This is a genomic window from Streptacidiphilus monticola (genome assembly GCF_042658505.1).
Taxonomy (GTDB): domain Bacteria; phylum Actinomycetota; class Actinomycetes; order Streptomycetales; family Streptomycetaceae; genus Streptacidiphilus; species Streptacidiphilus monticola.
Genome location: NZ_JBHSQJ010000141.1, coordinates 1 through 57,545 on the forward strand (window position 1 = coordinate 1; position 57,545 = coordinate 57,545).

Consider the following 57,545-nt stretch of genomic DNA (forward strand, 5'->3'; position numbering starts at 1 on the left):
GCCCCCACGCCGCGTTGTCGGGCGCGCCCAAGTACATCCGGTACGAGGGCGACCCTCCGTCTTGCGATCTTCCCCCAGCCTTCGGCCGGGGGTGCCCCCACGCCGCGTTGTCGGGCGCGCCCAAGTACATCCGGTACGAGGGCGACCCTCCGTCTTGCGATCTTCCCCCAGCCTTCGGCCGGGGGTGCCCCCACCACCGGACACCGCAACCCGGTGAACCTGTCCGGACACGGCACTAGGGCCTGTGCTGCCTGGGTCGCGTGGCCGCCCACTCGCGTCCGAAGGCAGCCGCACCACCAACGGAACCGCAGAAGGGACCCACGCGTGGAGGAATTCAAGGTCGTGACCGCCGACGGGCGTTCGCTCTCCGCGGCCGCCTGGGGGGACCGGCACGGGGCGCCGGTCTTCCTGATCCATGGCACCCCCGGCAGCCGTCTCGGCCAACTGCCCGAGGAGCGGCGGCTCTACCGGCTGAACCTGCGGGTGATCACCTACGACCGGCCGGGCTACGGCCGTTCGGACCGCCACTCCGGACGACGGGTGAGCGACGCGGCCGAGGACGTCCGGGCCATCGCCGACCACATCGGCCTGGACCGCTTCGGCGTGGTCGGCCGCTCCGGCGGCGGGCCGCACGCCCTCGCCTGCGCCGCGCTGCTGCCGACGCGAGTGGCCCGGGCCGCCGCGCTGGTCAGCCTCGCGCCGCGGGACGCGGACGGCCTCTCCTGGTACCAGGGGATGACCGAGTCCAACATCAGCGCCTACAGCGCCGGGGAGCAGAGCCTCGACCTGCTGGTGCCCCTGCTGATGGCGCGGGTGCACGACATCCGGACGGACCCGCGCAAGCTGATCGCGGCCCTGCGCCACGAGCTGACGGCGGCGGATCTCAGCGTGATCGCGGACCCCGGGGTGCGGTCCAGCCTGACCCGCAACTACGCCGAGGCGCTGCGCTCCGGCGGCGAGGGCTGGATCGACGACCTGGTCGCCTTCTTGCAGCCCTGGGGCTTCGACCTGTCGGCGATCAGCTGCCCGGTGGAGCTGTGGCACGGCGAGGACGACGTGTTCTCACCGGTGGAGCACACCGTCTGGCTCGCCTCGCGGATCCCGACCTCACGGCTGCGGATCCAGTCCAAGGCGGCCCACTTCCACGCCTGGCGGGAGCTGCTGGACATCCTGTGCCGGGTCGCGCTCGACCCGGCACAGGAGACGGCGGGTTGACGTACCGTCAGGCCGGCACCAGTTCCAGGTCCCGGCCCATCCGGCGCCAGGCCCGGGCGTTGGTCACGGTGGGGTGGTCCTCCCCCAGCAGCCGGGTCAGCTGCTCGATCGCACGGGCCCGGAGCTCCTGCGCCTCGGCCCGCTGACCGCGGTCCCGCAGGGTGATGGCCAGGTTGACCATGCAGACCACGGCGTCGGGATGCTCGGCGCCGTAGCGGCGGGACAGGCCGGCGAGCACGTCCCGGCCCAGCTCCTCGGCGCGAGCCAGGTCACCGCCCTCGCCATAGGAGTTGGCGAGGTTGAGCGCAGCGCAGAGCGTGTAGGGATGGTCCTGGCCCAGCGTCCGGGACAGGGCCGAGGCGATGCGCTCACCGAGCACGACGGCCTCGGCGACCTGCCCGGTGTCCCGGAGGTAGATGCTCACGTTGTTGGCGCAGATCAGCGTGAACGGATGGTCCTCGCCCAGGTTCCGCAGGTAGGTCTGGTAGATCTCCTGGGCCGTGTCCCGGGCCGCCTCCTTGTCGCCTGCTGCCGAATAGTCGGCCGCCAGGTTCAGCGCACATGAGAGGGCGTCCGGCACCAGGGCGTTGTAGCGCTCGAGGTAGCGGTTGTATGTCTCCGTGGTCAGCCGCCTGGCCTCGCTCTGCTGGCCGGCCTTGCGCAGGGCCACGGCGAGGCTCTTGGTGTACCGCAGCGAGGGCAGGTCGGGTACCGGGATCGCGGTGTACTCCTCCCGGAACTCGTTGAGCAGGTTGACGGAGCCCCGGTAGTCACCGAGCGCGCGCAGGTCCTCGGCGAGGTTGGCCTTCGACGTCAGCGTGTAGGGGTGCAGCGGCCCGAGGACGTCGCTGCGCTTGTTGTAGACCTCCTCGTCGAGCAGCCGGGCCTCTTCGTAGTCGCCGTTGAAGCGCAGGTCGATGGCCAGGTTGTTGGCGAGGTTGAGGGCGCGAGGGTCGTCGTCGCCCAGTTCGTCGCGGAGCTTGCTGTAGGTGTCCCGGTCCAGGTCCAGAGCCTCCCGGAACCGGCCGAGGACTCGCAGGTCGGCACCGAGGTTGCCTGCGGTCTGCAGGGTCTGCGGGTGGTTCTCCCGCAGCGCCCGGCGCTGGCGTTCCAGCGTGTCCTCGTCGATGGCCAGGGACTCGTTGAACCGCCCCTGGCTGCGCAGCACGCTGCCGAGCTGGAAGCGGAGCTGCAGCGTCTGCCGGTCGTCCTCACCGAGCTTGGCGGTCCATGCGCTGTCCAGGCGGCGGCCCAGCTCCTCGGCGCGGTCCAGCTCGCCGCGTTTCCACAGGTAGCGCACGCGGTCGATGAGCAGCTGCCGGGTGTCCGGCTCGTCGCAGTTCTCGGCCTCGGAGGGCCCCAGGTGGGGCCAGATCAGTTCGAACTGCGGCCAGTTGGTGGGGTCGTCCGTGTCGCCGACGTCGGGGCGGGCGCCCACCAGGATGCGGTGCACCTCGTGGATGTTGCGCTGGTACTCCTCGTCCGTCATCTCGGCGCGGATGACCGCCTGGACCATGCGGTGCACTTGGAAGGTGCTGCTGCTGTTGTCCACCCGGGCCAGGCCGTAACGACCGATCGCCCGCAGCAGCTTGCCCATCATGTACTTGTCGCGCAGGTCGTCGTCGTAGGGGACGAGCGACTCGATCATCTGGTCGGTGTAGACCAGGCTGCGGGAGATCGAGTCGGGCGCGAAGAAGGCCCACAGTTCGAGCAGCCGGGCCGCAGCCGGGGACTGTTGCCGCAGCCGCGAGATGGAGACCCGCCAGGTGGCGCTGAAGTTGGAGGGGTAGTCGGTCGGTTCGGCGGCCGAGAGCACGCCCACGGCCTCCTGCTGGAGCTGCTCCACGTAGGTGTCCACCGGGATGCCTGTGGTCTCCAGCCAGGCGGTGGCGATCTCGACCGCCAGGGGCAGGTCCCCGACGGCCTCGGCCACCCGGTTGGCGTCGCCGCGGCTCAGCCCCGGTACGCGGCGGCAGAGATGGTCGATGCTCTCCTCACGCCGGAAGATGTCGACCTCGAGCGCCTCGGCGTGCCCCGACCACGCCTGGTTGCGCGAGGTCACCAGGACGTCGCCCGGGCCCCCGGGGAAGTAGCGCACCACCGAGGACGGGTCGTCGGCGTTGTCGAAGATCAGCAGCCAGCGCCGGGCCTTGGGGTGCGTGCCCAGCCGCAGCGTCTCCTTCACCAACTCGGCGTTCTCCGCCGCGTTCTCACCGACCCTCAGTCCGAGCCGGGTGCCCAGCTCGGTGAGCGAGACCGCGACCTGCTCGGGCTGCTCGGCGTCGATCCACCAGACCGCGTCGTAGTCGGCCATGAAACGGTAGGCGTACTCCAGCGCGACCTGGGTCTTGCCGACGCCGCCGAGGCCGTAGAGGGTCTGCGGCGTGGGCAGCACCACCGTGGAGCGGCGATCCCGCTGCTGGTCCCGGAGTTGGTCACGGAGCCGGTCCAGCACACCGGCTCGGCCGGTGAAGGACGGGTTGCGGACCCGCAGGTTCCAGATGCTCGGGCGGAGCCCCGGGAAGCGCGGGCCCTCGCCGGGAACCGGCTCGGGACCCGAATCGAGGCGGTTGACGGCGCGCAGCAGAGCCAGCCGCGCCTCCGCCTCCTCCAGGCGGGCCAGGTCGACAAGGTTGCTGTTGGCGTACTGCCCGGTGGGCCGGGCGTCGCCGACGCGCACCGGTATCAGCTCCGCCTGCGGCTCGGGCCGGTCGCCGCCGAGGATGTCCCGGGCCATCCGGGCCTGGGTGGCCCGGGCGTAGGAGGCGGACCAGACCGCGACGGTACGGGTGACGGCCTCGCGCACGCGCTCCGAGTCGATCCGCGGTGCCGTGCCCAACTCCCTTGGGATGACCCGAAGTCCGGACCGGGTGAGGTTCCACTCGATCCACTCCGCCCACATCCGGTCCTCCGAGGCGTAGGAGAGGATCACGTCCTCGCGGGCAGCGGGCCGCGGGCGGGTGAACAGGTCGCTGTACTGGAGGCGGATGTCCTCGTCCATCGGCGGGAGGCCGAGCACCCGGTCCTGGGTGAGGGCGCCGACCAGCCGCTCGACCGCGGAGAGCATGGAGGTGGGCGAACCCGGCTTGTCCCCGAACGGGGCGAGGATCTCCTCGTAGGCGTAGAAGGGCTGGTAGGGGATCTCCACGGAGTCCCAGTAATGGTCCCGGGCCGCGTCGGTGAGGCCCTGCGGCAGACCGCCGAAGCGCTTGCGGGCGAGTGCGCGGCCGGCGTCGGCCTTGACCTTCTCGCCGTCGTCGATGCGCATGGCCACGGGCAACACCCGGATGCCGCGGTTGTAGTGGCGTTCGACGATCTTCCGGGCGATCTCCGCGGCGCCCTCGATGCTCTGGTTGCTCAGCGTGAAGCAGACCACGAGGTCATGGGGCATCTCGACGGTGCAGATCTCCTGGATGTCGGAGAGGCCGGTACGGCTGTCGATCAACACGTAGTCGTAGTGCCGCTGCATGTCCTGCCGCAGCGCCCGGAAGAACTCGCCGCCCTTCAGGCGGCTGTAGAAGTCCTCCCAGTTGATGTTGGCGACGGTGGCCGCGTAGTCGCTGTGCGCCTGGCCGGCGGGCAGGAAGTCCAGGCATCCGCCGCCCGGGAAGCCGCCCCAGTTGAGGGACAGCACGTGCGGACGGACCCGCGCCGCGTCGGCGATCCACGAGGGGCTCAACTCCTCGCGTTCCAGCGCCTCTTCGCGGTAGTCGTGGATCAGGTCGATGACGCCGGTCGAAGCGTCCAGGGCGGTCTGGTCCAGGAAGGGATGGAAGAACCGGGAGAGTCCCGGCGCCTCCAGGTCCCAGTCCACCGCCAGGACCCGGTAGCCGTTCGCCGCCAGGATCCAGGCGCTGTTGGCAAGGGACATGGTGCGGCCGGTGCCGCCCTTGTAGGAGTAGAAGGTGATGATCCGGCCGTCCCGGGGGGCGTCTCCTCCCCCGGCCTCCGGACCGTCCCCTCCGGACGGCGCTCCCGACAACAGGTCGCTCATTGGGTCCCTCCCCCAGGGCCAGTGGGTGTCGATCCGGCGCTCGCAGGTGGATCGGCCGGTTCGTGCAACTGCAGTGGAACGACAGGAGCGCGGCCCGTCGGCGGCGACTCCGTGGAGTCCGGCGGCCGCGACCGTTCCGCCTGGAGGGCTCCGCGTTCAGTGGCGTCCCGGAGCGTCGGCTTCGCCCGGGCCTGCGGATCGGGCTGCTGCTGCGGCGCGGGCGGCAGGTGCAGGTCCTCGAAGGCATGCATGGCCTGCAGCGCGGCCCGCGGCAGCGCGTTCTCGAACTCTTCGAGGGAGGCCAGGGTGTCCGTGCCCGGAATCCTCCTACGGTCCCCGCGCAGGTGGTACAGGACGTCATCGGCCATCCGCCGGAGCCGGACCCCGTTGGCGGCACACTCGGGGTCGCCCGGGTTCCACGGCTCCATCAGCCCGACCCACGAGGGGTTGCTTTCGTCGAACCGCTCGAGCAGCGCCCGGCGTTCGTCGTTGAGCAGCGCCCAGCGGTCCAGCAGCAGCAGACCCGGCGCCTCCGGCGGCTCGCCGTCGAGCGCCCTGGCCGCCTCGGCCTCGAAGTCGTGGACGGTCGCGTGGAACTCCCACTGGCGGGCGATCGCGGCGGCCCTCTTTGCCAGGCTGCTGTCGGCGTTGTCGCCGTAGGGCTGCCAGTCGACCTGATTGACGCCGTAGCTGTCCGGCGAGCGTCCCTCCGGGAGGTTCTTGCGGTCGCAGGCGAGCACGGATATCCGCAGCTGCCGGCGGCGGGTGGGCGGGTCGAAGGCACTGGGCAGGTCCTGGAAGTCCCTCCGGCCGCCCAGCTTGATCATGGTGTCCTCGGCCACCTGGACGATGCGCTGCGCCAGCCGGTGCACCGCCAGCTCGTACTGGACCCGGAAGTAACGCACCTTCAGCAGCGTCTGCAGCCCCTCGGTCAGGTACTCCTCGCCGAAATCGCGGTGGTCGAACTGGAGGGCGCGGGCGACGCCGGGCAGCGAGTCCTGGTGCACCACCACCCACTGCACCGGCACCACGCCGGTGATGTGACCGCTGCTGCGGTTCTTCGGCAGCACCTCGCGGGAGGCGAAGGCGGCCCACTCCTGGCCGCAGGCCTGGCTGCGGAAGTAGCGGGGCGAGTAGAGCGGCACGAAGACGCGGCAGTGGGCCAGCGCCTCGGTGATCCGTCCCGACCAGCCCTCACCGAGGTTGAGGCCACGGTCCATGAACCCGGGCGGCTCCCCCTCCTCCAGGCCGGCGAGCTCGGTCACGGCCTCGCACAGGTCCCGGAAGAGCTGGTCCTCCCAGTGGCTGGCCGCCGTGTTGGGGCGGCCGGCGCCTCGGGGCGAGTGTGCGTAGCTGAGAAAGAAGAACGGCCGGGGGATGTCCTCGTCCCAACTCCCCTGGTCACTCACCCGTACCCCCGCCCGGTAGCGCAACGCCTGTAGAAGAGATGGAACCTTCCCCGGCAGTTCGCGTCAACACCCGCTCAGGACGGGACTCCTGACGCCCAGTCGGATTTCCAGCGCGGCGTCCACCGCTTCACGCAGCGGCACCACCATCGACGGCGCGGCGCCGACCTTCCCCTCGACCACCTCCACCCGCTCCCGCACCTGCTCCCCGAGGGCCGCGAAGTGGCCGTCCCGCAGGTCCAGGTCGCGGAAGCGCACCCAGCGGCTTCGGCCGCGACGCCCGCGCACCTTGCAGGAGTAGGAGCGCGCCGGCAGCTCCGGCCGGACGTAGTCGGCGAGATGGAACGGCGTGTAGCGGTCGAAGCCGACGCCGATCAGCAGACTGCGTGCGCCGAGTTCGTAGAGGCGTCCGAGCGGCGAGTCCGGACCGAGGTGCTGCTCGATCGGATGGTTCCGGGTGATCTGCTCGGCCAGCGGCCCGAGGGCGGCGAAGGAGGTCTGCGGGTGGCTGCTGCGCAACGCCCCCGGGTGGGAGCGCACCGCCTCGGAGAGCCGCCCCAGGGAGGGGGAGACGGGCGTCAGCCGCCGGTCGAAGGCCGGCATGGACCGTCGGTATCGCTCCCGCTGCGCGAGGCCCAGACCCTCGGTCGCCCGCCGGTATGCGGGGGAACTGATCGAGTTCTCCGGGGTCGCCGCGTACGCGACGAGGGTCCCGGTCGGGCCAAGCACCCGGAGCAGGGCCGCCAGCAGCGCGTCGGCGCCGCCGTCGATCCAGCCGACCGAGGAGAGCGAGGCGTGCACCATCAGCAGCTCACCGGGGCACACCCCCAGGAACAGCAAGTCCTCGACCAGGCTCTCCTCGTGAACCACCGTCAGCCCCCGGATCTCCGCGCCACGGCGTCCGCCGCCGAGCGCGACCCCGCCTCGCGCACCCAGGGCTCCACGGTAGCGCGCATCGCGGCGACGAACCGCTCACCCGACGGAGTCAGGGTGCCCGATCCGGCCATGACGAGGATCGCCTCGTGCGTGTGCCCGAGCCAGGTGGTGAACTGCTCCCAGGCGTGCTCCGCCTGCTCCGTCCGCCCCTCGTCGCTCAGCGAGCGATGCCGGGCGCGCCAGAACTCGACGACCGCGATGTGCGCGTACGCGCCCTGGAACAGCCCCTCGAAGGGCCGCAGGTCGGGCCGCCAGGGGGCCCGGTAGCGGCGCGGGTCTTGCCGGTCGAAGAGGTCGTGGAGGTCGAACACCGCGCCCAGCTTGACGTGCTGGAACTCGTGCACCAGGAGCAGGGCCAGCTGTTCCGGGGCCGGTGGCAGAGCGGCGCCGACGACGCCGAAGGCGTCCCGGGCGGCTGCGCTGACCGCGCGCCCGTCAGGGCTCGGACGCAGCGGGGTCACCGCAGTCAGGCCCTGGCGCAGGCCCTCGGCATAGCCGGGGAGTTCACGGCAGACCAGCTCCCAGGCGGCCTGCAACGCCTCGCCCCAGCCGGCAGTGTCCCGTGCGTCGCCGGGCTCGGCCGCCTGCCAGCAGTCCAGGGCCCGTTCCGGGTCCCGGTCCTCCAGCGCGACGGTCCACGGGAGCGCGTCGCCGGAGGCGGCGAGGGTCCACTGCGGGCGCGGCTCCCAGCGCCCTTCGGCATCCGTCGGCGCGGGACCCGGCGCCGGCCGCTCGACCCGGTGCCAGACCGGCCCGGACTCGACGGTGAAACCCTGCTTGTCGACCGTGACCGTGGCGGTCGGCGCGGCCTCGCCGCCCAGCCGCAGCAGGCCCAGCCCCGGCAGCCGGAGCACCCCGTGGTCCCGCAGCGGCACCTCCAGCGTGGCGTCGATCCCCGCCGACACCGCTGCCCCGGCGGCCAGTTCGGCCACGCCGGCCAGGGCGTCGGACGCCGCCTCGTCCGTCCGACCGCCCTCGGCCGCCCGGAGCACCCGCACCGCCCACGGGCGGAGGTAGGGGTGGAGCAGGGCCTGGTCCAACGCGCCCGGAGCCTCCCGGTCCAGACGGGTCGTCAACTGCCAGGCGTCGCTGACGTCGAGCTCCGGGACACGGTCCACCAGCCGGTCGAGCAGCTGGCGGTTGACCTCCAGTTGGGCGTCCCGCAGGGCGGTGACGGCGGCGGCGCCGCCGTGGCCGGTGGCGAGTTCGTCCAGCAGGGCCTCGGGCAGCAGCGGCCCGTCCGCGTCGGCGCCGTTCATACCGATGCCTTCCTTGATGCGATGGATCACGCTGAACAGGTCCTGGCAGTAGACGCTCGGATGGTCGAATCCGGCCGTGCCGTCGGCCTCGGTGCGGTACCGGTGGGCGTACAGGCCTCCGCCGCAGGAGCGCACCACCGGGCAGGCCCGGCACTCCCGGGCCAGTCCGGCAAGTCCGAGTTGACGGCTGATCAGCCCGGGATGCTCCGCGGCCTCGTCCAGGCTGTGCCGGAAGACGTCGTAACCGGTGGCGGGGGCGCCGTCGTAGGCGGTCTTCAGCGAGTCGGCCTGCTCCAGCGTGCCGTCGGTCTCGACGACGAGGAGGTCCGCGGGCGCCAGCCCCAGGGACTCGGTGAGACTGCCGCCTCCGGCCAGGGTGCTGTGCACGGAGTCGAAGAAGCGGACCGGGAAGGGGCGGCCTTCGCCGTCCCAACGGGAGTGGACCCGCATCAGCCAGTCGGCGTAGGGGGTCTCCGAGCCCTCGGGTCGCAACGGTGGCTCTTCCCACGTCGCGTGGGGCAGCAGGAAGTCGACCCGCGGCGGATGCAGCGCGGCCAGTGCGTCGTAGACGGCTGCCGGATCGTTGCGGACGTCGATGGTGCAGAGGAGGCCGGCGAAGAGGCGACGGTGACGGGGCTGGTTCAGCAGCTCGACCGCGCGGATCACGCGCGCGTAGCTGCTGCGCCCGTCGGCGTAGCGCCGATGCAGGTCGTTGGCGGTTTTGTCGCCGTCAAGTGAGATGCCGACGTGGATGTCGAACTGGTGGAAGAGGTCGAGCAGGCTCTCGTTGAGGGTGACCCCGTTGGTGTGGATCCGCAGGTCGAGAGCGCAGACGCCGTCGAGTGCGCGGTTCAGCGCCACCGCCGCCGCGCGCAGCCGGGTACGCCCGGCCAGCAGTGGCTCCCCTCCGTGGAGGACCACATGGACGGTCTCGAGTCCGTGCGCCCGGGCATGCTCGGCGATGCGGTCCGCGGTGCGTTCCAGCACGTCTTCGGAGACGACCATGGGTCGGCGCTGCCAACTGGTGTCGGCGTGCTCGTAGACGTAGCAGTGATCGCAGGCGAGGTCGCACCTGCTGTGCATCTTCAGCACGAACTGCCGGAAGGCGACCGGGGCGGTCTCGATGTCCATGTCGATTCTGGGGGTGTCTGTGCCGTAGAACCGAGGAGGAGAAGCCCTGCCGCGTGTCAGATGGACGAGGTGAAGGCGGCGACGTCCAGTTTGGCGATGCCTGAGTCCGGAAGCACCCGGCTCAGCACGCGGTCGGCCGCGTCACCGCTGCGACGGGACAGCCGGGGCGCCGGGGCACCGGGCTGGGCATTCGGAGACGGCTGCTCCGCGGGCTTCTGGACGTGCTGCGTGTTCACGGTACCCCTCGTGGGCGTGAGTGCGGATGTGGGGCGATCACGGGGTTTCGGTTGACGAGCAATCGGCCTGGCCGTCGAAGAAGTAACCCCTGGAGTCGTCCGGAAAACGCCCTCAAACCTCTGCCCGATGGTGCAAGCAGCAAAGTATCAGCAGGTGTTCCCGTCTGCCCGTCAGCAGACATCCGGCGCGCCAGGCGGAGACTGGTCCCACGTGCCAGTGACCAGCGCCAATTCCACACCGGAAGCGAAGGGTCGTCTTCTTCTTTGCGAAGTTTTTTCCTTCCAATGGATTAGTCGCGTCCACGGGCGGGCTCACCAGGGCTGGAGCTCCAACGCCCGGTGCACACAAGCGCCCTGACGGACCGCCAGCACCTCCGGATGCTTCGCGCCCAGCAGCCGTTCCAGGCGCGGCAGGATCCGCCCCCGCAGCGCAGCCGCTTCGAGGCGGTGCCCGGTCCGTTCCAGCAGGGCCGACTGGTTCGCAGCGGCCAGCAGCCCATCCGGGTGATCCGGGCCGAGTCGGTCGGCCAGAGCCTCGGCGCAGGCCGCGAGCCGGTCCAGGGCCGGGGCGGGCTCCCCGGCGCCGGCGCGCAGCAGGGCGTGGTTCGACCAGGCCAGCGCGGTGCGGGGATTGGCCCATCCGAGCCGCCGCTCCAGCTGCTCCGCGTTTCGGCCGCTCCCGTCGCGCGCCCGTGCCAGGTCGCCCGGCCGTCCGCGGGCGCCGAGGAAGACGAAGAGGCCGTCCCGGGCGAGGAGCACGTCGGGGTGGTCCGCGCCCAGTTGCTCCGTCAGGGCGTCGACGGCGCCTTCGGCCGCCTCCAGCGCCCCGGTGGCGTCTCCGACCGACCAGCGGCAGGCCGCGACGGCCAGGGCCAGCCGGCAGTCCGCACTGTCCGTGGGGGGACGGCCGCCCACGGCCGTTCGCAGACTTCGCTGTGCCAGGGCCAGTCCCTGCCCCGGCTCGCCGCAGGCGCGCAGCGACTGGGCCAACTCGCAGGCCGCCCACAGCGACAGGCGGTGCTCAGGACCGTAGGCGGCGACCAGCGAGTCATGCACCGCCACCAGCCGGGATCGTGCCTCGTGCGGCCGCCCGAGGTCGCGCACCGCTCGGGCGAGACTGCCCAGGGACTGCAGACGCAGGGCGTGCCCGGTAGGCAGGTTGACGGACCGCCAGTCCAGCACCTCCTGGAACAGCCGGTGGGCCTGCGCGAACTCGCCGAGCAGGGAGTGGTCCACGGCCAGGTTGTTGAGCATCCGCATGGTCTGCTCATGGCCCCGGCCCACCTGCCGGACCAGTGCCTCCAGGGACGCCTGGTCCCGCTCGAGCGCCTCCGGGTAGCGCCCGGTGGCGCGCAGGCCCGCGGCGAGGCCCCCGGCCGTCAGCAGCGTGTGCACATGGTCCGGGCCGAAGCGACGCGACTGCTCCGCCAGGGTGGCGGCATCGATGGCGAGCGACTCGGCGTACCGGCCCTGGGCCCGTACCGCGTTCCCGAGTTCGGTGCGCAGCCGCAGCGTCCGCCAGTCCTCGTCCAGCGGCCTGGCGGCCCAGCGGCGGAGCAGCAGACGCGCCAACTCCTCGGCGGCGCCTGGCTCGCCGCGCCGCCACAGGTAGCGCACCCGGTCCACCAGCAGACTTCGCACGCCGGGGTCGTCGCAGCGGTCCGCCCCGGAAGGGAGCAGATGCGACCAGAGCCGGTCGAGGAACCTCCAGGAACCGTCGCTGTCCATGTCCGCGTCCAGCCGCCGGTAGTGCGCGGTGAGCAGCCGGTGCACCCGGTGGCGGCACTCCTGCAGCTCGGCCTGCTCCGTCCGGGCGAGCACGGCCGCGCCCACCGCGGCGTCGCAGCAGAGCAGCGCCTCGCCCTCCTCCCAGCGGACGAGGCCCAGGTCGTCCAGGATCCGGCACAGCGTGGGGAAGCTGCTCCAGCCCATCGTGTCCGGCTGCAACTCCTCCAGTTCCTGCATGAGTTCGTCATCCCGCAGCAGATCCTCGGGCAGCGGGGCGCCGCCCGCCGCCGCGCACAGCCGCAGCACCCGCAGCGCGGCGGGGGACCGGCGGGCCAGCTCGGCGAGCGCCAGACCGACGACTGCGGTGAGCTGTGCCGCCCGTCCGGCGCCGCGCAGTTCCGCGAGCAACCGGGCCGCGTCGAGCGCGGTGGCGGCCAGCAGCCGCCCGCACAGGTCCGTGCACCTGGCGTCCCCGGCCAGCAGGTGCACCAGCTCCCGGGCGTCGTCATCGACTGTCGGCAGCAGCGCGAGAGCGTCCTCGGCGGGGAGGGGGCCGAGCGTCAGCAGCGGAACATCCGCCGGCAGCCGGGCCAGGGCCTCCCACCGGCCGGTCAGCACCAGTCGTGCGCCGACAGCGGAGACCGCCGCCAGCACCTGGTCCGGCCGGACGACTCCGTCCACTATCAGGAGGACCTCGGTCGCCGCGCCCGCGGTGTGCAACTGCGGGACCCTGCGCCGCAGTTCCGCCAGCGCACCGCGCAGGGCCCCGTCCTCGGCGGCGGAGGCCCACCAGACGATCCGGGGGCCGGGCCGGTGGCGGTGCACGAACTCGCGGACGAGTTCCGTCGCTCCCGCCCCGGGCGCTCCGGTGACCGCGACCACCTGGTGTTCCGTCAGCAGTCGTGCGAGTTCCGTCAGTTCGCTGTCCCTTCCCCGGAACCGGGGGTTGCGGGAGGGAACCTGCCGGACCTCGGTTCCGGTGCCGGGGAAGGGGGCGGAGACCGGGGGCACGGACTCGTCCCCACGCTCCGGCAGCAGCGCCTGCAGCAGTTGCCGGGTCGCCGGAGCCTCCTCCAGGTGCACCAGGTCGACCACATCCTCCGGCGCGCCCTCCGGCGCGACGGCCCCGATCCGCACGCACACCGCCCCGGGCAGCCCGACCGGCTTCTGTCCTGCGACGGAGCGCAGCAGCGCCTCCGACAGCAGGACGACCGGTCGGCCTTGCAGCACAGCCTCCGCCTCGGCGTCCGGCCCGCAGACCTCGACCTGGGCGCCACCGGCGAGCAGCACCGCCTCGACCCATCGGGCCCAGGCCAGGTCGGCCGGCGCCGCGACGATCGTCAGCCTGGCGCCGGAGCCGGCGCGGCGGAGAGCGGACTGCAGGTAGCGACGACGCTCCGGCTCGGCCACGTGCGGCAAGCGGTGCACCGCTCCCGAGGTCAGCACCGCGGTGAGCCGCTCGCAGGCCGCCAGCAGCGCCTGCGGATCCCCCGGCTGGTCGCCGAAGACCGCCAGGATCTCCTCGAAGGCGTAGAAGGGCCGGTAGGGGAATTGGATCCGGGCCCAGTACTCGTCCCGGCTGCGGGCGTCCATTCCTTCGGGAAGCCCGGCGAAGCGGGACCTGGCCAGTGCGTGCCCGAGTCGATGCCGTTCGTGCTCGCTGCCGTCGATGCGCATGGGGACTGGGAGCACCCGCAGCGGTCGTCCGCCCGCACGCCGGGCCGCGAGCACCGCTCGGGCCACCGAGGCAGCCCCTTCGATGCCCTGGTCGCTGAGGGTGAAGCAGACCACGAGCGAGTCCGGGAGTTCGATGGTCCCGATCCCCGCGCTGTCCCCCAGCCCGGTGCGGCTGTCGACCAGCACGTGGTCATAGCCGCGGCGCAGGGCGCGTCCCAGCGCGGAGACGAAGGCCGGCCCGTGGCCGTCCGCATAGAAGGCGTTCCAGTCGAGGGAGTTGAGCATCTCGGTGTACTGGGCCTCGTCCGCCCGGCCGGCGCAGAGCAGGTCGAGCGTGCCCCTCCCCGGGAAGTGCGGCCAGTCGATCCGGAGGGCCCGGCTGCCGATGTCCGCGTGGTGCTCCGCGAGTTCCTCGACATCCCGGCGGGTCCAGGCGTGCTCGGCGACCACTCGGCGGAAGTCGGTGAGCGCGTCCAGCACCCCGGTGCGGTGGGCGAGTCGGTCCTCGTCGAGGAAGGGCCGGAAGAAGCGGTGCAGCCCGGGGGCTTCCAGGTCCCAGTCGACCGCCAGCACCCGCCGCCCGTTGGCGGCGAGCAGCCAGGCGATGTTGGCGAGCGCCAGCGACCGGCCGACGCCGCCCTTGTAGGAGTAGAACGTCCAGACCTCCCCCACCGCTCCCTCCGTTCTACGAGACCGAGTTGCCAGGCGGGACGGCGTGGAAGCGCGGCGGTCGGATCCGCTCCTCGGGGGCGAAGGCGCTTCGGACCTGGCCGAGCGGGACCGCCTCACCCTCGTGGATCACGGTGCCGAGGGCCACCTGCTTGATCCGCTCGGCGAGCAGGAAGACCGACTCGCGGCAGTCCCGTTTCATCGCCGGCCGCGCCATCAGTGCATACAGCCCCTGGGACCGGTAGCTGGCCGGGAAGTCCCCGTGGTCGTACTGGAGCCGGCGGGCCTGGACGGGCGTCTGCTCCAGCGGCGTGGGCACCCAGCGGACCGGAACGACGGCCCCGCCGGGAGACCGGTCGGCCCCGCCCCGGGGCTCGACGGTGCGGGCGCCGAAGACGGCCCACTCCCGGCCGCACATGTCGCTGGCGAAGTACCCGGGCGAGAGCAGTGCGACGAAGACCCGGCACTGGGCGAGCTGGCGGGAGAGCCAGGCCTCCCAGTCCTCGCCGAGCGCGATCCGACCGTCCATCATCCCGATCGGCACCGTGCCGATCGGCGGGCACAACTCGCCGAGATGGTCGCAGAGTTCGTCGAACAGGCGGCGCACCAGGCGAGTCGGGCGGCTGGTGCGCCGGTCCTCGTTCCGCAGCGCCGGTGCGTGCGCGTGGCTGAGGAAGAAGTACGGCCAGACGCGGTTCTCGCTGGTGGCGGCAGGCAGCATCGGTCCCCCGGCGTCGAACTGGGCGCGGTTCCCTCCCAGGAGGGTACCCGGACCGAAACCGCGTCACCCGCAAGGCAGTTCGTCAGGGGAACAGGCGCTCGACCCGCCATCCCTCCGGTGTCCGCACGAAGCGCAGCCGGTCGTGCAGCCGGTTCTGCCGGCCCTGCCAGAACTCCACCGCGTCCGGGACGACCCGGAAGCCGCCCCAGAACGGGGGCACCGGGACGCCCTCGCCCTCGGGATAGCGGGCCGCCAACTCCGCGTAGCGGGCCTCCAGTTCGGCCCGCGACGCGACCGGCGCGGACTGGTCGCTGGCCCAGGCGCCGAGGCGGGAGCCGTGCGGTCGGCTGCGGAAGTACGCCGCCGTCTCGTCCCGGCCGGTGCGCTCGGCCCGGCCGGAGACGATGACCTGACGGGCGATCGGGTGCCACGGGAAGAGCAGCGAGACGTAGGGGTTGGCCTCCAGCTCCCGGGCCTTGCGCGATCCGTAGTTGGTGTAGAAGACGAAGCCCCGCTCGTCGAACGCCTTGAGCAGCACCGTCCGCGAGCTCGGCCGGCCCTCGGCGTCGGCGGTGGAGACCACCATGGCGTTGGGCTCGTCGATGCCGGAGCGCTCCGCGTCGGTGAACCAGCGGGCGAACTGGTGCAGCGGGTCGGCGGCGAGGTCCTGCTCGAGCAGGCCGTCGGCGCGGTACTGGCGGCGCATGGCGCCGGGGTCCGGGACGGCGGGCAGGGCGTGGCGGTCGTCAGCGCGTTCGCCGGTGAGCTCCTCGGCGCGTTCGCCGCTGCGGTCGTCGGTGCGAGCGTCCGCGCGGACGTCGATGCGGTCATCTGTCTCGGGCACGTGCTCATCATCCCAGCCGTCACCAGCGCGAAGCTGGGAGTTTCCTAGCTCGACATGGAGATTCTCGACATCGAGAGAGTAGGGTCACCAGGTGATTCGCCCGGGCGTGCGGGGCATCACCGTCGTGGGCTCTGGCGCAATGCACCCAGTGCCTGCCAATCTGTCACCGCGTGCCACGCACACGCACCACAACCGCAGCACCACCCGCCGCGCAGACCGCGCGGCGGCCGAAGAGACTTAGAGCCGACTGGCCACTAGCCCTGTCGACGTCGATCAGAGGAGCCGCCTCATGTCCGACTTCGTGCCCGGACTCGAAGGAGTCGTAGCGTTCGAGACGGAGATCGCCGAACCCGACAAGGAGGGCGGCTCGCTCCGTTACCGCGGCGTGGACATCGAGGAACTCGTCGGCCACGTCTCCTTCGGCAACACCTGGGGCCTGCTGGTCGACGGCAAGTTCAACCCCGGCCTGCCGCCGGCCGAGCCCTTCCCGATCCCGGTCCACTCCGGCGACATCCGGGTGGACGTCCAGTCCGCGCTCGCGATGCTCGCACCGGTCTGGGGCCTCAAGCCGCTGCTGGACATCAGCGCCGAGCAGGCCCGCGACGACCTGGCCCGGGCGGCCGTGATGGCGCTGTCCTACGTCGCCCAGTCCGCGCGCGGCCAGGGCCTGCCGATGGTCCCGCAGAGCGAGATCGACAAGGCCGAGACCATCGTCGAGCGCTTCATGATCCGCTGGCGCGGCGAGCCGGACCCCAAGCACGTCAAGGCGGTTGACGCCTACTGGACCTCCGCGGCCGAGCACGGCATGAACGCCTCGACGTTCACCGCCCGCGTGATCGCCTCCACGGGTGCGGACGTCGCCGCGGCGCTGTCCGGCGCCGTGGGCGCGATGTCCGGCCCGCTGCACGGCGGTGCGCCGTCCCGGGTGCTGGGCATGATCGAGGAGATCGAGCGCAGCGGCGACGCCGTCGCCTACGTGAAGAAGGCGCTGGACAAGGGTGAGCGCCTGATGGGCTTCGGCCACCGCGTCTACCGCGCCGAGGACCCCCGCGCCCGGGTGCTGCGCCGGACGGCGCAGGAGCTCGACGCCCCGCGCTTCGAGGTGGCGGCGGCCCTGGAGAAGGCCGCGCTGGAGGAGCTGCACGCCCGCCGCCCCGACCGCGTGCTGGCCACGAACGTCGAGTTCTGGGCCGCCATCGTGCTGGACTTCGCCGAGGTCCCGGCGCACATGTTCACCTCGATGTTCACCTGTGCCCGTACCGCGGGCTGGTCGGCGCACATCCTGGAGCAGAAGCGCACGGGCCGCCTGGTCCGCCCCTCCGCCCGCTACATCGGCCCGGGCGCGCGGAGCGTCAGCGAGATCGAGGGCTACGAGTCCATCGCCAAGTAAGGGCACGGCCTCGATGCGGGGGCTGTGGACAGCCGCGGTCCGGCCGCGTGTCCACAGCCCCCGCACCCGTGAAGAGGCTCGCTCGATCGTGTCTCATTGGCCGGACTGGGTAACTGCGGCGAAACACCGGGGGCTACGCTGCCTCCGTGGCTGAGATCCAGATCCCCGCTGACATCAGGCCCGCAGACGGCCGTTTCGGCGCAGGTCCGTCCAAGGTGCGTCCGGAGGCGCTGAGCGCCCTCGCCGCCACCGGTAGCTCCCTGCTGGGCACCTCCCACCGCCAGGCCCCGGTGAAGAACCTGGTCCGGCGGGTCCGCGAGGGTGTCAGCAGCCTCTTCTCCCTGCCCGAGGGCTACGAGGTGGTCCTCGGCAACGGCGGCTCCACCGCCTTCTGGGACATCGCCGCGTTCGGGCTGGTGCGGGAGAAGTCCCAGCACCTGTCCTTCGGTGAGTTCTCCTCGAAGTTCGCCTCCTCGGTCAAGGCCGCCCCGTGGCTCTCCGAGCCGACGGTCATCAAGGCCGACCCGGGCACCCACCCGCTCGCCCAGGCCGAGGCCGGGGTGGACGTCTACGCCCTCACCCACAACGAGACCTCCACCGGCGTCGCGATGCCGATCACGCGCCCGGCGGGCGCGGACGCGGGCTCGCTGGTCCTGGTCGACGCCACCTCCGGCGCGGGCGGCCTGCCGGTCGACATCGCCGAGACCGACGTCTACTACTTCGCCCCGCAGAAGTCCTTCGCCTCCGAGGGCGGTCTGTGGATCGCGGTCTTCTCCCCCGCCGCGCTGGAGCGCGCCGCGGAGATCGCCGGCAGCGGGCGGTACATCCCGCCGTTCTTCGACCTGCCGACGGCGATCGACAACTCGTCCAAGGACCAGACATACAACACGCCGTCGATCTCGACGCTGTTCCTGCTGGCCGAGCAGCTGGACTGGCTCAACGGCCAGGGCGGCCTGAAGTGGTCGGTGGCCCGGACCGCGGACTCCTCCTCCCGCCTGTACGGCTGGGCGGAGAAGGCGTCGTACGCGACGCCGTTCGTGGCCAAGCCCGAGCAGCGCTCGCAGGTCATCGGCACGATCGACTTCGACGACTCGATCGACGCCGCCCAGGTGGCGAAGGTGCTGCGGGCCAACGGCATCGTGGACACGGAGCCGTACCGCAAGCTCGGTCGCAACCAGCTGCGCATCGCGATGTTCCCGGCCGTCGACCCGGCGGACGTCGAGGCGCTGACCCAGGCCATCGACTACGTCATCGAGCGCCTGTAAGCGCAGCCCGGCCAGCCCCCCGCAGGGGCGCGAGGATTGCGCGAGCAACCCCCCACCTCACGGAGGGCCGACCCGCACACGGGGTCGGCCCTCCCAGGGTGGTGGGCCGGTCGCGCGTTCCTCGCGCCCCTGCGGGCTGCATGGTTGTATGCTCGCGCCCGCGCGGCGGAGCCGTCAGCGCACCAGGGACCCGATGACGACGGCGACGAGAAGGAGCACGAGCGCTCCGGTGACGATGCGGGTACGGGTCTTCGGGTCCACGGGACAAGGCTAACCAACGCGCCTGGTGCTGCTGCGCTCGACCAGGGTGGTGGGCAGCGGGCCGGGCGCGGGGGCGTCCGGATCCAGCAGGAGCGCGACGCCCTCCGCCCCCAGCCGCTCGCCCGGCAGGTCCACCGTGGTGAGCGCGGGGGCGAACAGCGCCGCCGCGACGATGTTGTCGATGCCGACGACCGACAGGTCGTCAGGAATGCTCAGCCCCAGCTCCGCTGCCGCGTGGTAGACCCCCGCGGCCACGATGTCGTCGTCGCAGACCACGGCCGTGGGGCGGCGGTCCGACGAGAGCAGGTCCCGGGCCGCCGCCCGGGCCGCGGGCAGGCCGCGGTTGATGGAGACGCCCAGCTCACGCACGTCCGCCCAGCCCTCCGCCGCCGCGACGAAGCCGCGCTGCCGGGCCCGGAAGGTGTACGCGTTCTCCGTGGAGCGCAGTCGGCCGAGTTGACGGTGTCCCAGATCCCGCAGGTGCCGCACCGCCGCGGCCATGCCGCCGGCGACGTCCAGCTCCAGTCCGCGGCCCAGCGCCGGGTCCGCGTCCAGGAACACCACGGGCACGTCACCGGGGAGCGCCGCGCCCAACTGGGCGTCGTCAGGGGAGCAGACCAGCAGCCCGTCGTACTGGCGGCTGCGCGCCGCCGCGGCCACCGTCTCGCGGTCCCAGCCGCTGGAGACGACCACCGACAGGCCCCGTTCCGCCGCCGCGGCCTGTGCGCCCGCCAGCACCCGGGCGAAGAAGGGGCCGAGGATGTTCGGCACCGTCAGCAGCAGCAACCCGGTACGCCCGAGCCGGAGTTGACGCGCCGCCGCCTGCGGCTGGTAGCCCAGCTCACGGGCGGCTGCGAGCACCCGGTCCCGGGTCGCGTCGGAGACGCGGCCGTGCGGGCCGCCGGGTGAGAAGACCAGGGAGACGGTCGCCTGCGAGACGCCCGCGAGGCGGGCGACGTCCCGCCCCGTCGGACGGGTGGCGCTCAGCTCAGGACGCCTTCGGGGCCGCCGCCTGATCGGCGCGGACCGCCTCGTCCACCGCGTCCTCGGCGGCGTTCTGCGCGGCGATCCGGTTGGCCAGCGAGGGCTTGCCCTTGCGCTTCTCCAGCCCCTCGGTGATCTGCTCCGACATGGCGTCGCGCTGCTTGCTCAGCACCACGTAGCTGATCGGTGCGGAGACCACGCCTGCGATGATCATGAGCAGGAAGACGCCGGACGGCCCCGCGGTCACCGGCAGCACGCCCACCTTGGCCAGGACCAGGGCGACGACGAAGCAGGAGACGAAGATGCTCGCGCGCAGTGCGGAGTAGCGGAGGGTGGCGTGCGACTTAGTGCTCACGACGCGGCTTCCTTCCCAGGACTGGACAACCCCTCCAGTGAAGCACGCCGCTACCGCAGATCTTCACGCAGGTCGAGCCAGAAGAAGATGCTGTCGCGGTCGTCACCCGGCGCGACCCGGATCGCGGCGGGGACCCGGCCCACCTCCTTGTAGCCGGCCCGCGTGTAGAAGGACTCCAGGCCCAGCCCGCCGCGGGCGCTGAGCTGCAGCGCCTCCAGGCCCATGGTCCTGGCGACGCGCTCCGCCTCGCGCAGCAGGTCCAGGCCGTACCCGCGGCCCTGCAGCCGGGGGTGGACCATCACCCGCTTGAGCATCCGCCAGTGGTCGAACAGGTTGAACCGCTGGTCCTCGATGAAGAGGATCGCGGCCAGCGAGCCGTCCTCCGTGTCGCGGGCGGCCAGGAAGCGGTCCCGGCCCTCGCGCACCCCGGCGAAGGCCTTCTCGGCCACCGGGCGCACCCGCTCGGGCGTCACCGGGGCGACGAAGCCGACCGCTCCGCCGGCGTTGGTGACGTCGGTCCACAGGGCGACGACCTCGTCCAGCAGACGGGGCGTCAGTTCCGGGTCCAGGGCGAACTGCAGGGCCATCGTGCCGTCAGAACCTCATGGCCTGCGGGGTCTCGCGGCGCTCGGCGTCCGGGCCCGGGTACTCGCGGATGATCTCGTAGCGGGTGTTGCGCTCGACCGGGCGGAAGCCGGCGTCGCGGATCAGCTCCAGCAAGTCCTCGCGGCTGAGCTTGTTCGGGGTGCCGAAGCCGTCGGCGTCGTGGGTGATCTTGTACTCGACCACCGAGCCGTCCATGTCGTCCGCGCCGTGGTTGAGCATCAGCTGGGCGCCGGCCAGGCCGTGCATCACCCAGAACACCTTGACGTGCGGGACGTTGTCGAAGAGCAGCCGGGAGACCGCGAAGGTGCGGATCATGTCCGCGCCGGTGGCCATGGTGGTCCGCGCCTGCAGCGTGTTGCGGATCTTGCCGTCCCGCGAGTCGTGGAAGTCGTGCTGGTAGCGCAGCGGGATGAAGACCTGGAAGCCGCCCGTCTCGTCCTGCAGTTCCCGCAGCCGCAGCACGTGGTCCACGCGGTGGCGCGGCTCCTCGATGTGGCCGTAGAGCATGGTGGCCGGGGTCTTCAGCCCCTTGGAGTGCGCCAGGCGGTGGATCCGCGACCAGTCCTCCCAGTGGGTGGCGTGGTCGACGATGTGCTGCCGCACCTCCCAGTCGAAGATCTCCGCGCCGCCGCCGGTGAGCGACTCCAGACCGGCGTCGATCAGCTCGTCGAGGATCTCGTCGGCGGGCAGGCCGGAGATCTTCTCGAAGTGGTGGATCTCGGTGGCGGTGAAGGCCTTCAGCGCGACGTTCGGCAGCGCCTCCTTGAGCGCGCGCAGCGAACGGGGGTAGTACCGCCAGGGCAGCGTCGGGTGCAGGCCGTTGACGATGTGCAGCTCGGTGAGCTGGTCGTTCTCCATCGCCTTGGCCAGCTTCACGGCCTCCTCGATGCGCATCGTGTACGCGTCCTTCTCGCCCGGCTTGCGCTGGAACGAGCAGTAGGCGCACGAAGCCGTGCACACGTTGGTCATGTTGAGGTGGCGGTTGACGTTGAAGTGGACGACGTCGCCGTTCTTGCGGGTGCGCACGTGGTGCGCCAGGCCGCCGAGCCAGGCCAGGTCGTCGGTCTCGTAGAGGGCGACGCCGTCCTCACGGGTCAGCCGCTCGCCGGCGTAGACCTTCGCCTCCAGCTCGCGCTTGAGCCCTGCGTCCATCCGCCTCAGCCTCTCCCAACTCGGCACGTCACGAACGTCAAGAGCCTACGCCCTCAGGCCGACAGGATTTCGGCCAGGAGGGCCGGGTCGATGTTGCCGCCGCTGACGACGGCGGCGAAGCGGCTGCCGGTCAGCTCGGCGCCGCGGAACAGGTAGGCCGCCGTGGTCACCGCGCCCGAGGGCTCCGCCACCAGCCGGCCGCGCCGGGCCAGCACGGCCACGGCGGCGCGGATCTCGTCCTCACTGACCGTCAGGATGTCGTCCACGTACGCCTGGACGTGCTCCCAGGGCAGCATGCCGAGGGAGTTGGTCCGCAGGCCGTCGGCGATGGTGCGGTGGGTGTCCGCGAAGGGCCAGACCCTGCGCTCGCCCGCGCGGAAGGACTCCGCGGCGTCCGCCGCCAGCTCCGGCTCCACGCCCACGACGCGGACCCCCGGCATGGTCAGCTTGAGCGCCGCGGCCACGCCGCTGATCAGACCGCCACCGGAGACCGGCACCAGCACCGTCTGCAGGTCCAGGTCGAGCGCGGTGGCGTCGTCGGCGATCTCCAGCCCCAGGGTGCCCTGGCCGGCGATGATGTACGGGTCGTCGTAGGGCGGCACCCACACGTAGCCGTGCCGCTCGACCAGGTCGGCCGGGGTGGTGTCCCGCTCGTGCATCGGCACCAGGATCACCTCGGCGCCGAAGCCCCTGGTGTTCTCCACCTTCACCGCGGGCGAGGTGTCGGGCATCACGATGACCGCCTTGATGCCCAACTGCCGTGCCGCGTACGCCACCGCCTGCGCGTGGTTGCCGCTGGACTGGGCGACGACGCCGCGCGCCCGCTCCTCGTCCGTCAGCGCGGCCAGCCGGTTGTAGGCACCCCGGATCTTGAAAGCGCCGGTCGGCTGGAGGCTCTCCGGCTTCAGCCAGAGCGAGCGCCCCGACTCCTCGTCGGCCCAGGGGCAGCGCATCAGCGGGGTGCGCGTGGCCACCCCCGCGATCCGCCGCCGGGCCTCGTGCAGCTCGTCCAGCGTCACCAGTGCCAAGATGCCTGCGCCTCCTACGCCTTGCGGTCGGTGAACTCGGTGTCGGGGAGCTCCACGGCGCGGTTCTCCCACTTGGTGCTGAGCACGACGGTGGTACGGGTGCGGGCGACGCCCTTGGTGCCGGACAGCCGCTTGACGATCGACTCCAGCCCGTCCACGTCCGGGACCCGGACCTTGAGCATGTAGGAGTCGTCGCCCGCGATGAACCAGCAGTCCTCGACGTCCGCGAGGTCGCGCAGCCGCAGCGCCACGTCCTCGTGGTCGGCGGCGTCGGTGAGCTGGAGGCCGATCAGGGCGGTGACGCCCAGCCCGAGCGAGGCCGGGTTGACCGTGGCCCGGTAGCCGGTGATCACACCGGCCTGCTCCAGGCGGTTGATCCGGTCGGTGACGCTGGGGCCCGACAGCCCGACAAGCCGGCCCAGCTCGGCGTACGAGGCGCGGCCGTTCTCCCGCAGCGCCTGAATGAGCTGCCTGTCCACGGCGTCCATGCTGCTAACCCTGGCCTTCCAATCGATGGGCAACCTGCCGACAGTATCCGGATTCGGAAAGCCCGCACCGAATCCGGGCCTGGCAATCCCAAAGACGATACCCCGCCGTGGTGACGCCCCTCACACGTCCGACTTCCACCGGCGGTAGAGCCCGTGCGGCACCCCCGCGGCGTCGAGCACCCGTCCGGCGACGAAGTCGACCAGCTGCTGGGCGCTGCCCGCCCCCGCGTAGAACCCCGGAGAGGCGGGCAGCACCACGGCCCCCGCCTCGTCCAGCGCCACGAGCTGACGCAACGTCACACCCGACAGCGGCGTCTCCCGGACGCAGACCACGAGCGGCCGGCGCTCCTTGAGGGTGACGCTCGCGGCGCGCTGCAGCAGGTCCTTCGACAGCCCGAGCGCGATCCCGGCCACGGCCGCGGTGCTGGCCGGGACGACGAGCATGCCCTTGGCCGGGTACGACCCGCTGGACGGCCCGGCGGCGAAGTCGCCGGCCGGCCAGTAGCGCACGCGGTCGAGCGCGACGGCCTCCGGCTTGCCGGCGTCCAGCGGCTGCTCCAGCCAGGTGCGCAGGTCCTCCTGCCAGTGCCCGTCCCGGAAGGGGATCCCGGTCTCGTCCAGGACCGTCAGCCGCGCGGACCGGCTGACCACCAGGTCCACGGCCTCGCCCGCCCCGAGCAGCCCTCGCAGCACCGCAGCGGCGTACGGCGTCCCCGACGCCCCGGACACTCCGACCACCCACGGCCTGCGCTTCTCTGGCTGCTCCACAGGTGCAGCCTAGGCGTTCAGCCGTTCGTGACGATGCGGAGGCTGACGCTGCGGCCGCGCGTCGAGAAGGCCGGGAAGAGCAGTGCGATCGCCGCGTCCACCTGGTCCTGCGCGTCCGCGCCGAGGTAGTACGCCCGCAGGCCGGGCACGGACTCGATGAGCGCCGCCACCGTCTCCCGGTCCTCGGCGGCGGAGCTGAATGGGAGGTCCGAGGGGCCGCCGTCGGCCGGCGGGGTGGCGAAGGTCTCCCACGCCTGGCTGCTGAACGCCCGCGCGTAGCGCGCCCCGGGCGCGTGCGCCGCGAACAGCGCGGCGGCGTTGAGCACCGGCCCGGGGAAGCTGTTGGTGGCGTCGACCACGACCTTGCCGTCGAGGGCGGCCCCGTGCTCGAGCAGGAAGCCCTCCACCTCGGTCCCCGGGAGGGCGAGCACCACGACCTCCCCCGCCGCGACGGCCTCCACGACCGTGCCCACCTTCGCGCCGGTGTCCCCGGCCGCCGCGGAACCCTCCGGGCTCCGCGACCCGAACACCACCTGGTACCCGCCCCGCGCGAACGCCCGCCCGAGCGTCCCGCCGATGTTCCCCGTGCCGATCACGCCTACCGTGCTCATCGCCATACCCCCTGTGCGGTGGACTTCTGACGCCCCGTCACAGCAGCGGCAGGGCGCGGACCTATTCCCGCGGGTCAGAGCCCCAGGCCCCGCAGCACCAGGTCCAGCAGGGCGAAGGCGAAGAGGGAGATCCCGACGAAGCCGTTGACCTGGAAGAATGCCTTGTTGAGCTTGCTCAGGTCGCTCGGCTTGACCAACGAGTGCTCGTAGACGAAGGCGCAGGCCACGACCGCGAGGCCGATCCAGAAGGCCCAGCCCGCGTCCGTCAGCACCGCGTACCAGCCGAACAGCACCATGGTGACCACATGGGACGCCCGCGACCCGTACAGGGCCGCGGCGACGCCGAAGCGCGCGGGGACCGAGCGGACACCGTCGGCGCGGTCCGCGGCCACGTCCTGGCAGGCGAAGATGAGGTCGAAGCCGCCGATCCAGATGCCCACCGCGAGGCCCAGCACCACCGCGTCCCAGCTCCACCTCCCGGTCACCGCGAGCCAGGCGCCGATCGGACCCATGGCCTGGGCCAGCCCCAGGATCGCGTGCGGGAAGTCGGTGAACCGCTTGCCGTAGGGATAGACGACCATCGGCACCACGGCCACCGGGGCCAGCGCCAGGCACAGCGGGTTGAGCAGCGCGGCCGCCGCGAGGAAGACGACCAGGGCGAGCGCGGAACCCGTGTACGCCGTCCGCACGGAGACCGCGCCGGTCACCAACTCCCGCCCGGCGGTACGGGGGTTGCGCGCGTCGATCTCGCGGTCGATGATCCGGTTGGCCGCCATCGCGAAGGTCCGCAGCGCGACCATCGCGACCGTCACCAGGAACAGCTGCCACCAGTGCACGTGCCCGTTGTCCAGGAACATGGCCGTCAGCGCGGCGATGTACGCGAAGGGCAGCGCGAAGACCGAGTGCTCGATCATCACCAACCGCAGGAACGCCTTCGTCTTGCCGACCTCGGGGGCGGCGGCAACGGCGCTGCTCACAGGCCGTACTCCTTCCAACGTCGGCTCACCGTCTCGGCGGTGGCCGGATCGCTCGTGATCATTTCGGGCCAGCCGCCGTTGCGGGTGTAGCCCTCCTCGGGCAGCTTCCGGGTGGCGTCGATGCCCGCCTTGCCGCCCCAGAACTGCTGGTAGGAGGCGTGGTCCAGGTGGTCCACCGGGCCCTCGACCACCGACAGGTCCCGGCTGTAGTCCACGTTGCCCAGGGCCCGCCAGGCGACCTCCTGGTAGTCGTGCACGTCGCAGTCGGCGTCCACCACGATGATCAGCTTGGTCAGCGACATCATGTGCGCGCCCCAGATCGCGTGCATGACCTTCTGGGCGTGCTTCGGGTACTTCTTGTCGATCGAGACGATCACGCAGTTGTGGAAGCCGCCCGCCTCGGGCAGGTCGTAGTCGACGATGTCCGGGACGATGATCTTCAGCAGCGGCAGGAAGAACCGCTCGGTGAACTTGCCGAGCGGGCCGTCCTCGGTCGGCGGGCGGCCGACCACGATGGACTGCAGGATCGGCCGCCGACGCATCGTCACGCAGTCGATGGTGAGCGCCGGGAACGGCTCCTGCGGCGTGTAGAAGCCGGTGTGGTCGCCGAACGGGCCCTCGGGCCGCTCGACCCCCGGCTCCAGCCAACCCTCCAGCACGACCTCCGCGTCCGCCGGCACCTGCAGCGGCACGGTCCGGCAGTCGACCATCCGGATCCGCTCGCCGCCGACGAAGCCCGCGAACAGGTACTCGTCGATGTCCCCGGGCAGCGGGGCCGTCGCCGCGTAGGTGACCGCCGGCGGGCAGCCGAAGGCGATGGCCACCGGCAGCCGCTCGCCCCGCCTCGCGGCGACGGCGGCGTGGTTGCGGGAGTCCTTGTGGATCTGCCAGTGCATGCCGATGGTGCGCTTGTCGTGGCGCTGCAGCCGGTAGAGGCCGAGGTTGCGGATGCCGGTGTCCGGGTCCTTGGTGTGGGTCAGGCCCAGGTTGAAGAAGGAGCCGCCGTCGCCGGGCCAGGTGAACAGCGCGGGCAGCGCCTCCAGGTCCACCTGATCCCCCGTCAGCACGACCTCCTGGACCCGGGCGTCCTCCTGCTTCACCTTCTTCGGCGGCACGTGCGCCATCCCGGCCAGCTTGCCGAAGGCCTCGCGCACGCCCGTGAAGCCGTGCGGGAGTTCGGGCCGGAGCAGGCCGGCGATCTTCTCGGAGATGTCGTCCGCGGACTTCAGCCCGAGGGCCTTGGCCAGGCGCTTCTCGGTGCCGTAGACGTTCATGGCCAGCGGCATGGAACTGCCCTTGACGTTCTCGAACAGCAGCGCCGGACCCTTGGCCTTCTGCACCCGGTCGACGATCTCCCCGACCTCCAGGTAGGGGTCCACCTGTGCGGTGATCCGCTTGAGCTCGCCGTCGCGCTCCAGCGCGCGGAGGAAGGACCGGAGGTCGTCGTATGCCATGGCAGTCAGTATCCGCCACGGGACGAACCGGCCCGGAACGACCCTCCCCCGAACCGGCGCGGTTAATTCGCTGTTTCAACCATTTACACAGGTGAACGCGGGCAGAACACTGCCGGGCATGACCACCACCGATGCCGCGGGCAGAGCCCCGGACGCCGCCATCGCCGACTACGGCGACCACGTACTCGCCGTCGAACCGACGGGCGCCGAACCCGTCCCGTCGGAGGCTCGCCACGGCAAGCCGCTCGGGCTGCTGTGGACCTGGGTCTCGCCCAACATGGAGTTCGCCACCGTCTTCCTCGGCGTGCTGGCGGTGGGCGTCTTCGGCCTCGGCTTCTGGCCGACGGTGCTGGCGATCCTGCTCGGCACCGGCCTCGGCGCGGTGGCCCACGCCTTCCTCGGGCTGGCCGGGCCGCGCTTCGGCGTCCCGCAGATGGTGGCCGGCCGCTCGGCCTTCGGCTTCCTCGGCAACGCCCTCCCGGCCGGCCTCAACTCCGTTGTGGCGGGCGTGGGCTGGTTCGCCGTCAACAGCGTGAGCGCGGCCTACGCGCTCAACTCGCTGCTGGACTGGCCGGTCCTGCTCTGCCTGTTCGTGGTCGCGGTGCTCCAGGTGGCGATCGCCTTCCTGGGCCACAACCTGATCCACACGGCGGAGAAGTACACCTTCCCGGTGCTGACCGCCGTCTTCGTGGTGGCCTCGGCGGTCATCCTCAGCAAGGCCGACATCGGCGCGGCGGACGGCTCACACGCCTTCAAGGGCGCGTTCCTGCTGACGGTCGGGGCCACGTTCGGCTACGCGGCGGGCTGGACGCCCTACGGCTCGGACTACACGCGCTACCTCCCCGCGGACACCCCGAAGTGGAAGGTCGCGCTCTGGCCGGGCCTCGGCGTCTTCCTCTCCTGCACCTTCCTGGAGATCGTCGGCGCGGCGTCGGCGACCCTCGTCGCCCCCAAGGGCGCGACCCTGACGGGCGCCTTCATCCACCCGCTGCCGGACTGGCTGGGCAAGCTGACCCTGCTGGCCATCGCGATCGGCGGCATCGCGGCCAACGCGCTGAACGTCTACTCGGGGACGCTGTCCTTCGTCGCGCTGGGCATCAAGCTCCCGGCGGCGGCGCGGCGGGCCACCGTGGCCCTGGTCTTCGGCGTGGTCGGGACGGCGTTCGCGTGGAGCGGGCTGAGCGACTCGGGCGAGAAGTACGAGAACTTCCTGCTGGTCATCAGCTACTGGATCGGCCCCTGGCTGGCCGTGGTCTTCCTGGACCGGTGGTTCCGGCGCGGCGAGTCCACGGAGTCGGTGGCCGCCCTGCTGACGGACCGTCGCTTCTCCTACTGGGCGGGCCCGATCGCGATGGCGGTGGGGACGGGCCTGGGCGTCTGGCTCTTCTCCAACCAGACCGACTACACCGGCGTCGTGCCGAAGCACGTTCCGGCACTGGGCGACATCGCGTTCTTCGCGGGCGCGGTCATCGCAGGCGTGCTGTACCTGGCCCTCCGTCAGATCCCGGCGCTGAGCGCCCGGAAGACCGACTGACGCGCCCCCAGGGGCGCGAGGAACCGCGCGAGCAACCCACCACTCGCGGAGGTTCGACCCCTATGTGCCGGCCGAACCTCCCAGAGTGGTGCGTTGCTCGCGCTGGGGGCACCTCCCGCCGTGGGGGCACCCCCGGCGGAAGGCTGGGGGAGGGGGGATTCCTCGCGCCCCCGCGGTGGTGCATGGTGCTGACATGACTCTCGACTACTCGTCACTGCTCCAGGTCGCCCTCGAAGAGGCCAGGCTCGGGCTCGCCGAGGGCGGCATCCCCATCGGCGCGGCGCTCGTCGGCCCCGACGGGCAGATCCTCGGGCGCGGGCACAACCGCCGCGTCCAGGACGGCGACCCCTCCGTCCACGGCGAGACCGACGCCTTCCGCAAGGCCGGGCGGATCCGGGGCTACCGGGACACCACGATGGTGACCACCCTCTCCCCCTGCTGGTACTGCTCGGGCCTGATCCGGCAGTTCGGCATCGGACGGGTCGTCATCGGCGAGGCGACCACCTTCCACGGCGGGCACGACTGGCTCGCCGAGCACGGCGTGGAGGTGGTCCTGCTGGACGACCCCGAATGCACCGCGCTGATGACCGAGTTCATCAAGGAGCGCCCCGAGCTCTGGTTCGAGGACATCGGCGAGTAACCCACCCCGACCGGAAGGAACGGCACGTGTCCTCTCGTATCCCCGTCATCGACCTCGGCCCCTGGCTCTCCGGCGACTCCGCCGCCCGCGCGGCGGTCGCGGCGGCCGTCGACGCCGCGCTGAGCCAGGCGGGCTTCCTGCTGATCACCGGACACGGCGTCGGCCGCGAGGTGCGCGAGGGCGTCCGCGCCGCCGCAAGGGAGTTCTTCGCGCTGCCGGTGGAGACCAAGGAGCGGTACTCCGTCAGCGTCGGCGGCCGCGGCTGGCTGGCCAAGGGCGCGGAGGCCAACGGCTACAGCGAGGGGACGGAGACGCCGCCCGACCTCAAGGAGTCCTGGACGGTCGGCGCGGACGACCCGATCGGGGACGAGGAGATCGACTCCTTCTGGTTCCAGCCCAACCGCTGGCCCACGGCCGAGTCCCCGGCGCTGCAGCCGGTGGTGGAGGACTACATGGCCCGGATGCGGACCGTCGCCGACGAGGTGCTGCGGCTGCTGGGCGCGGCGCTGGGGCAGGAGCCCACGTTCTTCACCGACCACACCAAGCACCCGACCTACACGCTGAACATCAACTGGTACCCGGGCACGGGCGTCGTCGGCGAGCCCCAGCCCGGGCAGTTCCGGATCGGCCCGCACACGGACTTCGGCACGGTGACCCTGCTGGACCGCCAGCAGGGCCGCGGCGGGCTCCAGGTGTACATCGCCCCGGAGGACGGCGGCGAGGGCTGGGAGGACGCGCCCTACGACCCGGACGCGCTGACGGTCAACATCGGCGATCTGATGGCCCGTTGGACCGGCGACCGGTGGAAGTCCGGCCGCCACCGGGTGCTCCCGCCGTCACCGGAGGCCCCGGAGGAGGACCTGATGTCGCTGGTCTACTTCTACGAGTGCGATCCGCACACGACGGTCGCCCCTGTGGCCGGCCCGGTCGCGTACGAGCCGGTGGACTCCTCGGCGTACCTCAAGGCCAAGCTCGACGCAATCACCGTGACCCCCTGAGGGGCGCGAGGACGCTGCGCGACCAGCCCACCACTCGGGGGTCCGGCCTGCACTCAGGGTCGGACCTCCGTGGGGGGTGGGCTGCTCGCGGTGGGGGCACCTCCCGCCGTGGGGGCACCCCCGGCCGAAGGCTGGGGGAGGGTGGGGGATCCTCGCGCCCCTACGGGTGCGACTAACTGTGTCCGAGTTCCTCGTCCGGGGCGGTGGTCTCCACGGACCCCTCGGGCTTGAGGCGGACGGCTTCGAGCTGCAGCTCGTCCAGCACCGGAGGCGCGGGCCGCACCGGGGCGGGCATGACCGCGGCCTCGCTGTGGCCGCCGCAGCCGTAGTCCAGTGCCACCACATGACCGTCACCGGGGCTGAACTCGTTGGCGCAGACGCCGAACGCCTGGCCCAGCTTGCCGCCGATCGGCACCAGGAAGCCGCAGCTCTCGCAGGAAGCGGGGGCCGCCTGGGCCATCGGCGTGTGGGCGCCGTAGTCCTTCTCCCAGCGGTCCGCCGCCAGCTCCAGGCCCAGGCGGGACAGCACGCGGGCCCGGCCGAAGCCCAACTCCCGTGCCACCGAGGCGATCTGGGCCCGCTCGTGGGGAGCGGCCGGCTCGATCGCGACGTCCTCGCCGCCCGCCAGGTCGGAGGCCTGGTCCTCTTCGGCCTCCAACTCGGCCGTGGCCGGGGTGGTGTCGTCGGAGCCGGACCAGCCTGGCTCCAGGCGCGGGTCGTCCTCGGGCGTCGGCAGCAGGTCGCCGGGACCGAGATCGCCGGGGCGCAGCCGCTCGCTCCAGGGCACCCACTGCGGAGCGACCAGGGCCTCCGGCCCCGGCAGCAGCACCGTTTCGTCCAGCGTCACGACCTTGCTGCGGGCGGCCCGGGTGACCGTGACGGCCCAGCGCCAGCCGCGGTAGGCGGTGTCGAGGGTGGCGAAGTAGTGCGTGACGACGCGGTCGCCGTCCACGTCGAGGCCGAGGTGCTCGCCGACCGCCGACACGCCGGCCAGCTCCACCGCGGCGCGTCGGGCGAACTCGACGGCCTCGGCGCACTGCCGGTCTGGGGTACGGCTTCGCGTCGTCGCAGCACTCATCACGGACTGATTCTCTCCCAACCGTGCGGACGGTTTCACCACCGCCTCGACGGATTCCAGTGGATCACCCTCTATTCTGCGCGACGCGTGATCCCCACCGCGCCGGATTGGCCGTGGATCACCACCGATTCGTCCGACCCTGGGGCACCATGGACACGTGGCCGAGCAGAGTCAGGGCGGAGCGGACGGCGGGCGCATCGACGCGCTGCGCCGGGCGGGAGCCTCGGCGCACCGCACAGTTTCGGCCACCGCCGAGCGCACCGGCAAGATGGTGCACGCCACCGGACGGCGGATCAGGAAGGCCACCTCCGCCGAGGGCGCGGGCGAGACCGGGCTGGCGAAACTGATCGAGCTGCAGGCGGTCAGCTCCGCCGGGGACATGATGATCACGGTGGCGCTGGCCTCCACCATCTTCTTCTCGGTGCCCACCGACCAGGCCCGCGGCCGGGTCGCCCTCTACCTGCTGATCACCATGGCGCCCTTCGTGCTGCTGGCGCCACTGATCGGCCCGATGCTGGACCGGATCCCCAGCGGCCGCCGGGCCGCGATGGCGGGGACGATGCTGGTGCGCGCCGCGCTCGCCTGGATGATGGCGGGCTCGATCTCCGGCGGCGGGCTGTCGATCTATCCCGAGGCCCTGGGCGTCCTGGTGGCGTCGAAGGCGAACGGGGTGGTCCGCAGCGTCGTCGTGCCCCGGCTGCTGCCGCCCCAACTCCCCAACGTGAAGGCCAACTCGCGGGTGACCCTGGCCGGGCTGATCGCCACCGGCCTGGCCGGAGGCGTGGGCGGGCTGCTCCATCTGATCGGTCCCGCCTGGCCGTTGCGCGGCGCCTTCCTGCTGTTCGTGATCGCGACGGGGCTGGCCCTCGCGCTGCCGCACCAGGTGGACTCCGCCAAGGGCGAGCAGCGGGCCGTGCTGCACGAGGACCGGCCCAAGGCCAACTTCCGCTCGGTGGGTCCAGCGGTGGTGATGGCGCTGCGGGCGGAGGGGACACTGCGCGGGCTGTTCGGCTTCCTCACCTTCTTCCTCGCTTTCCTGGTCCGGGCGCACCCGATGAGCGGCCTCGCGGCCGGGCTCGAACTGGCCGTGATGGCCGGGGCGCTCGGCGTCGGCAACACCCTGGGCACGGTGCTCGGCTCCTGGCTGCGCAGCCGCCGCCCCGAAGTGATCGTCACCGCCATGCTGGTGCTGGCCACCGCCGCCGCCGTGGTCGCCACGGTGTTCTACGGCCTGCTGACGGTGACGCTGCTCGCGGGCGTCGCCGGGCTGGCCCAGTCGCTGGGCAAGGTGGCGCTGGACGCCCTGATCCAGCGGGACGTGCCCGAGGTCGTCCGCACCTCCGCCTTCGCCCGTTCGGAGACGCTGATGCAGCTCACCTGGGTGGTGGGCGGCGGGCTCGGCATCGTGCTGCCGCTGGTCGGCCAGGTGGGCACGGCGACCGCGAGCGCCCTGCTGGCGCTGTCGCTGATCTGGACCTTCCGCTCGCTGTGGCGGCTCCCCTCGGCGGGACACCGGGGCGCGGTGGCAACCCCCGACGTGGCGTGACCAGGGCGGGGCGGTAGCCTCAGCACCATGAGCCTCAACCGCGGTGTCGCCGCCCTCGGAGCCGTCGTCGTCGTTGGCATCGCGACGCTGGCCGTGACCATCCCCGTCGCTGCAAGCCAGGGGAAGCCCGTGCCGAACGCCCAGGCCGTCTCCGGCGGGAACTGGGTGCAGACCGCGCCGCCGAAGGACTGCTACAACGACGGCAAGGAGCTGTCCGCCGCGCTCCAGGCCAAGTGCGTGACGTCCCTGAACAACCAGATCAAGGACAAGAAGCTCACCAAGCTCACGGTCGGCACCGGCCAGAACGTGCTGCTGCACCTGGACAAGGGCGCCGCCGACAACGGCTGGTCGGCGCTCGCCGTCGGCAACGCCGACCTGGTGACCAACAGCAAGAAGCAGGGCGCGGGTCCGTTCCCCGCTTCCAAGATCTTCACCTCGCCGTCCACCGGCACCGAGTCCTCGGCCGCGATCATCCGCATCATCGAGGGCACCAGCGACAGCAAGGGCAACCAGAAGGTCTACGGCGTCTGGCAGTTCGAGCTCGACAAGGCCGACTCCTGACCGGCCCCCGGATCCTCGTCGTCACCGCCGTCGCTGCCGAAGCGGCGGCGGTGCTGCGTGGGCTGCCTGACGCACCGTCAGTCCTGACCCTGCCGGGCGGGTGGAAGCTGGAGCGCTCGGGCCCGCTCGACGTGCTGACGGCCGGGGTCGGCCCTGCCGCTGCCGCCGCCGCGACCGCGACGGCGCTGACCGCCGCACGGCAGCCGTACACGCTGGCCCTCTCCGTCGGCATCGCCGGCGGCTTCCCCGGCGTCGCCCCGGTGGGCGGCGTCGTGGTGGCGGACGCGATCGTCGCCGCCGACCTGGGTGCGACCACCCCCGACGGCTTCGCCGACGTGACCGAGCTGGGCTTCGGCCGGGTGCTGCACCCGACCACGGGCGCACCCGACGCGGCCGCCGCCATCCGGGCCGCGGGCCTGGACTGCGCCGTCGGCCCGGTGCTGACCGTCTCCACGGTGACCGGAACCGCCGAGCGCGCCGCGGAACTGGCACGGCGTCACCCGGGCGCCGCCGCCGAGGCGATGGAGGGCTTCGGCGTCGCGGAGGCCGCACACGCCTTCGGCGTGCCGGTACTGGAACTGCGCGGCGTCTCCAACGCGGTCGGCCCGCGCGACCGGGCGGCCTGGCGCATCGGCGACGCCCTCCACGCCCTGACGGGGGCGGCCGCGGCGGTGGCCGCGATGCCGTGGAGCAGACTGGTGCCATGACCGCTATCGCCTACTCCCCCTGCCCGAACGACACGTTCGTCTTCCACGCCTGGACGCACGGTCTGCTCCCGGACGCCGCTCCGGTCCCCGAGGTCACCTTCGCCGACATCGACGTCACCAACACGCTTGCGGAGCGCGGCGAGCTGGACGTTCTGAAGATCTCCTACGCAGCCCTGCCGTACGTGCTGGACGAGTACGCCCTGCTCCCCTGCGGCGGCGCGCTCGGCCGCGGCTGCGGACCGCTGGTCCTGACCGGGCCCGACTTCGGTGACGACCCGTCAGCCCTGGCCGGGAAGACGGTGGCCGTGCCGAGCGAGCGGTCCACGGCCTACCTGCTGTTCCGCCTGTGGGCGGCGCAGGCCGTGCCCGGGGGCTTCGGCGAGATCGTGGTGCTGCCCTTCCACGAGATCATGCCCGCGGTGCGGGACGGGAAGGTCGACGCCGGGCTGGTCATCCACGAGGCCCGGTTCACCTACCAGAACTACGGCCTGCGGTCCCTGGCCGACATGGGCGAGGCGTGGGAGCAGGCCACCGGCCTGCCGATCCCGCTGGGCGCGATCATCGCCCGCCGCTCGCTCGGCGCGGAGCGCCTGCGGCAGCTGGCGGACACCATCCGCCGCAGCGTGCGGCACGCGTGGGAGCGCCCGGAGGACAGCAGGGAGTACGTCCTCGCCCACGCCCAGGAGCTCGACCCGGCGGTCGCGGACCAGCACATCGCCCTCTATGTCAACGACTTCACGGCGGACCTGGGCGAGGACGGCTACGCAGCGGTCCGCGCCCTGCTGACCCGTGCGGCAGAGCAGGGCCTGCTCCCTGCGGTCCCCGACGAGGCCCTGGCCTTTCCCCAGTGACAGCACCCCCGCCAGGGCGCGAGAAACTGCGCGAGCAACACACCCCTCGGGCAGGTTCGACCCCATGTGCGGGACGGACCTCCGTGGGTGGTGTGTTGCTCGCGGTGGGGGCACCTCCCGCCGTGGGGGCACCCCCGGCCGAAGGCTGGGGAGGGTGGGGGATCCTCGCGCCCCTGGCGGGGGGTGCCACGGAACGTCAGACGTCGAACTGGTCCGCGAGGGCGCGGAGGAGGGTGGCGACGCGCTTGCCGACGGGCTTGTCGGGGTAGCGGTTGCGCTGGAGGTCCCGCAGGACCGACTGGTCCAGGACGCTCATCAGGTCCTGCACCACCGCCGCGAGTTCGTCGGGCTTCTTCCGGGCCGCCGCGGCAAGCGACGGCTGGTCCTCCAGCAGGGTCACCGACAGTGCCTGATCGCCCCGGTGGCCGGCGACCACGCCGAACTCGACCCGCTGGCCAGGCTTCAACGTGTCCACCCCGGCCGGCAGGGCCTTGGAGTGGACGAAGACGTCGCCGCCGTCGTCGCGGGAGAGGAAGCCGAAGCCCTTCTCTGAGTTGAACCACTTCACTTTGCCCGTAGGCATGGGGTGACCTCTGTGTCTGTGTGAGTGACGGGTGGTGCTGGGATGTGCTCGGACGGAAATCAGAGCCGCGCCATTGTTCCAGGTCCAGGGTGCCTGCTTCGACCGGATTGCCCGGCGGGGCACCAGGCTCATGTCTCGTGCCGTGACGTGCATACCCTGGTCCTGTGACTACCGAAACTCGGGCGGACGCCCCCCGGCCAGGCGACGTGCTCGTGCGCGTCGGCGCGGTCCTCTTCGTCGTCGGGGCGGTGGCGACCGTCGCCACCGTGGCCCCGCTGTTCCTCGGCGTGAGCCGGCTGCCGACCCCGGCCTACTTCGTGTCGATGGTGATGCCGCTCGGCTTCGCCGTCGCCATCGCGGGGCTGCTGCGCTCCGCCTGGAAGCAGCGCCGCCCCAGCCGGTAGGCCGTCAGGACCGCTGCTTGAGCCAGGCCGGGAACTCGGTCAGGTCGGCGAGCACCACGTCCGCCCCGGCCTCCCGCAGCGCCTCCGGGCCGTAGGGGCCGGTGGGGACGGTGACCGCGGTCGCCCCGCCCGCGCGGGCGGCGACGATGTCGCCGAGGTGGTCGCCGACGTAGACGGACGCGCCCTCCGCGCGCAGCACCACGCCCTTGCGCTCGGCGAAGACCGTGCCGTGCACGGCGTCCACGTCCAGCCCGATCGCCTCCAGGCAGAGGACGGCGTTGGGCTCGTACTTCCCGGTGACGACGATCGCCCGGCCGCCCAGTGCGCGCACCGCGGCCACCGCCTCGAAGGCCCCCGGCAGCGGGTCCACCCCGGCCACGCCGTGGACCGCGTAGAGCGCGCGATAGCGGTCGGACATCGGGTCCACCAGCTCCGGGGGGAACCAGTGCGCCATCTCCTGCTCCACCGGCGGTCCCAGACGGGACGTCACCAGGGCGGTGTCGATGGGGACTCCGGTCTCCTCGGACAGCAGCTCGTACGCCCGGGCGATGCCGGGGCGTGAGTCGATCAGCGTCATGTCCAGGTCGAAGCCCACCGTCAGCGTCATGGTCCCCACCCTATGCGGGCCGACGGACCGTCAGCGGCGCGCCCGCCAGAGCAGGAAGACGGCCGAGGCGAGCGAGGCGGCGCGCAGCCACAGCGCGAAGGCGGCGTGCACCGTGGCCGTGCCGGGATGTCCCGAGCGCTCCACCCAGAACGCCAGCAGCGCGGCCAGCGCCACGGGGGTCCACACACCGGCGGTGAGGGCGACGGCCCGGCCGACCCGGCGGGAACTGTAGGCGAGGAACCAGCCGAACAGCGCCAGGTACCAGAGGCCGAGCACCCCGGCCGCGGCCAGGACCAGCACCGCCAGCGACTCGACGAGGGGCGGCAGCCCGCGGCGGACCTTCACCCGCTCGGGCGCGGGCTCCGGCTCGGCAGCCGGAGCCGTCAGGGGCTCGACCGGGGCCGCACCGGCGTCCGGGTCCTCCGCCTCGTCGGGCTCGGCCTCCTCGACCTCGCCGGCTGTCAGGAAGTCGGGTTCGAAGGAGGCGCTCCAGCCGGACGGCGGCCGCCGGTCGGCCGGGCCTGCGGCCGACCCGCCGCCCGCCGCGGCTCCCGCGGACGACTTGCGCCACCACTCCAGCGTCTCAGGAGCCGCGCCGGGCGTGTAGACCGACGGCTCGTCAGCTTCCTTGCGCGGAACCGGAACTGACGGGGCAGGCGCGGAGCGGGCCGGAGCGGCCGGGGCCGGCGGCGGGGACGCGGCGGCGCGCCGGACGACCTCCTCCGGGGTGCCCAGCCCCTTCAGCACCTTGCGCACCGCGCCCGGTGAGCCCGCTCCCCGTTTGGCGTCGATCTCCTGACGCAGCGTCATGACCAGCCGCGCCCGCTCGGCCGAGGTCATCGGCGTCGACTGGGCCAGATCCCCCACCCGGCTCAGGTAGTCGTAGACCAGCTGTTCGCCCTCCGTGCCCATTCCGTCAGCATAGGACCGGCCGCGACACCCGAGTAGCCTGATTCGGATGAGCAGTCGGACGTCCCCCCAGCCCGCCGCGGGCGCCCCGCGCACGCTCGCCGAGGAGTTGCGGGCGCGCTCGGACGATGGCCTCGCGGCGCTGCTGCGCGCGCGCCCGGACCTGGTGCACCCGGTCCCCGCGGACCTGACCCAGCTGGCGACCCGGCTGTCCACCCGGGCCTCCGTCGTCCGCGCCCTGGAGCGGCTGGACCGGTTCACGCTGGAGGTCGCCGAGGCGTTGGCCGTCGCCCCCGACCCGGTGCCGGCCGAGGACCTGCTCGCGCTGCTCATCGGCCGCGACACCAAGGCGGCAGACGAACCCGACACCGCCGACCGGCTGCCCGCCGCCCTGGCCGAGCTGCGCGGGCAGGCCCTGCTGTGGGGGCCGCCGGAGGCGCTGCGGCTGGTGCGGACCGTCCGCGAGGCGCTGGGCAGCGGCCCGACCGGCCTGGGCCCGGTCTACGCCGAGGCGGGCGCCGGACTGCCGCCCTCACGGCTGCAGGAGATCCTCGCGGACGCCGGGCAGCCCACCACCCCCGACGCCGTCAGCGCCCTGGACTCCCTGCACGCACTCTGGACCGAGACGCCGGACCGGGCGGACGCGCTGCTGGCGGACGCCCCGGAGGGCGTGCGCGGGGTGCTGCACCGGCTCATGTGGGGTCCCCCGTACGGCCAGACGCCACCGCGGCCGGTCCGGGCCGCCGACGCCCGCACACCGGTGGAGTGGCTGCAGGCCCGCGGCCTGCTGCTGCCCGCCGGGCGGGACTCGGTGGTGCTGCCCCGCGAGGTCGCCCTGCACCTGCGCGGCGGGCGCGCGCACCGTGAGGTGCACCCGCTGCCGCCCGAGGTGCACGCCACCCGGACGCACGAGCCGCACCTGGTGGACGCCGCCGCGGCCGGGCAGGCGTTCCACGCCGTCCGCACGGTCGAGGAGCTGCTGGAGCTGTTCAGCGCCGAGCCCGCCGCCGCGCTCCGGGCGGGCGGCCTCGGCGTCCGCGATCTGCGCCGGACGGCGGCCGCGCTGGACCTGCCCGAGCCGCAGGTCGCGTTCTGGCTCGAACTCGCCTACGGCGCCGGGCTGCTGGCCACCGACGGCGAGGCGGACGAACGCTGGTCCCCCACCCCGCTGTTCGACGCCTGGCTGCACCGCCCGGCGGCGGAACGCTGGACCCTGCTCGCCCGGACCTGGCTGGACGCCACCCGGGTGGCGGCGCTGGTGGGTTCCCGGGACAGCAAGGACAAGGTGCTCGGCGCCCTCGGCCCCGGCCTGGACCGCGCGCTCGCGCCGGAGGTCCGCCGGGCCGTCCTCGGCCACCTGGCCGCGCTGCCGCCCGGATCCGCCCCGGACGCCGCCGAACTGACGGAGCGTCTGCGCTGGGAGCGCCCGCTGCGCGGCGGCGAGCTGCGGGACCGGCTGGTCGCCTGGACCGTGGCCGAGGCGGAGCAGCTGGGCCTGACCGGCCGCGGCGCCCTGTCCGCTCCGGCCCGCGCGCTGCTGGCCGGTGACGACCCGTCAGACCTGCTGGCCCTGCTGCTTCCCGAGCCGCTCGCCGAGGTGATCCTGCAGCCCGACCTCACCGCGATCGCCCCCGGCCCGCTGGAGACCCCGCTGGCGCAGACGCTGGCGGTGGCCGCGGACATCGAGTCCAAGGGCGGCGCCACCGTCTACCGCTTCACCCCGGAGTCGGTCCGCCGGGCCCTCGACGCCGGGCGGACCGCGGCCGAGCTGCACGCCTTCCTCGCCGAGCACTCCCGCACCCCCGTGCCGCAGCCGCTCAGCTACCTCATCGACGACGTGGCCCGGCGGCACGGCCGCCTGCGCGTCGGCATCGCCTCGGCGTACCTGCGCTGCGACGACGACACCCTGCTGGACGAGTTGCTGGCCGACCGGCGCGCAGCGCAACTGCGCCTGCGGCGGCTGGCCCCCACCGTGCTCGCCGCCCAGGCCGACCCGGCGGCGGTGCTGACCCAGCTGCGGGCGATGGGCTACGCCCCGGCGGCGGAGTCCCCCGAGGGCGACGTCGTGATCGCCCGCCCGGACGCGCGGCGCACGCCGCCCCGCACACCCCCGGCCCCGGTGCCCGACGGCCCGCCGCAGGTCTCGGACCTCCACCTCGCCGCCGCCGTCCGCACCATCCGCGCCGGCGACCGCGCCTCCACGGTCACCCACCGGACACCGAACCCGACCGGTTCGGTACCCCGCACGTCGGCCGCGGAGACCCTGGCCACCCTGCAGACCGCCGTGCTCACCGGCTCCCCGGTCTGGATCGGCTACGTCAACGCGGACGGCGCGGCGACCCAGCGGGTCATCGAACCCGTCCGCGTGGAGGGCGGCTTCGTGACCGCCTTCGACCAACTGCACGAATCAGTGCAGACGTTCTCACTGCACCGGATCACGGGCGTCGCCGAGATCGACGAGTAGGAAGGCAGTCGAAAGTTTCCCGCCTTTCCCTTCTGCATTTCGGGCCGCTTCCTGAGACCTTGCCTCGGAGGATGCGGACGGGCGACACTCTCCCCGACCAGGATCGCCCAGCAGATGGCCGAACTGGAGGCGAAACTTGCGGAGGGTCTGTCGTGACAGTCGAGGTGACCTCACCGGCGGTGAACGCGCTCGGCGGGATCCCTCGGCGACGGGCGGTGATCGCGGTGGCGGCCCTCTCCGCCGCGCTGTTCGCCTTCGCCACGGTCGAGAGCCTGCCGGTCGGGCTGCTGCCGCAGATCGCGCACGGACTCGGGGTGCCGCTGTCGTCCGTCGGGCTGCTGGTGACCGGATACGGACTGGTGGTGATGACGACCGCGGTGCCGTTGACCGCCGCGACGCGCCGGATCCCGCGTCGGCGGCTGCTGGCCTTCCTGCTGGGCGTCTTCGCCGTGGCCACGCTGGTGTGCGGGGTGGCGCCCGGCTACGGCGTCCTGTTCGCGGGGCGCCTGCTGACCGCGCTGACCCATGCGGTGATCTGGTCGGTGGTCGCCTCGGCCGCCGCGGGCATGTTCCCCGAGCGGGCGCGGGCGAAGGCGGTGGCCGCACTGTTCGGCGGCGCCTCGCTGGCCCAGGTGGCAGGCGTGCCGGTCGGGACGTGGCTCGGCCAGGAGGTCGGCTGGCGCGTCCCGTTCCTCGTGCTGGGCGGCGCAGGCGTGGTCGCCGCGACGGTCGTGGCCGTCCTGCTGCCCTCGTCACCGGTCCGGGAGAACCCGGCCGCCACCGCTCCCGAGCCGAGCCGCTTCCGGTTCGCCGTGCTGGTGACCGTGGTCACCCTGGTCGTCGCCGGGTTCTTCACCTTCTACACCTACGTCAGCGTGTTCCTCACCCGGGAGGCAGGACTGCCTTCGGGGTCCGTGGGCGCGGTGCTCGCCGTGGGCGGGGTCGCCGGCCTGCTCGGCACGAGCGTGGCCGGTGTGCTGTCGGACCGGAGCCCGCGCGCCACCATGACCGGCGCCGTCGGGCTGATCACCGCCGCCCTCGCGCTGCTCGCAACGGCCGGGACCCAGGCGTACGTGGCGATCGCGGCGGTGGCCCTGCTCTCGCTCGCCATGTCCATCATGATCATCGCTCTGACGAGCCGTGTCCTGCGCATCGCCCCGGGCCACGTGGACGTGGCCTCAGCCGCCGGTTCGGCCGCCTTCCAGGCGGGCATCGCCCTCGGCTCGTTTCTCGGCGGAGGCCTGCTGGACGCCCACGGCCCGCACAGCACGGTCGTCATCGGGACACTCCTCTGCGCGGCGGGGCTCGCCCTGCTGCTCGCCGAGGAACCGCTGACCCGTCGCAGCAGGCCGGGAGGAGACCATTCGGCATCCACCGCAAGCAGCTCAGCGCCCCCGTCCCCCTACGGCACCGAGATCGACCGCACCGCGATCGACGAGCTCTGATTCCTGCGCGCCCCCGAGTTCTCCGTCCCGATGAGGGACACTTGTGGTTTGGCCCCGAGCCAGGACCCACCGCCCCCACGGGAGGACTCGCACGTGAACGACGGCCCCCTCATCGTTCAATCGGACAAGACGCTGCTCCTGGAGACCGAGCACCCCCGCGCCGACGCCTGCCGGCGGGCGATCGCGCCGTTCGCGGAGCTCGAGCGCGCGCCGGAGCACGTGCACACCTACCGGGTGACGCCTCTCGGGCTGTGGAACGCGCGGGCCGCAGGCCACGACGCCGAGCAGGTCGTGGACGCGCTGATGACCTACTCGCGGTACCCCGTCCCGCACGCGCTGCTGGTGGACATCGCCGAGACCATGTCCCGCTACGGGCGGCTCCAGCTGCTCAAGCACCCCACCCACGGCCTGGTCCTCACCACCACCGACCGCCCCGTCCTCGAAGAGGTGCTCCGGTCCAAGAAGATCGCCCCGCTCGTCGGGCAGCGCTTCGATCCGGACACCGTGGCGGTCCATCCCTCCGAGCGGGGGCAGATCAAGCAGGTGCTGCTCAAACTCGGCTGGCCCGCCGAGGACTACGCGGGCTATGTGGACGGTGAGGCGCACCCGATCGAACTCGCCCAGGACGGCTGGCAGTTGCGCCCGTACCAGGAGCAGGCGGCCGAGGGCTTCTGGCACGGCGGGTCGGGCGTCGTCGTGCTCCCCTGCGGCGCGGGCAAGACGCTGGTCGGCGCGGCCGCCATGGCCAGGGCGAAGGCGACCACCCTGATCCTCGTCACCAACACCGTCTCCGCGCGCCAGTGGAAGCACGAGCTGGTCAAGCGCACCTCCCTCACCGAGGAGGAGATCGGCGAGTACAGCGGCGCCAAGAAGGAGATCCGTCCGGTGACGATCGCGACCTACCAGGTCGTCACCACCAAGCGGAAGGGTGTCTACCCGCACCTGGAGCTGTTCGACTCCCGCGACTGGGGCCTGATCGTCTACGACGAGGTGCACCTGCTCCCCGCGCCGATCTTCCGGTTCACCGCGGACCTGCAGGCCCGCCGCCGGCTCGGGCTGACGGCGACGCTGGTCCGCGAGGACGGGCGCGAGGGCGACGTCTTCTCCCTGATCGGGCCCAAGCGCTTCGACGCGCCCTGGAAGGAGATCGAGGCGCAGGGCTACATCGCCCCCGCGGACTGCTGCGAGGTGCGGGTGACGCTCACCGACTCCGAGCGGCTCGCCTACGCCACCGCCGAGCCCGAGGAGCGGTACCGCTTCTGCGCGACCACCGCGACCAAGCGGCGGGTCGTGCAGCGGCTGGTGGAGCAGCACCGGGGCACGCCGACCCTGGTCATCGGGCAGTACATCGACCAGCTGGACGAGCTGGGCGAAGCGCTGGACGCCCCGGTGATCAAGGGCGAGACGACCAACATCCAGCGGGAGAAGCTCTTCGACGCCTTCCGCAACGGCGAGATCTCCGTCCTTGTCGTCTCCAAGGTCGCCAACTTCTCCATCGACCTGCCGGAGGCGACCGTCGCCATCCAGGTGTCCGGCACCTTCGGCTCCCGGCAGGAGGAGGCCCAGCGCCTGGGCCGGGTGCTGCGGCCCAAGGCGGACGGGCACACCGCCCACTTCTACTCGGTGGTGGCCCGGGACACGATCGACCAGGACTTCGCCGCCCACCGGCAGCGCTTCCTGGCCGAGCAGGGCTACGCCTACCGGATCGTGGACGCGGACGACATCCTCGCCGGCGGGACGGCCGGCGGAAGCGCCGGTGAGAGCGCGGGCGAGGCCGCCGGCGAGGAGGTCTGACGGGGCGTCAGGACGTGCGGCCGGGCTCCACGGCGCCGACGTAGGTGCCCGGGTGGGTGGCCCCGTCCTGGAGGGTGACGTCCTGGTAGTCCCAGGCCAGGGTGGACTGGTGGGTCTCGTCCGGCGGGGTGATCACGATCTTCTTGACCTTGATCACCTGGTTCCCGCCCTTGCCGCTGTCCGGCAGGTAGGTGATCCAGAAGTGGGCCGTCCCGCCCGGCTTCACGGTCGTCCGCGACGGCTTGGCCTTGCCGCCGCGCACCAGCGACCAGGTGAAGGCCTTTCCGTCGACCGTGCCGACGAGGTCCACGCCCGGGTAGCCGTAGAAGGAGCAGGACGACGGGCCCTTGTTGGTGAGGGTGACGTTCACGCCCCCCTGCTCGCCGACGGCCTGGGCGCCGCTGTCGGGGCCGTAGCCGAAGGCCACGTCGGCCGTCCGGCACCTGGCCGGCCCCGAGGAACTCCCGCCCGTCGCGCCGCCGTTGGCGCTGGCAGCGGACGTGCCGCCCGACGTGCTGCCGGTGCTGCCGGTGCCGCCGGTCGTGCCGGTGCTGCCGCCGGAGGGCGACGAGCCGGCGCTGGTGCTGCTCCCCCCGGCCGTCGCGGCGGCGGCACTGCTGCCGCTGTTGTCGTTGCAGCCGGCCAGGACCAGGCCGGCGGCCAGGGCCAGGGCGGGGGCAGCGAGACGCGCACGGATCTGCATGACGACCTCTCCGTTCGGAAACCTTCCTGATCTTTTGTACCGAGAGGTGATCGACAGCCAGGTCCGCCGACGGTCACAGGCCCGCGACAAAGGGCCCGCGACAAAACCATTCGCCCGCGCACGGCAGCCGGGTATAAGGTGTCCGGTCTGCCGCCTCCCCCATGGTTGTCGGGGAGTGCGCCGTCCGGACGGAAACCGGACGGCTTCCAACTCCATGCAGACCTCTTGAGACCGCCGCAGCGCGCCGGGCAGCACCCCCCGGGTCGCAGCGGCCGGGAAGGCTTCATCGTGCCCTCGCACGCGTCATCCGCAACCACGCAGCCCCCCGCGTCCGACCCGCTCGGCCGCGAGCGCGCCCATCTCGCCCAGTCCCGCGCCGCCCTCCGCGCCATGCGCGCCGACGTGGAGAGCCTCGACATCAGCGACGTCACCGGGAACTGGGTCAACGCGGCCATCCTGGAACGCGAGATCAACGACCGGATCAAGGCCCTGGCGGACCTCGCCGACACCCCCCTCTTCTTCGGCCGCCTGGACTTCCTGCACGCCCCCGGTGCGGCCCTGGCCGAGGGCTCCGCCGGGGAGCGGTTCTACATCGGCCGCCGCCACGTCCACGACGCCGACGGCGACCCGATGGTCATCGACTGGCGCGCCCCGGTCTCCCAGGCCTTCTACCGCGCCAGCAAGAAGGATCCGCAGGACGTCGCGCTGCGCCGCCGCTTCGGTTACACGGGCGGGGAGTTGACCGCCTACGAGGACGAGCACCTGACCGACCCGACCGCGGAGGACCAGGCCGGCGCGCTCCTCGCGGCGGAGATCGAGCGCCCCCGCGTCGGGCCGATGCGCGACATCGTCGCCACCATCCAGCCCGAGCAGGACGAGATCGTCCGCGCCGACGTGCACGGCACGGTCTGCGTCCAGGGCGCCCCCGGCACCGGTAAGACCGCAGTCGGCCTGCACCGCGTCGCCTACCTGCTGTACGCCCACCGCGAGCGGCTGGCGCGCACCGGCACCCTGGTGATCGGCCCGAACCGGTCCTTCCTGCACTACATCGAGCAGGTGCTGCCCGCGCTGGGCGAGTTGGACGTCGCCCAGGCCACGGTGCAGGACCTGGTGGCGAAGTCGGCCCAGGTGGAGGTCCGTGGCGAGGACGAGGCGGCGGTGGCCGCGCTCAAGGGCGACGCCCGGATGGCGGAGGTGCTGCGCCGGGCCGTCCGCTCGGGCATCACCATGCCGACCGAGGCCTGCGTCGTCGTCCGCGGCTCGCGGCGCTGGCGCGTGCCGGCCTACGAACTCGAGGAGCTGGTGCGCGAGTTGATGGAGCGTGAGATCCGCTACGGAGCGGCGATGGCCGCGCTGCCGCAGCGGATCGCGCACGCCGTGCTGGTCCGGATGGAGCAGGCCGGCGAGGCGCCGGACGACCGGGTCCAGGACGCGGTGGCCCGGAACCCGGCCGTGAAGGCGGTGGTCAAGGCGGCCTGGCCGCCGGTGGACCCGGCGAAGCTGGTGCTGCGGCTGCTGAGCGACGCCGAGTTCCTGTCCCGGTGCGCGGAGGGCGTGCTGACGGAGCAGGAGCAGGCGCTGCTGCTGTGGGCGAAGCCCGCCCGGAGCGTGAAGTCGGCGAAGTGGTCCCCCGCGGACGCGGTGCTGATCGACGAGGCCCGGGACCTGGTCGAGCGGACGCCCTCGCTGGGCCACGTGGTCCTGGACGAGGCGCAGGACCTCTCCCCGATGCAGTACCGGGCGGTCGGACGGCGCTGCACGACGGGTTCGGCGACGGTGCTGGGGGACATCGCCCAGGGCACCACCCCCTGGTCCACGGCGAGCTGGGACGAGGCGCTGACCCACCTCGGCAAGCCCGGGGCCCGGGTGGAGGAGCTCACCATGGGCTTCCGCGTGCCCGGGGAAGTGATCGACTACGCGTCGCGCCTGCTGCCCGCGATCGCCCCCGAGCTGAGCCCGGCGCGGTCGATCCGCGAGTCGGTCGGCGCGCTGAGCATCCGTCAGGTCCCGTCCCCCGGGCAGGCGGTGGACAGCGAGGCGCTGGACGCGGCGTCGGCGCTGGCCCCGGCGACCCCGCCCCAGCTGGGGTCGGCGGTGGTGGACGCCTGCCGGGAGTCGCTGAAGCGGGAAGGCTCGATCGGCCTGATCGCGGCGGACCCGCGGATCCCGGAGCTGGGCGCGGCGCTGCAGGCCGCGGGCCTGCCCTACCTGACGCCCGGCACGGAGACCACGGCGGAGGCCCGCCTGACCCTGGTGCCGGCCTCTCTGGCGAAAGGCCTGGAGTACGACTACGTCGTCCTCGACGAACCGGCGGCCATCGTCGACGCCGAGCCCGACCGCCGGACCGGCCTGCGCCGCCTGTACGTCTGCCTCACCCGTGCGGTCTCCGGCCTGACGATCCTTCACGCCCGCCCCCTCCCCGAGGCCCTGGCCTGACCCCCCACCGCCTCTGTGGCCCCGAAGGGGCCTTCAGGGGGCGCGAGGAACTGCGCGACCGGCAAACCGCCGGGGGAGGTCCGTCGCCGGTCAACGAATCCGACCTCCCCGAGTGGTCCGCCGCCTGCGGCGCAGCCGCAGGCGCGACAGAGAGCCCACCACCCGGGGAGGTCCGGCCCCAGCTGCGGGACGAACCTCCGTGAGTGGTGTGTCGCTCGCGCGGTTCCTCGCGCCCTTGAGGGGGCCCCTTCGGGGCGCAGGGGGGGTCGGCGTCAGCCGACGAGGCGGCGCCATTCCTGGACCAGGCCCGGGTCGATCGGGCTGTCCCAGCCCGAGACGCGGACCGCGCCCCCGACGTGGAAGCCGTCGATGCCCGCGGCCTTCAGCGGGGCCACGTGTTCGGCCTTGAGTCCTCCGCCCACCAGGATCCGCTGACGGAATCCCGGCTCGCCCGCGCGCGTCACCTCATCCCGCAGCACGTCCATCCCCGACGCCACGCCGGCCTTCGACCCTGCCGTCAGCACCGTGTCCAGGCCGGGCAGGCCGTCGATCTCGGTCCGCACCGAGTCGCGGCTCACCGCGTTGTCCAGGGCCCGGTGGAACGTCCAGGAGCAGCCGGGGATCGCCTCCAGCAGGGTCCTCACCGCGGGCAGGTCGAGTTCCCCCTCCGCCGTCAGGAAGCCCAGCACGAACTCGTCCGCGCCCTCCGCCCGCAGCGCCTCGGCCTTGGCGCAGAGGCCCTGGAGGTCTCCGGGCTCGAAGCCGTCCCGGTCCCGGAGCATGACCCGGAGCGGGACGTGGACCGCCGCCCGGATCCGGGCGAACTCCCCGACGCTGGGCGTCAGGCCGTCCGCGGCCATGTCCGTGACCAGCTCAAGGCGGTCCGCGCCGCCCGCCGCCGCGGCCACGGCGTCCTCGGCGGACGTGGCGATAACCTCAAAGATTGGTCTAGACATGTCGCTCAGCCTGCCATACCGGGCCGCCGCCCGGCCAGTCCCGATCTTCGCCCGCGTCCCCCGCGCCCGCGCCCGCGCCGACCGCCGAGGCCCCCTCCTGCCGCTCGGCCGCGTCGGCTAGGCTCCGACCGGAGTCCGACGGGGAGGCGGGGGAGGACGCCGTGGCGATCGAGCTACCGGGGGAAGTGGTCTCGTTCCTGCAGTTCATCGGGGTGAACTGGCCGCAGGTCAACGAGGACAAGGTGCGCGAACTGGGCGCCCACGTGCGCGAGTTCGCGGACAACATCCGCAGCACGCACGACGAGGCGACGGCGACCGTGCAACGGATCGGCCAGTCCTACCAGGGCGCCTCCTACGAGGCACTGCTGGCGAAGTGGGGCTCGCTCTCGTCCTCGCACATGGACGAGCTGCTCAACGCCTGCGGCGTGGTGGCCACCGCGCTGGACGCCGCCGCCGACGTGATCGTGGCGATGAAGCTCGAGTGCATCGCGGAACTCGCCGTCCTCGCGGCCACCTTCGTCGCCGACCAGGCCGCCGCCGTCGCCACGCTCGGGCTGGCCGAGGCGGCCGAGGTGGCGATCGTCGAGGCCGCCGAGAAGCTGGTCGACTTCCTCACCCAGCAACTGGAGCAGTACGTCATCGGCGAGGTCATCGGAGCCGCCGTCGAACCGCTGGTCGGCGTCGTCTCCGCCGCGGTCGGCGGGCTGATGTTCCAGGCCGCCGAGAACGCCCTCGGCGTCGGCGCTGGCGGCGGAGCCGGGGACGGCTTCTACGTCCACCCCGACGAGCTGCACGCCCACGCCGAGGTGATGCACCAGCACGCCGAGACGGTCGCCGGCCATGCGGAACTGTTCCGGACCAAGCTGGCCGGGGTGAGCTTCGAGTGAGCAACCCCATCGTCCGCGCGCTGGAGCACGGCGCGCAGAAGCTCGGCAAGGCGCTCGCCGAGGACGCCGGACAGGCGGTCAAGAAGCTGTACCACCAGGCGGGTCACAACCTGAAGCAGGTCGCGAAGAACACCGCCGAGACCGACGCCAAGCACGCCGACGCGCTGCGCGCGCTGATGAAGGGCGCGGGCAAGGACGCCGAGCACGCCCCGCACGGCCTCGGCGGCGGGCACGAGCCGGGGCACGGGCTGGGCGGTGGCCGCGGCGCCGGCCGCGAACAGCTCGGCGATCCGCACGAGTCGGGCCGCCCGCTCGACTCCCGCTGCGACGGCGGCGAGCCGGTGGACATGGCGACCGGCCTGATGTTCATCGACCAGGTCGACCTCTCCCTCCCCGGCGCGCTGCCGCTGCAGTTCACCCGGAACTTCGACTCCGGCTACCGGGCCGGTCGGTGGATGGGCCGCCGCTGGGTGTGCACCTTCGACGAGCGGCTGGAGTTCGACGACGAGGGCGTCGTCCACCTCGGCGCGGACCGGATCACGCAGGCGTACCCCCCGGTCGAGGAGCCCGGCGTGCCGGTCGAGCCGAGCGCCGGGGCCCGCCGCTTCCTCCAACAGGCCGGCGAGGACGGCCGGTTCACCGTCACCGATCCGGGCACCGGCCTCGTCCGCGAGTTCACCCTGCGACCGGACGGCACGACGGCCCTGCTCACCGGCGTCCGCGACCGTCAGGGGCACCGCTACGACCTCGCGTACGCCGAGGACGGAACCCCGCTCTCGATCACCCACTCCGGCGGCTACCGGATCGAGGTGACCGTCGCCGACGGCCGGATCACCGAGCTGCGGCTGGGCGACACCGTCGTCATGCGCTACGGCTACACGGCCGGGAACCTGACCTCCGTCGTCAACTCCTCCGGCCTCCCGCTGCGCTTCGCCTACGACGCGGACGACCGCGTCCTGTCCTGGAGCGACCGCAACAACAGCCACTACTGGTACGTCTACGACGAGCACGGCCGGGTCGTGGACGAGGGCGGCGCGGACGGCTCGCTGCGCTTCCGCTTCAGCTGGGGCGAGCCCGACGCCGCGACCGGGCTGCGTACCAACACCGAGACGAACGCCCTCGGGCACACCACCGTCTACGAGGTCAACGAGCGCGCACAGATCGTCAGCGAAACCGACCCGCTCGGGAACACGGTCCGCTACGAGCGCGACGAGTTCGACCGGCTGCTGGCCCGAACCGACCCGCTGGGCCGGACCACCCGTTACGCCTACGACGGGTCCGGCGACCTGGTCCGGATCACCCGCCCGGACGGGGAGACGGTGGAGGCCCTCTACGAGGGCGAGTTGAGCCTCCCGCAGGTGATCCGCGAGCCGGGCGGCGTCGTCTGGCGTCAGGAGTTCGACGCGGACGGCCGACGGCTGGCCCTGACCGACCCGCTGGGCGCGGTGACCCGCTACGCCTACGACGAGGCGGGGCACCTGGCGTCCGTGACCGACCCCGGCGGGGCCGTCACCCGGGTCGGCTGCGACCCGGCGGGCCTGCCCGTCGCCGTCACCGACCCGCTCGGCGCGGTCACCCGCTACGAGCGCGACGCCTTCGGCCGGGTGGTCCAGATCACCGACCCACTCGGCCGGGTGACCCGCCTCACCTGGACCGTCGAAGGCCGCCCCGCCTCCCGCACCGACGCCGAGGGCAACACCGAGACGTGGGAGTACGACGGCGAGGGCAACCTGCTGGCGTACACCGACCCGCTCGGGCAGGCCACGCGCTACGAGTACACCCACTTCGAGACCCTGGCCGCGCGGACGACGCCGGACGGCGCGCGCATCGCCTTCCACCACGACGCGCACATGCAGCTCGTCGGCGTCACCAACGCCCTCGGGCAGCGCTGGACCTACACCTACGACGCGGCGGGCCGCCTCGTCGCGGAGTCCGACTTCGAGCAGCGGCCGCTGACCTACGAGCTCGACGCGGCGGGCCAACTCACCGCCACCGTCAACGCCCTGGGCCAGCGGACGGCGTACCGCTACGACGCCCTGGGCCGCCTCGCCGCCAAGCGCACCGACGCCGGCACGACCACCTTCGCCTACTCCCCCGCCGGACACCTCGCCCGCGCGGCCTCCCCCGACGCGGAGGTGCTGCGCGAGCACGACCTGCTCGGCAACCTCCTCCGCGAGACGGTCGACGGCCGCACCCTCGCCAACTCCTACGACCCCCTGGGCCGCCGCACCCGCCGGGCCACCCCCGGCGGCCACGTCTCCGCCTGGTCCTACGACGCGGCCGGCCGTCCGCTCTCCGTCTCCTCGCCCGGCGGCACGCTCGACTTCACCTTCGACACACTGGGCCGGGAGCAGCGGCGCCTGATCAACTCCGCGCTCACGCTCACCTCCGAGTGGGACTCGCTCGACCGCCTCACCGGCCAGTCCCTGACGGCCGGTCAGCAGACCCTCCAGCGCCGCTCGTACCGCTACCGCGCGGACGGCGCGATCACCGGCATCGACAACCGCCGCTTCGAACTGGACCCGGCAGGCCGGGTCACCGCCGTCCGCGCGCTCGACTGGACCGAGCGCTACGCCTACGACCCGGCCGGCAACCTGACCTTGGCCGACTGGCCCGCCACCGCCGCCACCCGCGACGCCCTCGGCGCCCGTACGCTCACCGGCTCCCGCCTGGACGCCGCCGGCCGCACCCGCTACGAGTACGACGCGGCGGGCCGGCTGACGCTCCAGCAGAAGACCCGCCTGTCCCGCAAGCCGGACACCTGGCACTACACCTGGGACTCCGACGACCGCCTCACCTCCGTCACCACGCCCGACGGCACCGTCTGGCGCTACCGCTACGACCCCTTCGGGCGGCGGCTGAGCAAGCAGCGCCTGGGCGCTGACGGCGTGTCAGTGGTCGAGCGGACGGACTTCACCTGGGACGGCCCGGTCCTCGCCGAGCAGACCACCCACGCCCCCTACCTGCCCGGCCCGCACACCCTGTCCTGGGATCACGACGGCCTCCAGCCGCTGGCGCAGACCGAGACCATCACCGCCCCTGACCAGGACCGGATCGACCGCCGCTTCTTCGCCATCGTCACCGACCTCGTCGGCACCCCGACGGAGCTGGTCGACCCCGCGACCTCGGAGGTCGCCTGGCGCGCCACCTCCACCCTCTGGGGCACCGTCACCTGGCCCACCACCAGTACGACGTACATCCCCCTCCGCTTCCCGGGCCAGTACTTCGACCCGGAGACACGCCTGCACTACAACGTCCAGCGCTACTACGACCCGGAGACGGCGCGGTACGTCAGCCCCGACCCGCTGGGGCTGGAGCCGGCGCCGAATGAGTACACGTACGTCCCGAATCCGCACGGCATACTGGACCCCCTCGGGCTCGCGCCATGCGAGATCAAGCGCCGCTGGGCCGGCAGAGCGGACTTCAGCAGTCAGAAGACCATGAGCAAGAAGTTCGACAGCCATGCGACCGACTTCGGAATCCAAGGCAACCGCAACGGCAAGAGCCTGGCTGCCTACAGGCAGGCGATGGTGGACCACATGACAGCCGTGGACACCAAAATCTACCGATTCAATTATCGCGGTCAAGGCCAAGCCGTGGGGTTCATCAACCCCGACACAGGCCTCATGGTCATGCTGAAGGCCGACGGGACCTTCTGGTCGGGTTGGAAACTGGGTTCCAACCAGTTTGCAGGCATCGTGGACAAGGGCTTTCTGTGGTGAACCGCCAATCCGACGATCACCGTCCCCCCGGCGGGGACGACACCTTGACAGGACTGCTCCTGTCCCCTTACGAGTTCGCTCCCGCCTGGTTGGCCCGAAACGCCAAGCAGGTGACCCCGCTGGTGGCACTCCAGGGACTGGATCCGCTTCTGATCGGGCAACTGGCGCGAGCTGCGCGCGGCGTGGATGCCCCAGCCGTTCAGCTGGGACAGGTCGAAGGTGGCAAGGTCACGTTCACGCTCGAGGCATTGGCCCGAGAGGACGCACTTCAGAGTGCGGTTCACCAACTGGGCACACCGAGCGTCCTCGCCACTGTCCCTGGCCGGGATGGGGCGCTCTATGTCTCGGCAGAGGGCTACGGTCTCGCCGCAGGCTCGGCTCCCTTCCTGGCCCCCTTCGCCCCCGCAGGTGTCGATGCGGCTCGCGGGCACTTCGTCCGTAGTATCAAGCGGCTGAAGGGGCAGCGCGCCTCCCTCGACCACTTGGCTGGGCTCTACCCGCCCCACCGACAGGTCGTCCGCCTCGGGGAGCTTCCCGAACCAGGCTCCGCACTCCGGCAACTTCGGGACGCCATGCGTGACTTCGTGGATGAGCAGACCAACGCCGAGACCTTCGTGCGACGGTGGCTCGATGCCCGAAGAAGCGCTCTTGCCCACGGAGAGCGGCTCCGGGAGGACCTGGAACGCCTGCTGTCCACCGTGTTCGCAGCTGCCGAGGACTATCCACTTGATCCCGAGCTCAGGGATCACCTCGATATGACGGAGCCACAGCTGCGTGCGCTGGTGGGCATGGCGCTGCAAGAGAGCGGTTGGGCATGAGCAGGTCTGTACCGACCTCGGTTCCGGAGTCGGTCGCGCTACTCCGGCGGGTCTATCCCGACAGCGAAGCCCGCACGGGCCCGGACCATCTCGCGGAGTTGGGCAGCGTGATCGAAGCCATTCCCTACCGCTGGCTCTACTGGCCCGAGTTGGTCGAGTCGCACGGCGCGGTGTTCGTGGACCTTTTCGGCGCAGGGGCCGCCGCCTTCCGTGAGGGCCTCGACGCGTCGGTCCGGCGGGGTCCAACTGGTCGATCCCGGACGGCATGGCTGGCTGTCGTCGACAGCTACAACCTGATCGAGCTGTGGCAGCTGTTCCGTCGGTGGCGGGGCGGCCTCGACGCGAGCGAGGAAGCCCTACTGGCCCTTGGCGGGCTCGTGCTGGAACCATGGCGCGCCCGCCTGAACAGTGCCTTCCCTGATCGGATGTTCACCGTGGAGATCGTTCCCCCGGACCCTGAAGTCGGGGTCTGCCTACAAGTCCGTCAGACCGCGCCCCGTCTCGATCCTCCGGCCGGCTGGTGAGAGCGTCGTCATGACCACCGGACACCAACACGTCGCACTCACCAGCCTCCCGAGGCGTCCGAGGGTCCGGGGCCTTGGTGAAGTGCCCTGCGGCCGTCGCGCCGCCCACCGGGCTTCGGGCAACTCGGGCCAATTCTCGATGTCTGCAGGCAATCGCGTTTTCCGGAAGAGTCGGAGCGGGCTTGCAGTCGGCCACCGGAAACGAAACGTGGCCCATTTATGGACTACTTTTCCAGGCGCCACGACATTCGGCTCCGCGTCTCCATCAAGCCAAGGCTTCCGCGTGCCGAATTCACGATTCCTCAAGCCTGACGGCAGTCCCGGCACAGGCCGTTGACGAAGGCGCCGGGGCGGCCGGGTGCGCGGCAGTCGTCGCACTCGCGGATGGGCTGGAGCAGGTCCGGCCCCTTCCGGGGTCGCAACCGCACAGGCGGCAGCTTGTCGATGAGACGGCTGCGGACGAGCCCGGCCGGGCGGTGGACCACCGCCGGCAGGCCCGCTGCCATCGCCTGCGCGAACTGCTCTGCCGTCACGCCCCGTTCGAACCATCGCGCCGCCTCACCGGCGAGCGCCTCGCAGTCGCGAGCGGAGAGGATCAGGCGGTGGTCACGCCGGGCGAGGTCGGCCAGCGCAGCATACGCAGCGTCCACAGCTTCGGCACCAAAAGGGGCGGCATCATCCCCTTCGACGCCTTCGTCGCCCACGACGCCCTCGTCCGCCACGGCGCCGTCGTCGCCCTCGGCGGCGGGCACGGGGGTCTCCTCCGGGAACGCGGGCGGCGTGGCCGCGTCCTCCGTCCGGAGGAATTCAGTCCACCACTCGTCGTCGTGCGGGACGGCTGAGAACCAGGTCCGGTACGCCCAGCGGTTGCCGCCTTCGCCGACGCAGATCTGGACGCGGCGCAGGTGGCCGGCCAGGGTGAGGTTGCGCAGGGCGGAGGCCACCGCCGCCTGGCCGAAGCGGGGTTGGGCCTGGGCGAGGGTCTTGATGTCCATCTGCGCGCCTTCGGGCAGCTGGTCGATGAAGGCCGCGAGGTAGGCCTCCCGCTCCGGGAGGTGGGAGAAGTCGCCACGCCTGGCGATCCGCTGACCGTTCGTCAGGCGCTTGCCGAACCCGGCGGTGGCCATCGGGCAGGAGAGGGTAGAGTCAACGTAGGCCATGGGTCGTCCTTGTCGATCCGTTGGTCCAGACCCCGGCCAGGTGTTGGTAGCACCCCCGGGGTCGTCTTGTTCGTGGACGTTAGGGCATAAGAACGCTTCGTGGCAACACGATCACAATTCGTCATACCGGGTCGCATTTGCGCGCTCGCGCGGGACAGGGTGGGTGGGTGGGAGAAATCCTCCCACCCACTTCCTTTGGGTGGCGCTCGCCGCTCGGCCCGAGGAGAGCGAGCGCCGAGCGCCGGGAAATTCCGGCCCGGAATTCCCGATTGCGCCGGCAGCCCGATGGGCGCGTTCCACGGCCTGCCCCCCGTACGTCCCGGTGAGCATCAGCGCCGCGCCGAGGACCGCGACCGCCGTCAGGCGTTCGCCGCCCAGGGCCACGCCCGCCAGCACGGCCCAGACCGGCTCGGTGCCCAGCAGCAGGCTGGCGCGGCTGGCCGAGGTGCGCTGGACGGCCCAGGTCTGGGCAAGGAAGGCGAAGACGCTGCAGCCCAACGCGAGGTAGGCCAACTGGCCCCAGGTGGAGGCTGATTGGCTCAGTGCAGGGAGACCGCCGCGGGCGGTCGCGGCCGGGACGGCGAACAGCGCGGTCCCCACGACGGTCTGAACGGCCGTCAGCTGCAGCGGACGGATCCCGCCACGCGAGGCCAGGCGGCCGACCAAGGCGACGTGGCCCGCCCGGACGACGGCTGCCGCGAGCATCAGCAGGTCGCCGAGTCCCGGGAGGTGCAGGCCGGTGCTTCCGGTCATCAGCAGGCCGACGGCGGCGACGCACACCCCCGCCGCCGCGAAGAAGCGCATCGGGAGGCGGCCCCCGTCGAGCAGCGGGGTGAGGACGATCGTCAGGCTGATGATGAGGCCGGCGTTCGCGGCGCTGGTGTGGGCGACGCCGTAGGTCTCCAGCAGCAGGATGGCCGCCTGGGTGACGCCCAGCAGGGCACCGGTCCGGAGCTCGGGCCGCGACCAGCCCCGCCTGCCCACCAGGGCCGCGCAGGCGAGTGCGGAGGGGGCGTAGCGCGCGAAGAGGACGGTGGGCACCGGCAGGACGGCGGTGGCGTCCTTGGCGACCAGGTAGCTCGAACCCCAGACGAGGGCGACGAGCAGCAGCACGGCGTCCGTGCGCCGGGAGTCGGACATGACGTCCACGCTTCCGCATGAGGACGATGAAGCCAAGGACCAGTCTCTGAAGGAGCGATTTAGAACCCCTACAGCGTCGTAGACTTTCCGCGTGGATGCCCGACAGCTGCGAATCCTGCGGGAGCTGGGCGAGTTGGGCAGTGTCACCGCGGTGGCGGAGGCGCTGCTGGTGACGCCGTCCGCGATCTCCCAGCAACTGCGTCTGCTGCAGCGGGCGATGCCGGTTCCGCTGACCGAGCGGTCCGGGCGGCGGGTGGTGCTGACCGAGGCCGGTGAGGCGCTGGCCGCCGCGGCGATCGACGTCGAGACCGCGCTGGAGCGGGCCCGGCACGCGGTCGCCGACTTCGTCGAGCAGCCCGACGCCGCCGTGTCCGTGGCGGCCTTCCACAGCGCGGCGGCGACCTTCTTCCCGCCCCTGATGCGCGCGCTCTCGGGAGCCGGTGCGCCCAGGCTGGAGCTGGCGGACGAGGACGTGGCCCAGGACCGCTTCCCGCCTCTCACCCGCCAGTACGACCTGGTGCTCGCCCACCGCCTCGACCATGCCCCGCCATGGCCGCGCACGGTGGCCGCGGCGACGCTGCTGCGCGAGCCGCTGGACGTCGCGCTGCCGGCCGACCATCCCTTGGCCGCCAGGTCCAGGCTGCGTCCGCGCGACGTGGCCGGTGAGCCGTGGATCACCGTGCACGACGGCTTCCCGCTGATGGCGACGATCGAGGCCATCGCCGCGGCGGCGGACGCGCGGATCGAGATCCGGCACCGGATCAACGAGTTCACGGTCGTCGCCGACGTCGTCGCGGCGGGCGGCGGCCTGGCCCTGCTGCCCCGGTGGACCGCGCGTCGGCACCCGGGCGTCGTGCTGCGTCCACTCAGCGGCGTGCACGCGGCCCGCCACATCGACGTGCTGCACCGGCCCGAGCGGGCGGCCCGTCGGGCGGTACGGACGGTCCTGGCCGAACTGCGCCGCGCGGCAGGGCAGGTGCGGCGCGGTGACACCGCCCGGAGGGACGGGGACGGCAGGGACGGCGATGAGAGGGAGCGGGGATGATGGGGGCATGGCCTCACCTCACGCGCACCAGGAGATCGCCGACGCCCTGCTCCCGCGGTGGACGGCGCTGATCGACCGCGTCCGCGAGGGCCGGACGGGCCCCGAGCCGCGCACCTACGGGGAGCAGCTGCTGCGCCGCTGGGGCGAGCCGCAGCGGCGCTACCACGACCTGCGGCACCTGCGGGCGGTCCTGCACCGGGTGGACCAGCTGGCCGAGTTCGCGGCCGACGCGGACAGCGTCCGGCTGGCGGCCTGGTTCCACGACGCCGTCTACGACCCGGAGCGCAGCGAGAACGAGGAGCGCAGCGCCCGCTTGGCGGAGCGGGTGCTGACGGAGCTTCTGGTGCCGAGCGCCGTGGTGGAGGAGACCGCCCGGCTGGTCCGGCTGACCGCCGACCACGCCCCGGACCGGGGCGACGCCAACGCGGCCGTCCTCTGCGACGCGGACCTCGCGGTGCTGGCCGGGACGCCGGAGGAGTACGCGGCGTATGCGGCGGCGGTGCGGGAGGAGTACGGATTCGTACCGGACGAGGACTTCCGCGTCGGCCGGGGCGCGGTGCTGGAACTGCTGCTGGCGCAGCGGGAGCTGTTCCGCACGCCGCCCGGGGCCGCTTCCTGGGCCGAACCGGCTCGGGCGAACCTCCGTGCCGAACTCGACCGCCTGCGCGGTAAGGTGCCGCCCATCGGATGAGCCGGACGAGAGAGCCGGACACGAGCCGGACAGGCTGACGGTCGGTCGGATCAGGGTGGGGCCCATGCAGATCGAGACCACGTACGAGTACCCGCGCGCGGCGATCCTGCGCGCCGTGCGGCGCGGCTATCTGCCGACCGTCGCCGCGCTGGGTCTGCTGGCGCTGGCGGCCGTGGTCGTCGGCGCG

Annotated in this window: 48 protein-coding genes (1 of these 48 running past the window's edge); 22 read left to right on the top strand and 26 right to left on the bottom strand. The window is 72.5% G+C overall.

Translation table 11 applies throughout. From position 1 onward, the window contains the following. Positions 1-324 precede the first annotated feature (324 nt). Positions 325-1,215: an alpha/beta fold hydrolase gene (locus ACFP3V_RS27570; RefSeq protein WP_380589021.1), complete on the top strand. Its 891-nt coding sequence runs from the start codon at positions 325-327 to the stop codon at positions 1,213-1,215. A gap of 7 nt (positions 1,216-1,222) precedes the next feature. Here the strand turns inward: ACFP3V_RS27570 and fxsT (ACFP3V_RS27575) are convergent, their stop codons facing one another. The 8 genes from fxsT (ACFP3V_RS27575) to pdxH form a co-directional block, all read right to left on the bottom strand. Continuing rightward, positions 1,223-5,209, bottom strand: coding sequence for an FxSxx-COOH system tetratricopeptide repeat protein (gene fxsT / locus ACFP3V_RS27575; RefSeq protein WP_380589024.1), 3,987 nt, complete (start codon positions 5,207-5,209; stop codon positions 1,223-1,225). Next, positions 5,206-6,618, bottom strand: a complete 1,413-nt coding sequence (locus ACFP3V_RS27580) for a TIR-like protein FxsC (RefSeq protein WP_380589027.1) — start codon at positions 6,616-6,618, stop codon at positions 5,206-5,208. The genes fxsT (ACFP3V_RS27575) and ACFP3V_RS27580 overlap by 4 nt, the downstream gene beginning before the upstream one ends. Positions 6,619-6,681: 63 nt before the next feature. Beyond that, on the bottom strand, positions 6,682-7,485 hold the full coding sequence (locus ACFP3V_RS27585; protein WP_380589030.1) for an AAC(3) family N-acetyltransferase: 804 nt from the start codon (positions 7,483-7,485) through the stop codon (positions 6,682-6,684). Between the two features lie 2 nt (positions 7,486-7,487). Further along, positions 7,488-9,941 carry an FxsB family cyclophane-forming radical SAM/SPASM peptide maturase gene (locus ACFP3V_RS27590; RefSeq protein ID WP_380589033.1) on the bottom strand — a complete coding sequence of 818 codons (2,454 nt, stop codon included), beginning with the start codon at positions 9,939-9,941 and terminating at the stop codon, positions 7,488-7,490. A 56-nt stretch (positions 9,942-9,997) separates the two neighbouring features. Beyond that, complete coding sequence (locus ACFP3V_RS27595; protein ID WP_380589036.1) at positions 9,998-10,177, bottom strand: hypothetical protein; 180 nt, start codon at positions 10,175-10,177, stop codon at positions 9,998-10,000. Between the two features lie 312 nt (positions 10,178-10,489). Beyond that, on the bottom strand, positions 10,490-14,254 hold the full coding sequence (gene fxsT, locus ACFP3V_RS27600) for an FxSxx-COOH system tetratricopeptide repeat protein (protein WP_380589039.1): 3,765 nt from the start codon (positions 14,252-14,254) through the stop codon (positions 10,490-10,492). Positions 14,255-14,267: 13 nt separating this feature from the next. Further along, complete coding sequence (locus tag ACFP3V_RS27605; RefSeq protein ID WP_380589042.1) at positions 14,268-14,972, bottom strand: TIR-like protein FxsC; 705 nt, start codon at positions 14,970-14,972, stop codon at positions 14,268-14,270. Between the two features lie 82 nt (positions 14,973-15,054). After that, entirely contained in the window at positions 15,055-15,678 is a 624-nt protein-coding gene (gene pdxH / locus ACFP3V_RS27610) for a pyridoxamine 5'-phosphate oxidase (protein WP_380589175.1), read from the bottom strand. 427 nt (positions 15,679-16,105) lie between these two features. Between pdxH and ACFP3V_RS27615 the strand changes: the two genes are divergently transcribed. Both ACFP3V_RS27615 and serC read left to right on the top strand, forming a co-directional pair. Then, complete coding sequence (locus ACFP3V_RS27615; RefSeq protein WP_380589045.1) at positions 16,106-17,206, top strand: citrate synthase 2; 1,101 nt, start codon at positions 16,106-16,108, stop codon at positions 17,204-17,206. 146 nt (positions 17,207-17,352) lie between these two features. After that, positions 17,353-18,471: a phosphoserine transaminase gene (gene serC, locus ACFP3V_RS27620; protein WP_380589048.1), complete on the top strand. Its 1,119-nt coding sequence runs from the start codon at positions 17,353-17,355 to the stop codon at positions 18,469-18,471. A gap of 270 nt (positions 18,472-18,741) precedes the next feature. On the opposite strand, the gene ACFP3V_RS27625 is transcribed toward serC, so the two are convergent. The 10 genes from ACFP3V_RS27625 to ACFP3V_RS27670 form a co-directional block, all read right to left on the bottom strand. Then, positions 18,742-19,749, bottom strand: a complete 1,008-nt coding sequence (locus tag ACFP3V_RS27625) for a LacI family DNA-binding transcriptional regulator (protein ID WP_380589178.1) — start codon at positions 19,747-19,749, stop codon at positions 18,742-18,744. After that, positions 19,721-20,071: a DUF4229 domain-containing protein gene (locus tag ACFP3V_RS27630; RefSeq protein WP_380589051.1), complete on the bottom strand. Its 351-nt coding sequence runs from the start codon at positions 20,069-20,071 to the stop codon at positions 19,721-19,723. The genes ACFP3V_RS27625 and ACFP3V_RS27630 overlap by 29 nt, the downstream gene beginning before the upstream one ends. Positions 20,072-20,121: 50 nt before the next feature. Beyond that, on the bottom strand, positions 20,122-20,658 hold the full coding sequence (locus ACFP3V_RS27635) for a GNAT family N-acetyltransferase (protein ID WP_380589054.1): 537 nt from the start codon (positions 20,656-20,658) through the stop codon (positions 20,122-20,124). Between the two features lie 7 nt (positions 20,659-20,665). Continuing rightward, a complete protein-coding gene (gene mqnE / locus ACFP3V_RS27640) occupies positions 20,666-21,829 on the bottom strand; it encodes an aminofutalosine synthase MqnE (protein WP_380589057.1) in 1,164 nt (387 codons plus the stop codon). 53 nt (positions 21,830-21,882) lie between these two features. Continuing rightward, positions 21,883-22,848 (bottom strand): threonine ammonia-lyase, encoded by a 966-nt coding sequence (locus tag ACFP3V_RS27645; protein WP_380589181.1) that lies wholly within the window; start codon positions 22,846-22,848, stop codon positions 21,883-21,885. A gap of 23 nt (positions 22,849-22,871) precedes the next feature. Beyond that, positions 22,872-23,345, bottom strand: a complete 474-nt coding sequence (locus tag ACFP3V_RS27650) for an Lrp/AsnC family transcriptional regulator (protein ID WP_380589060.1) — start codon at positions 23,343-23,345, stop codon at positions 22,872-22,874. 120 nt (positions 23,346-23,465) lie between these two features. Then, entirely contained in the window at positions 23,466-24,113 is a 648-nt protein-coding gene (locus ACFP3V_RS27655; protein WP_380589063.1) for a UbiX family flavin prenyltransferase, read from the bottom strand. A 17-nt stretch (positions 24,114-24,130) separates the two neighbouring features. After that, complete coding sequence (locus ACFP3V_RS27660) at positions 24,131-24,724, bottom strand: NADPH-dependent F420 reductase (RefSeq protein WP_380589066.1); 594 nt, start codon at positions 24,722-24,724, stop codon at positions 24,131-24,133. A 74-nt stretch (positions 24,725-24,798) separates the two neighbouring features. Next, a complete protein-coding gene (gene mqnP / locus ACFP3V_RS27665; protein WP_380589069.1) occupies positions 24,799-25,701 on the bottom strand; it encodes a menaquinone biosynthesis prenyltransferase MqnP in 903 nt (300 codons plus the stop codon). Next, the gene (locus tag ACFP3V_RS27670) at positions 25,698-27,155 is read right to left on the bottom strand and encodes a menaquinone biosynthesis decarboxylase (RefSeq protein ID WP_380589072.1); all 1,458 of its coding nucleotides are present in this window, start codon (positions 27,153-27,155) and stop codon (positions 25,698-25,700) included. The genes mqnP and ACFP3V_RS27670 overlap by 4 nt, the downstream gene beginning before the upstream one ends. Positions 27,156-27,273: 118 nt before the next feature. Here ACFP3V_RS27670 and ACFP3V_RS27675 point away from each other — a divergent pair, with 118 nt between their 5' ends. The 3 genes from ACFP3V_RS27675 (at position 27,274) to ACFP3V_RS27685 (ending at position 30,327) form a co-directional block, all read left to right on the top strand. After that, positions 27,274-28,689, top strand: a complete 1,416-nt coding sequence (locus ACFP3V_RS27675) for a purine-cytosine permease family protein (RefSeq protein ID WP_380589075.1) — start codon at positions 27,274-27,276, stop codon at positions 28,687-28,689. 193 nt (positions 28,690-28,882) lie between these two features. Next, positions 28,883-29,329, top strand: a complete 447-nt coding sequence (locus ACFP3V_RS27680) for a nucleoside deaminase (protein WP_380589078.1) — start codon at positions 28,883-28,885, stop codon at positions 29,327-29,329. A 26-nt stretch (positions 29,330-29,355) separates the two neighbouring features. Continuing rightward, positions 29,356-30,327 carry an isopenicillin N synthase family dioxygenase gene (locus tag ACFP3V_RS27685; RefSeq protein ID WP_380589080.1) on the top strand — a complete coding sequence of 324 codons (972 nt, stop codon included), beginning with the start codon at positions 29,356-29,358 and terminating at the stop codon, positions 30,325-30,327. A 172-nt stretch (positions 30,328-30,499) separates the two neighbouring features. Here the strand turns inward: ACFP3V_RS27685 and ACFP3V_RS27690 are convergent, their stop codons facing one another. Beyond that, positions 30,500-31,405 carry a DUF3027 domain-containing protein gene (locus tag ACFP3V_RS27690; protein WP_380589083.1) on the bottom strand — a complete coding sequence of 302 codons (906 nt, stop codon included), beginning with the start codon at positions 31,403-31,405 and terminating at the stop codon, positions 30,500-30,502. Positions 31,406-31,562: 157 nt separating this feature from the next. Between ACFP3V_RS27690 and ACFP3V_RS27695 the strand changes: the two genes are divergently transcribed. The 4 genes from ACFP3V_RS27695 to ACFP3V_RS27710 are packed head-to-tail and all read left to right on the top strand — an operon-like array spanning position 31,563 to position 35,070. Further along, positions 31,563-32,951 (top strand): MFS transporter, encoded by a 1,389-nt coding sequence (locus tag ACFP3V_RS27695; RefSeq protein ID WP_380589086.1) that lies wholly within the window; start codon positions 31,563-31,565, stop codon positions 32,949-32,951. Positions 32,952-32,978: 27 nt separating this feature from the next. Continuing rightward, the gene (locus ACFP3V_RS27700; protein ID WP_380589089.1) at positions 32,979-33,512 is read left to right on the top strand and encodes a hypothetical protein; all 534 of its coding nucleotides are present in this window, start codon (positions 32,979-32,981) and stop codon (positions 33,510-33,512) included. Then, entirely contained in the window at positions 33,479-34,219 is a 741-nt protein-coding gene (locus tag ACFP3V_RS27705) for a futalosine hydrolase (protein WP_380589184.1), read from the top strand. Before ACFP3V_RS27700 ends, ACFP3V_RS27705 begins: the two co-directional genes overlap by 34 nt. Then, entirely contained in the window at positions 34,216-35,070 is an 855-nt protein-coding gene (locus ACFP3V_RS27710; RefSeq protein WP_380589092.1) for a 1,4-dihydroxy-6-naphthoate synthase, read from the top strand. Before ACFP3V_RS27705 ends, ACFP3V_RS27710 begins: the two co-directional genes overlap by 4 nt. A gap of 196 nt (positions 35,071-35,266) precedes the next feature. On the opposite strand, the gene ACFP3V_RS27715 is transcribed toward ACFP3V_RS27710, so the two are convergent. Continuing rightward, complete coding sequence (locus tag ACFP3V_RS27715; protein WP_380589094.1) at positions 35,267-35,653, bottom strand: cold-shock protein; 387 nt, start codon at positions 35,651-35,653, stop codon at positions 35,267-35,269. Between the two features lie 164 nt (positions 35,654-35,817). Between ACFP3V_RS27715 and ACFP3V_RS27720 the strand changes: the two genes are divergently transcribed. Next, a complete protein-coding gene (locus tag ACFP3V_RS27720) occupies positions 35,818-36,057 on the top strand; it encodes a hypothetical protein (RefSeq protein ID WP_380589096.1) in 240 nt (79 codons plus the stop codon). 4 nt (positions 36,058-36,061) lie between these two features. Here the strand turns inward: ACFP3V_RS27720 and ACFP3V_RS27725 are convergent, their stop codons facing one another. Together ACFP3V_RS27725 and ACFP3V_RS27730 are read right to left on the bottom strand one after the other, a co-directional pair. Beyond that, positions 36,062-36,664, bottom strand: a complete 603-nt coding sequence (locus ACFP3V_RS27725; protein ID WP_380589098.1) for an HAD family hydrolase — start codon at positions 36,662-36,664, stop codon at positions 36,062-36,064. A gap of 30 nt (positions 36,665-36,694) precedes the next feature. After that, positions 36,695-37,576, bottom strand: a complete 882-nt coding sequence (locus ACFP3V_RS27730) for a hypothetical protein (RefSeq protein WP_380589101.1) — start codon at positions 37,574-37,576, stop codon at positions 36,695-36,697. Between the two features lie 46 nt (positions 37,577-37,622). On the opposite strand from ACFP3V_RS27730, the gene ACFP3V_RS27735 reads away from it, so the two are divergent. The 3 genes from ACFP3V_RS27735 (at position 37,623) to ACFP3V_RS27745 (ending at position 43,276) form a co-directional block, all read left to right on the top strand. Continuing rightward, entirely contained in the window at positions 37,623-40,037 is a 2,415-nt protein-coding gene (locus tag ACFP3V_RS27735) for a helicase-associated domain-containing protein (RefSeq protein ID WP_380589104.1), read from the top strand. Positions 40,038-40,189: 152 nt separating this feature from the next. Further along, positions 40,190-41,482 (top strand): MFS transporter, encoded by a 1,293-nt coding sequence (locus ACFP3V_RS27740; RefSeq protein WP_380589107.1) that lies wholly within the window; start codon positions 40,190-40,192, stop codon positions 41,480-41,482. Positions 41,483-41,575: 93 nt separating this feature from the next. Beyond that, positions 41,576-43,276, top strand: a complete 1,701-nt coding sequence (locus tag ACFP3V_RS27745) for a DNA repair helicase XPB (protein WP_380589110.1) — start codon at positions 41,576-41,578, stop codon at positions 43,274-43,276. 7 nt (positions 43,277-43,283) lie between these two features. Here the strand turns inward: ACFP3V_RS27745 and ACFP3V_RS27750 are convergent, their stop codons facing one another. Next, entirely contained in the window at positions 43,284-43,979 is a 696-nt protein-coding gene (locus ACFP3V_RS27750) for a DUF4232 domain-containing protein (protein WP_380589113.1), read from the bottom strand. Positions 43,980-44,267: 288 nt separating this feature from the next. Between ACFP3V_RS27750 and ACFP3V_RS27755 the strand changes: the two genes are divergently transcribed. Beyond that, positions 44,268-46,415, top strand: coding sequence for a HelD family protein (locus tag ACFP3V_RS27755; protein ID WP_380589116.1), 2,148 nt, complete (start codon positions 44,268-44,270; stop codon positions 46,413-46,415). A 272-nt stretch (positions 46,416-46,687) separates the two neighbouring features. Here the strand turns inward: ACFP3V_RS27755 and ACFP3V_RS27760 are convergent, their stop codons facing one another. Beyond that, positions 46,688-47,371: a copper homeostasis protein CutC gene (locus ACFP3V_RS27760; protein ID WP_380589119.1), complete on the bottom strand. Its 684-nt coding sequence runs from the start codon at positions 47,369-47,371 to the stop codon at positions 46,688-46,690. A 161-nt stretch (positions 47,372-47,532) separates the two neighbouring features. Between ACFP3V_RS27760 and ACFP3V_RS27765 the strand changes: the two genes are divergently transcribed. From ACFP3V_RS27765 to ACFP3V_RS27780, 4 genes are read left to right on the top strand one after another with little or no spacing between them, the layout of a single operon-like run. Next, complete coding sequence (locus ACFP3V_RS27765) at positions 47,533-48,258, top strand: WXG100-like domain-containing protein (protein ID WP_380589122.1); 726 nt, start codon at positions 47,533-47,535, stop codon at positions 48,256-48,258. Continuing rightward, positions 48,255-51,980, top strand: coding sequence for an RHS repeat-associated core domain-containing protein (locus ACFP3V_RS27770; protein WP_380589126.1), 3,726 nt, complete (start codon positions 48,255-48,257; stop codon positions 51,978-51,980). The genes ACFP3V_RS27765 and ACFP3V_RS27770 overlap by 4 nt, the downstream gene beginning before the upstream one ends. A 44-nt stretch (positions 51,981-52,024) precedes the next feature. Continuing rightward, entirely contained in the window at positions 52,025-52,798 is a 774-nt protein-coding gene (locus ACFP3V_RS27775) for a colicin immunity domain-containing protein (RefSeq protein ID WP_380589128.1), read from the top strand. Continuing rightward, positions 52,795-53,322 (top strand): hypothetical protein, encoded by a 528-nt coding sequence (locus ACFP3V_RS27780; protein ID WP_380589130.1) that lies wholly within the window; start codon positions 52,795-52,797, stop codon positions 53,320-53,322. Before ACFP3V_RS27775 ends, ACFP3V_RS27780 begins: the two co-directional genes overlap by 4 nt. Before the next feature lie 302 nt (positions 53,323-53,624). On the opposite strand, the gene ACFP3V_RS27785 is transcribed toward ACFP3V_RS27780, so the two are convergent. Together ACFP3V_RS27785 and ACFP3V_RS27790 are read right to left on the bottom strand one after the other, a co-directional pair. Further along, the gene (locus ACFP3V_RS27785; RefSeq protein WP_380589133.1) at positions 53,625-54,482 is read right to left on the bottom strand and encodes a MarR family transcriptional regulator; all 858 of its coding nucleotides are present in this window, start codon (positions 54,480-54,482) and stop codon (positions 53,625-53,627) included. A 111-nt stretch (positions 54,483-54,593) separates the two neighbouring features. Then, positions 54,594-55,622 carry a DMT family transporter gene (locus ACFP3V_RS27790; protein ID WP_380589136.1) on the bottom strand — a complete coding sequence of 343 codons (1,029 nt, stop codon included), beginning with the start codon at positions 55,620-55,622 and terminating at the stop codon, positions 54,594-54,596. A 91-nt stretch (positions 55,623-55,713) separates the two neighbouring features. Between ACFP3V_RS27790 and ACFP3V_RS27795 the strand changes: the two genes are divergently transcribed. From ACFP3V_RS27795 to ACFP3V_RS27805, 3 genes are all read left to right on the top strand, one after another. Then, a complete protein-coding gene (locus ACFP3V_RS27795) occupies positions 55,714-56,667 on the top strand; it encodes a LysR family transcriptional regulator (protein WP_380589139.1) in 954 nt (317 codons plus the stop codon). A gap of 7 nt (positions 56,668-56,674) precedes the next feature. Beyond that, on the top strand, positions 56,675-57,358 hold the full coding sequence (locus ACFP3V_RS27800) for an HD domain-containing protein (protein WP_380589142.1): 684 nt from the start codon (positions 56,675-56,677) through the stop codon (positions 57,356-57,358). Positions 57,359-57,422: 64 nt separating this feature from the next. Continuing rightward, positions 57,423-57,545 carry the beginning of a hypothetical protein gene (locus ACFP3V_RS27805; protein ID WP_380589145.1) on the top strand. 345 nt of this gene lie beyond the right edge of the window, so 123 of the gene's 468 nt are visible here — the first part of the coding sequence; it begins with the start codon at positions 57,423-57,425; its stop codon lies off the right edge, out of view.

Excerpts from the sequence above, each read along its gene's own strand:
- fxsT (WP_380589024.1), bottom strand. The coding sequence starts at position 5,209 with ATGAGCGACCTGTTGTCGGGAGCGCCGTCCGGAGGGGACGGTCCGGAG.
- ACFP3V_RS27590 (WP_380589033.1), bottom strand. The coding sequence starts at position 9,941 with ATGGACATCGAGACCGCCCCGGTCGCCTTCCGGCAGTTCGTGCTGAAG.
- ACFP3V_RS27605 (WP_380589042.1), bottom strand. The coding sequence starts at position 14,972 with ATGCTGCCTGCCGCCACCAGCGAGAACCGCGTCTGGCCGTACTTCTTC.
- pdxH (WP_380589175.1), bottom strand. The coding sequence starts at position 15,678 with ATGCGCCGCCAGTACCGCGCCGACGGCCTGCTCGAGCAGGACCTCGCC.
- ACFP3V_RS27615 (WP_380589045.1), top strand. The coding sequence starts at position 16,106 with ATGTCCGACTTCGTGCCCGGACTCGAAGGAGTCGTAGCGTTCGAGACG.
- ACFP3V_RS27635 (WP_380589054.1), bottom strand. The coding sequence starts at position 20,658 with ATGGCCCTGCAGTTCGCCCTGGACCCGGAACTGACGCCCCGTCTGCTG.
- mqnE (WP_380589057.1), bottom strand. The coding sequence starts at position 21,829 with ATGGACGCAGGGCTCAAGCGCGAGCTGGAGGCGAAGGTCTACGCCGGC.
- ACFP3V_RS27650 (WP_380589060.1), bottom strand. The coding sequence starts at position 23,345 with ATGGACGCCGTGGACAGGCAGCTCATTCAGGCGCTGCGGGAGAACGGC.
- ACFP3V_RS27660 (WP_380589066.1), bottom strand. The coding sequence starts at position 24,724 with ATGAGCACGGTAGGCGTGATCGGCACGGGGAACATCGGCGGGACGCTC.
- ACFP3V_RS27670 (WP_380589072.1), bottom strand. The coding sequence starts at position 27,155 with ATGGCATACGACGACCTCCGGTCCTTCCTCCGCGCGCTGGAGCGCGAC.
- ACFP3V_RS27675 (WP_380589075.1), top strand. The coding sequence starts at position 27,274 with ATGACCACCACCGATGCCGCGGGCAGAGCCCCGGACGCCGCCATCGCC.
- ACFP3V_RS27680 (WP_380589078.1), top strand. The coding sequence starts at position 28,883 with ATGACTCTCGACTACTCGTCACTGCTCCAGGTCGCCCTCGAAGAGGCC.
- ACFP3V_RS27690 (WP_380589083.1), bottom strand. The coding sequence starts at position 31,405 with ATGAGTGCTGCGACGACGCGAAGCCGTACCCCAGACCGGCAGTGCGCC.
- ACFP3V_RS27700 (WP_380589089.1), top strand. The coding sequence starts at position 32,979 with ATGAGCCTCAACCGCGGTGTCGCCGCCCTCGGAGCCGTCGTCGTCGTT.
- ACFP3V_RS27710 (WP_380589092.1), top strand. The coding sequence starts at position 34,216 with ATGACCGCTATCGCCTACTCCCCCTGCCCGAACGACACGTTCGTCTTC.
- ACFP3V_RS27715 (WP_380589094.1), bottom strand. The coding sequence starts at position 35,653 with ATGCCTACGGGCAAAGTGAAGTGGTTCAACTCAGAGAAGGGCTTCGGC.
- ACFP3V_RS27725 (WP_380589098.1), bottom strand. The coding sequence starts at position 36,664 with ATGACGCTGACGGTGGGCTTCGACCTGGACATGACGCTGATCGACTCA.
- ACFP3V_RS27730 (WP_380589101.1), bottom strand. The coding sequence starts at position 37,576 with ATGGGCACGGAGGGCGAACAGCTGGTCTACGACTACCTGAGCCGGGTG.
- ACFP3V_RS27735 (WP_380589104.1), top strand. The coding sequence starts at position 37,623 with ATGAGCAGTCGGACGTCCCCCCAGCCCGCCGCGGGCGCCCCGCGCACG.
- ACFP3V_RS27750 (WP_380589113.1), bottom strand. The coding sequence starts at position 43,979 with ATGCAGATCCGTGCGCGTCTCGCTGCCCCCGCCCTGGCCCTGGCCGCC.
- ACFP3V_RS27760 (WP_380589119.1), bottom strand. The coding sequence starts at position 47,371 with ATGTCTAGACCAATCTTTGAGGTTATCGCCACGTCCGCCGAGGACGCC.
- ACFP3V_RS27780 (WP_380589130.1), top strand. The coding sequence starts at position 52,795 with ATGAGCAGGTCTGTACCGACCTCGGTTCCGGAGTCGGTCGCGCTACTC.
- ACFP3V_RS27785 (WP_380589133.1), bottom strand. The coding sequence starts at position 54,482 with ATGGCCTACGTTGACTCTACCCTCTCCTGCCCGATGGCCACCGCCGGG.
- ACFP3V_RS27790 (WP_380589136.1), bottom strand. The coding sequence starts at position 55,622 with ATGTCCGACTCCCGGCGCACGGACGCCGTGCTGCTGCTCGTCGCCCTC.
- ACFP3V_RS27800 (WP_380589142.1), top strand. The coding sequence starts at position 56,675 with ATGGCCTCACCTCACGCGCACCAGGAGATCGCCGACGCCCTGCTCCCG.